The sequence below is a fragment of the Streptomyces sp. CBMA291 genome (assembly GCF_014596525.1).
Taxonomy (GTDB): Bacteria; Actinomycetota; Actinomycetes; order Streptomycetales; family Streptomycetaceae; genus Streptomyces.
This window is the reverse complement of record NZ_MSJP01000089.1, coordinates 57,672-105,304: the sequence shown is the minus strand read 5'-3', so window position 1 is coordinate 105,304 and position 47,633 is coordinate 57,672. Positions and strand designations below refer to the sequence as shown.

The 47,633-nt window shown below is 71.4% G+C and carries 36 protein-coding genes, 2 pseudogenes and 3 riboswitches (1 of these 41 only partly in view); of the genes and pseudogenes, 15 read left to right on the top strand and 23 right to left on the bottom strand.

All coding sequences use genetic code 11. The features are described 5' to 3' along the window. Nucleotides 1-1,197 precede the first annotated feature (1,197 nt). Nucleotides 1,198-1,356: a hypothetical protein gene (locus BU197_RS21720; protein WP_188269977.1), complete on the top strand. Its 159-nt coding sequence runs from the start codon at nt 1,198-1,200 to the stop codon at nt 1,354-1,356. 213 nt (nt 1,357-1,569) lie between these two features. On the opposite strand, the gene BU197_RS21715 is transcribed toward BU197_RS21720, so the two are convergent. Together BU197_RS21715 and BU197_RS30655 are read right to left on the bottom strand one after the other, a co-directional pair. Continuing rightward, on the bottom strand, nt 1,570-2,226 hold the full coding sequence (locus tag BU197_RS21715) for a hypothetical protein (protein WP_223183753.1): 657 nt from the start codon (nt 2,224-2,226) through the stop codon (nt 1,570-1,572). A 63-nt stretch (nt 2,227-2,289) separates the two neighbouring features. Then, nucleotides 2,290-2,406 (bottom strand): annotated as a pseudogene (locus tag BU197_RS30655) (IS5/IS1182 family transposase); the annotation flags it as partial. Nucleotides 2,407-2,984: 578 nt separating this feature from the next. Here BU197_RS30655 and BU197_RS21710 point away from each other — a divergent pair. The 3 genes from BU197_RS21710 (at nt 2,985) to BU197_RS21700 (ending at nt 7,048) form a co-directional block, all read left to right on the top strand. Then, nucleotides 2,985-4,814, top strand: coding sequence for a sulfatase-like hydrolase/transferase (locus tag BU197_RS21710; RefSeq protein ID WP_188269975.1), 1,830 nt, complete (start codon nt 2,985-2,987; stop codon nt 4,812-4,814). Between the two features lie 487 nt (nt 4,815-5,301). Next, the gene (locus BU197_RS21705; protein ID WP_188269974.1) at nt 5,302-6,405 is read left to right on the top strand and encodes a hypothetical protein; all 1,104 of its coding nucleotides are present in this window, start codon (nt 5,302-5,304) and stop codon (nt 6,403-6,405) included. Between the two features lie 244 nt (nt 6,406-6,649). Further along, a complete protein-coding gene (locus BU197_RS21700; RefSeq protein ID WP_188269973.1) occupies nt 6,650-7,048 on the top strand; it encodes a hypothetical protein in 399 nt (132 codons plus the stop codon). A gap of 181 nt (nt 7,049-7,229) precedes the next feature. On the opposite strand, the gene BU197_RS21695 is transcribed toward BU197_RS21700, so the two are convergent. Continuing rightward, a complete protein-coding gene (locus BU197_RS21695; protein ID WP_188269972.1) occupies nt 7,230-7,424 on the bottom strand; it encodes a hypothetical protein in 195 nt (64 codons plus the stop codon). A 183-nt stretch (nt 7,425-7,607) separates the two neighbouring features. Between BU197_RS21695 and BU197_RS21690 the strand changes: the two genes are divergently transcribed. Beyond that, entirely contained in the window at nt 7,608-8,186 is a 579-nt protein-coding gene (locus BU197_RS21690; protein WP_188269971.1) for a hypothetical protein, read from the top strand. 97 nt (nt 8,187-8,283) lie between these two features. Here the strand turns inward: BU197_RS21690 and BU197_RS21685 are convergent, their stop codons facing one another. Continuing rightward, complete coding sequence (locus BU197_RS21685) at nt 8,284-8,748, bottom strand: SsgA family sporulation/cell division regulator (RefSeq protein ID WP_188269970.1); 465 nt, start codon at nt 8,746-8,748, stop codon at nt 8,284-8,286. A gap of 282 nt (nt 8,749-9,030) precedes the next feature. On the opposite strand from BU197_RS21685, the gene BU197_RS21680 reads away from it, so the two are divergent. Both BU197_RS21680 and BU197_RS21675 read left to right on the top strand, forming a co-directional pair. Beyond that, on the top strand, nt 9,031-11,862 hold the full coding sequence (locus tag BU197_RS21680; protein WP_188269969.1) for an ATP-binding protein: 2,832 nt from the start codon (nt 9,031-9,033) through the stop codon (nt 11,860-11,862). Between the two features lie 166 nt (nt 11,863-12,028). Next, complete coding sequence (locus BU197_RS21675) at nt 12,029-12,583, top strand: SRPBCC family protein (protein ID WP_188269968.1); 555 nt, start codon at nt 12,029-12,031, stop codon at nt 12,581-12,583. 154 nt (nt 12,584-12,737) lie between these two features. On the opposite strand, the gene BU197_RS21670 is transcribed toward BU197_RS21675, so the two are convergent. The 4 genes from BU197_RS21670 to BU197_RS21655 form a co-directional block, all read right to left on the bottom strand. Continuing rightward, nucleotides 12,738-13,298 (bottom strand): CGNR zinc finger domain-containing protein, encoded by a 561-nt coding sequence (locus BU197_RS21670; RefSeq protein ID WP_188269967.1) that lies wholly within the window; start codon nt 13,296-13,298, stop codon nt 12,738-12,740. Between the two features lie 194 nt (nt 13,299-13,492). Beyond that, nucleotides 13,493-14,503 carry a 4-hydroxy-2-oxovalerate aldolase gene (gene dmpG / locus BU197_RS21665; protein WP_188269966.1) on the bottom strand — a complete coding sequence of 337 codons (1,011 nt, stop codon included), beginning with the start codon at nt 14,501-14,503 and terminating at the stop codon, nt 13,493-13,495. Further along, nucleotides 14,500-15,462: an acetaldehyde dehydrogenase (acetylating) gene (locus BU197_RS21660; protein WP_188269965.1), complete on the bottom strand. Its 963-nt coding sequence runs from the start codon at nt 15,460-15,462 to the stop codon at nt 14,500-14,502. The genes dmpG and BU197_RS21660 overlap by 4 nt, the downstream gene beginning before the upstream one ends. Nucleotides 15,463-15,471: 9 nt before the next feature. Continuing rightward, nucleotides 15,472-16,278 carry a 2-keto-4-pentenoate hydratase gene (locus BU197_RS21655; RefSeq protein ID WP_188269964.1) on the bottom strand — a complete coding sequence of 269 codons (807 nt, stop codon included), beginning with the start codon at nt 16,276-16,278 and terminating at the stop codon, nt 15,472-15,474. 69 nt (nt 16,279-16,347) lie between these two features. On the opposite strand from BU197_RS21655, the gene BU197_RS21650 reads away from it, so the two are divergent. Continuing rightward, nucleotides 16,348-17,097, top strand: a complete 750-nt coding sequence (locus BU197_RS21650; protein WP_188269963.1) for an IclR family transcriptional regulator — start codon at nt 16,348-16,350, stop codon at nt 17,095-17,097. Between the two features lie 12 nt (nt 17,098-17,109). On the opposite strand, the gene BU197_RS21645 is transcribed toward BU197_RS21650, so the two are convergent. From BU197_RS21645 to BU197_RS21630, 4 genes are all read right to left on the bottom strand, one after another. After that, nucleotides 17,110-18,384: an FAD-dependent monooxygenase gene (locus BU197_RS21645; RefSeq protein WP_188269962.1), complete on the bottom strand. Its 1,275-nt coding sequence runs from the start codon at nt 18,382-18,384 to the stop codon at nt 17,110-17,112. A 97-nt stretch (nt 18,385-18,481) separates the two neighbouring features. Beyond that, nucleotides 18,482-19,216 (bottom strand): maleylpyruvate isomerase family mycothiol-dependent enzyme, encoded by a 735-nt coding sequence (locus BU197_RS21640; protein WP_188269961.1) that lies wholly within the window; start codon nt 19,214-19,216, stop codon nt 18,482-18,484. Next, on the bottom strand, nt 19,213-20,034 hold the full coding sequence (locus BU197_RS21635) for a fumarylacetoacetate hydrolase family protein (protein ID WP_188269960.1): 822 nt from the start codon (nt 20,032-20,034) through the stop codon (nt 19,213-19,215). The genes BU197_RS21640 and BU197_RS21635 overlap by 4 nt, the downstream gene beginning before the upstream one ends. A gap of 2 nt (nt 20,035-20,036) precedes the next feature. Next, entirely contained in the window at nt 20,037-21,197 is a 1,161-nt protein-coding gene (locus tag BU197_RS21630; RefSeq protein ID WP_188269959.1) for a cupin domain-containing protein, read from the bottom strand. A gap of 111 nt (nt 21,198-21,308) precedes the next feature. Between BU197_RS21630 and BU197_RS21625 the strand changes: the two genes are divergently transcribed. After that, entirely contained in the window at nt 21,309-22,088 is a 780-nt protein-coding gene (locus BU197_RS21625; protein WP_188269958.1) for an IclR family transcriptional regulator, read from the top strand. Nucleotides 22,089-22,182: 94 nt separating this feature from the next. Here BU197_RS21625 and BU197_RS21620 read toward each other — a convergent pair whose 3' ends face one another. From BU197_RS21620 to BU197_RS21610, 3 genes are all read right to left on the bottom strand, one after another. Then, complete coding sequence (locus tag BU197_RS21620; protein WP_188269957.1) at nt 22,183-23,028, bottom strand: alpha/beta fold hydrolase; 846 nt, start codon at nt 23,026-23,028, stop codon at nt 22,183-22,185. Next, nucleotides 23,028-23,960: a VOC family protein gene (locus tag BU197_RS21615; protein WP_188269956.1), complete on the bottom strand. Its 933-nt coding sequence runs from the start codon at nt 23,958-23,960 to the stop codon at nt 23,028-23,030. Before BU197_RS21615 ends, BU197_RS21620 begins: the two co-directional genes overlap by 1 nt. 171 nt (nt 23,961-24,131) lie before the next feature. After that, complete coding sequence (locus BU197_RS21610; RefSeq protein WP_188269955.1) at nt 24,132-25,676, bottom strand: FAD-dependent monooxygenase; 1,545 nt, start codon at nt 25,674-25,676, stop codon at nt 24,132-24,134. Between the two features lie 410 nt (nt 25,677-26,086). Here BU197_RS21610 and BU197_RS21605 point away from each other — a divergent pair, with 410 nt between their 5' ends. Beyond that, nucleotides 26,087-26,743 (top strand): TetR/AcrR family transcriptional regulator, encoded by a 657-nt coding sequence (locus BU197_RS21605; protein ID WP_317452285.1) that lies wholly within the window; start codon nt 26,087-26,089, stop codon nt 26,741-26,743. A gap of 206 nt (nt 26,744-26,949) precedes the next feature. Here the strand turns inward: BU197_RS21605 and BU197_RS21600 are convergent, their stop codons facing one another. The 3 genes from BU197_RS21600 to BU197_RS21590 all read right to left on the bottom strand — a co-directional run bounded on the left by BU197_RS21600 (nt 26,950) and on the right by BU197_RS21590 (nt 29,722). Continuing rightward, entirely contained in the window at nt 26,950-27,927 is a 978-nt protein-coding gene (locus BU197_RS21600) for a hypothetical protein (protein WP_188269954.1), read from the bottom strand. Next, nucleotides 27,924-28,505, bottom strand: a complete 582-nt coding sequence (locus BU197_RS21595; RefSeq protein ID WP_188269953.1) for an RNA polymerase sigma factor — start codon at nt 28,503-28,505, stop codon at nt 27,924-27,926. The genes BU197_RS21600 and BU197_RS21595 overlap by 4 nt, the downstream gene beginning before the upstream one ends. 524 nt (nt 28,506-29,029) lie before the next feature. Next, on the bottom strand, nt 29,030-29,722 hold the full coding sequence (locus tag BU197_RS21590) for a nitroreductase family protein (RefSeq protein WP_188269952.1): 693 nt from the start codon (nt 29,720-29,722) through the stop codon (nt 29,030-29,032). A gap of 357 nt (nt 29,723-30,079) precedes the next feature. Here BU197_RS21590 and BU197_RS21585 point away from each other — a divergent pair, with 357 nt between their 5' ends. Further along, a complete protein-coding gene (locus BU197_RS21585; RefSeq protein WP_188269951.1) occupies nt 30,080-31,483 on the top strand; it encodes a cellulose binding domain-containing protein in 1,404 nt (467 codons plus the stop codon). A gap of 85 nt (nt 31,484-31,568) precedes the next feature. On the opposite strand, the gene BU197_RS21580 is transcribed toward BU197_RS21585, so the two are convergent. From BU197_RS21580 to BU197_RS21565, 4 genes are all read right to left on the bottom strand, one after another. Then, on the bottom strand, nt 31,569-32,216 hold the full coding sequence (locus BU197_RS21580) for a hypothetical protein (RefSeq protein WP_188269950.1): 648 nt from the start codon (nt 32,214-32,216) through the stop codon (nt 31,569-31,571). Nucleotides 32,217-32,329: 113 nt separating this feature from the next. Further along, nucleotides 32,330-35,554 carry a phosphatidylinositol-specific phospholipase C domain-containing protein gene (locus BU197_RS21575; RefSeq protein WP_188269949.1) on the bottom strand — a complete coding sequence of 1,075 codons (3,225 nt, stop codon included), beginning with the start codon at nt 35,552-35,554 and terminating at the stop codon, nt 32,330-32,332. Nucleotides 35,555-35,727: 173 nt separating this feature from the next. Then, nucleotides 35,728-36,495 carry a restriction endonuclease gene (locus tag BU197_RS21570; RefSeq protein WP_188269948.1) on the bottom strand — a complete coding sequence of 256 codons (768 nt, stop codon included), beginning with the start codon at nt 36,493-36,495 and terminating at the stop codon, nt 35,728-35,730. 585 nt (nt 36,496-37,080) lie between these two features. Continuing rightward, a complete protein-coding gene (locus BU197_RS21565) occupies nt 37,081-37,527 on the bottom strand; it encodes a hypothetical protein (protein ID WP_188269947.1) in 447 nt (148 codons plus the stop codon). Between the two features lie 366 nt (nt 37,528-37,893). Here BU197_RS21565 and BU197_RS21560 point away from each other — a divergent pair, with 366 nt between their 5' ends. The 3 genes and pseudogenes from BU197_RS21560 to BU197_RS21550 all read left to right on the top strand — a co-directional run. Beyond that, a complete protein-coding gene (locus BU197_RS21560; protein ID WP_188269946.1) occupies nt 37,894-40,263 on the top strand; it encodes a glycosyl hydrolase family 18 protein in 2,370 nt (789 codons plus the stop codon). Nucleotides 40,264-40,508: 245 nt separating this feature from the next. After that, a riboswitch (cobalamin riboswitch) is annotated at nt 40,509-40,657 on the top strand. 186 nt (nt 40,658-40,843) lie between these two features. After that, nucleotides 40,844-43,162: a 5-methyltetrahydropteroyltriglutamate--homocysteine S-methyltransferase gene (gene metE, locus BU197_RS21555; protein ID WP_188269945.1), complete on the top strand. Its 2,319-nt coding sequence runs from the start codon at nt 40,844-40,846 to the stop codon at nt 43,160-43,162. A 255-nt stretch (nt 43,163-43,417) separates the two neighbouring features. Beyond that, nucleotides 43,418-43,750 (top strand): annotated as a pseudogene (locus tag BU197_RS21550) (acyl-CoA thioesterase); the annotation flags it as partial. A gap of 78 nt (nt 43,751-43,828) precedes the next feature. On the opposite strand, the gene BU197_RS21545 reads toward BU197_RS21550, so the two are convergent. After that, nucleotides 43,829-45,241, bottom strand: a complete 1,413-nt coding sequence (locus BU197_RS21545; RefSeq protein ID WP_188269944.1) for a hypothetical protein — start codon at nt 45,239-45,241, stop codon at nt 43,829-43,831. A gap of 137 nt (nt 45,242-45,378) precedes the next feature. Continuing rightward, nucleotides 45,379-45,454: riboswitch (cobalamin riboswitch) on the bottom strand. 93 nt (nt 45,455-45,547) lie between these two features. Further along, nucleotides 45,548-45,688: riboswitch (cobalamin riboswitch) on the top strand. A 172-nt stretch (nt 45,689-45,860) separates the two neighbouring features. Here BU197_RS21545 and BU197_RS21540 point away from each other — a divergent pair. Beyond that, on the top strand, nt 45,861-47,633 hold the 5' portion of the coding sequence (locus BU197_RS21540) for a prenyltransferase/squalene oxidase repeat-containing protein (protein WP_223184113.1). It continues 1,080 nt past the right edge of the window; only the first 1,773 of its 2,853 coding nucleotides appear in the window; it begins with the start codon at nt 45,861-45,863; the stop codon falls past the right edge of the window.

The following is a 47,633-nucleotide window of genomic DNA, read 5'->3' as shown; positions in this document are numbered from 1 at the left end:
CCGCAGACGCGACGCGCCGCCGCTACGCGGCGGTTCAACTGCCCTGCTCCGCAGTGCAGTTGGTGGCGTCACTTCGTGACGCCTGGTTGGATCGCTCCGCGATCCAACCGCTGCGATTCGCTCCGCGAATCGCAGTAAAAGCGGCTGGCTACGGGGCAGGGTGCTGCTTGTTTTCGGATAATGGTTTCTTGCCTTTCGGGTTAATTGGTTTCGGATTTTATTCTTGGATTCTTTAGTGCGGTCTATTCTTTGTTTGATGGGTAGTCATATTGGTCTGGAATTCTTTGTGTTCGTGGTTGTTGGTTGTGTGTGAGTGGTCTGGTGGGGGTGGGTGGTTGTGGTAGTTGCGTGTGTGTGGGTGCGGTTGTTTGGCGGTGTCCGCGTTGTTGGGGGGCGGGGTTGGGGGCGCGGTTTTGTTGTGGGTGTCGGTCAGGGTGGTGGGTGGCTGGTGGGTGAGGTGGCAGGCCGCAAGGGCCGGGGCTGGTGTTGGCGCGTCTGTGCGGCTGCTGGGTTGGCGTGTATCAGGTTCTGCTTGAGGTGGAGAGTGGGTCTCGGTCCGGCAGGTTGTTCTTGGCCGTACTTCGTGTGGCCTGGGGTTCTCTGGTCGGTTCTAGGCACTGGCTTGGCAGGCGAGTGGGTCTTCAGCATGTGCCGGGGGCCTGCTTTACCGAGCCGGGGGTGGGCAAGTGCCTCGGCATGCCGGGGCTTGACGTTCCAGCGTCTGGATGAGCGGGCTGTCGAGCAGGATGTGAAAGGAGTCTGCTTCTGGCACGAAGAGACCTGGCTGGGGGCCGGGCTCAGGCGAAGGCGGAGAACGGTGAGGTTCTCTTCGCCGGCCAGGCCGGGGTCTGCTCGCCCCAGGTTGCCAGTCACACCTGGGGCGAGCGGGGACGGGCTCTGGTCGTCCGTCAGATGGGGAACCGGTTCTCCGTGAGCGTGATGTCCGCGATCAGCACAGAAGGCCGGATGTCTTCCAGGGTGTTCACGAAGCGGTCCGACGCGAAGGTCATGTGCCGTTTCCTCGCCCCGGCTTGTCAGCGACCTCGCCTGGAAGGACCACTTGAACATCGACCGGCACTCGGCCCCCCCGCTCGAAGACCGTCCAGGCCCGGCTCGACGGCCACGAGGAACAGACCGGGCTGTGTTTCCTGCCCTCGTACTTACCCGAGCTGCACCCGGACGAGCTGGTCACCGGTCTTGAACGCGGCCCGCTACACCCACCGGGCCCGGCTGAAGCCGGAGGCGATGCCGAGGCTGAAGAACATCGGCGCCGCGAAGCCGTACCGGCCGACCGCCGGAGAGGGCGACAACTGGCCGAATCCGGGCCCGGGGCTCTCCACCAAAACGATCGACTGAACCTGATCGCCCAGCAGCACTACCAGATCTTGAAATACACCACCCTGCGCCTGGGCACTGCCGAGGCAGAGCAGGCCCTACGGCGCTTCACCCGAGACGGCCCCTGACCCACCTCCACCAGGATTAACCGCTCTCAGCAAAGTACGACCGGTACCAATACCAGGCTCAACCTGACACCCAAACATGCCAGAGAAGCCAGCCCTACCAAGACAGCTACGCAAAACGTACCGGGGCCTTGCTGATGGCGGGGTCGAGGCCGCTCTTGATCGGGGTGTCCCATTCGATCAGGGTGCCGGGGAACCAGGTGACGGGCTTGGTGTCTCTTCGGCTGTTCGCCCAGGCGGCAACTCGTAGGGCGGTCTGCCGGTCGGGCAGCAGACCGCGTTCATCGGTGTCCACTCCGAGGTGGAGCCTGCCATCCTCGTACAGGTCGTTGCAGAGCCAGGTGTGGAGCAGGCCACAGTCGTAGCCGAGTACCTCCCAGCCAAGCTTCTGCCCGCCCTCGGCGACCTCCTGGGCGGTCTCGCCGGCTCCTTGACCGTCGAGGTGGGCCAGCAGCACCGGTTCGTCCGTCCCGGCCGCGCGGATGTCGGTGACGAATCCGCCGGCATGCTCAGAGGGCACCACCAGGGCGTACAGACGCGCGTCCACGGGCAGCTGGAGGGGCAGGCAGGCCGCGAGTGCCTCCTGTGCCGTGCCGAACCAGCAGCCGTCATCCGGAAACCGATCGATCAGGCAGTCGGACGCCGACGTCAGCCGCTCTGTACGGGGCAATCCCGAGACCGTGAGCCGCTCGGGCACTGCTACGAAGTAGCCAGCGAGCAGCATCTCGCCGGGCACGTCAACGTCGGAAGGAAGAGCCTCAATCATGCCCGCACCGTATCTGACCTGCGACGTCAAAGTCCGATGAGACCAACCCCGAGTGGTGCCCGCGATGTGGAGTCTGGCCAGGTAGATGGTTGCGGTCTTCTCGTAGCGGGTCGCGGGCCCTCGCCAATATTTCAGGCGGTTGATACAGCGTTCGATGGTGTTCCGCTGCTTGTATGCCTCGTGAGCGCGCACGATGGTGGAGTGGGCCGAGACGGCCCAGTCGGGATCTTCTTCGGCATCGGCCTGCGCGACGAGTGTGGTGAAGACCCGTTCCCAGGTGCCGTCGACGGCCCATATCCGTAGCCGGTTGTAGACGCCTAGCCAGTTGCCATACTCCTCCGGCGGGTGGAGCCACTGCGAGCCGGTCTGGAACTTTTCAGGCGATCGCGTCCGTCACCTCCCAGTGGTCTCTCCCGCCTACCACAAGCAGGTCAACGCCAACGGGTGCCGCGCATGTCTTGGCCGGGGAGTCCCTGCGGGTCGCACTGGAGGTACTGGCCTGCACGACCTTGGATCGGCCGTGGCCGTGCGGGAAGACGCGGGTGGCAGCGGGCGCGGAGTTGCCGCCAGGTCAATGTGGCACGAATGCCAAGTGGCAGAACTTTAAATCCTGGACGGCGGGACGCCGAATCATGTCTGGTGGGCCTTTTCAAGGTCTGCCGGGCGTGATTCGGTTTCCCATGACGTGTTCCAGCAACCGTCGTCGCAGGTGGGCGACCTCCTGTGCCCGCTTCACGGCTCCTTCGAAAGGCCTCCTGATGAGCTTGTCCCGGCCCAACATCCTGTGGACCGTCAGTGAGGACTGCCCGCCCCGCTTCGGCTGCTACGGCGATCCGCTCGCCGCCACTCCTCACCTCGACGCGCTCGCCGAGCGGGGAACGCTCTTCGTCAACGCCCACAGTCCGGCGCCGGTCTGCGCGCCCTCGCGCTTCTCCTTGCTGACCGGTGTCGCCCCGGAGAGTCATGGGCCGGCGCACCACATGCGTGCCAGCGCGCCCGTCCCGGAGTGGATGACCACTTACCCGGAGGTCCTGCGTGGTGTCGGTTACTACTGCACCAACAACGCCAAGACCGACTACAACTGCGACGCCGACCCTCAGGCCGTCTGGGACGACTCCTCGCGTACCGCGCATTGGCGCAATCGGCCCGACGGTGCCCCGTTCCTCGCGGTGTTCAATTTCGATCCGACGCACGAGAGCGCGGTCTTCCGCCGCGAGGAGTTCACCGTCGACCCGGATGCGGTGCGGTTGCCCGCCTATCTGCCCGATACTCCGGAGATCCGTGGCGACTTCGCGCACTACTACCGTCATATCGCCGCCATGGACGCGTTCGTCGGGCGGCTGCTCGCCGAGTTGGAGGAGGACGGTGAACTCGACAACACCATCGTCATCCACACGTCCGACCATGGCGGCGTCAACCCTCGTTCGAAGCGTTGGTGCTATGACGAGGGCTTGCACGTCCCGCTGATCGTCGCCGCCCCCGAACGCTACGCGGATCGTTTCCCGGCCCCCGGAACCCGTGTCGAAGCCGCCGTCTCCACCCTTCGTATCGCGCCCACGGTCGTCGAACTCGGCGGCGGTGTGGTGCCCGCGCACATGCAGGGCGGGAGTCTCGCCCGTACTTTCTTCGACTCCGCCGAGGGGCTCGCCTTCTCCATGCGCAATCGGATGGACGAGCGCCTGGACATGGTCCGTACGGTCCGCGACGCCCGCTACCGCTACATCCGCAACTACGCTCCGCATCGGCCTTATGGGACGCATCAGGCCTTCGCCTGGCTCGCGGCCGGGTATCAGTCCTGGGAGGCCGAGCACCTCGCCGGGCGTCTGGACGAGGTGCAGTCCGCCTTCTGGGGTGAGAAGCCGGGTGTGGAGCTGTACGACTGTGTCGCCGACCCGGATCAGGTCCGCAACCTCGCCGGTGACCCGGCGCACGCGGAGGTGGAACAGCGGCTCGACCAGGCGTTGCGTGCCCATCTTCTCGCCGTCCACGACAACGGCTTCCTGTCCGAGGGCTCCCCTGTCGAGGGTTACGAGGCCTCGCGCGTCGACGGCGCCTACCCTCTCGCCCGTATCCTCGACACGGCCGATGCCGTGGGCCGGCGCGATCCCGCTCTGATTCCCCGGTTCGTCGAGGCGCTCGGCGATCTGGACGCCACCGTGCGTCGCTGGGGTGCCGTCGGTCTGCTTGCTCTGCCTGCGGGTGTCCTGGCCGCCGGGGTGATCGCCGTCCTGCTCGCGGCGGCCACCGACGACCTGGATCCGCATGTGCGCGTCGTGTGCGCCGAGGCGGTCGGCAAGCACACGGGGGATCCGGTGGCCGCCGTTGTTCTGGCCGGTCTCGTCTCGCCTTCGTATCCGGAGGGTGTCAGGTTGGCGGCCCTCGGTTCCCTCACCGCGCTCGGGCCGACGGCGGCGGCCGCGCATCGCGACGTGGTGGCCTCGGTGGCCGGGGAGCCTTTCGAGTACCTTGGCAACGCCGCCCGCTATCTTCTTCTGCGCATCGACGGCGACTACACGCCTCACGCCGCGGTCTTCGACCTTGAGGGCATGCTCGCTCGCGCTGCGGTGGCCGGGCGTCCTCGCGCCTGAGCGGGTGCCCGGGGTCGGAGTGCGTTCACCAGTCCGCGCTTCCGCCCTTCTCCGTACGGCCTTCCGCTCTTCGGGTGGTTGACGGGTCAGGCGCCGCCGCCGGAGACTCCGCGCACCCACTGGGAGTGGCATGCGTGTTTTCCGGAGCTGGGGCAGCTTCTCGGTGGATGGTTCGGCCAGGACATGCCGGAGGAGTTCGGTCTCTTGAGGCTCCTCTCCGGATTCCCAGGTGGTTGAGCCGGCGTTGCCGGAGCCTCTCCAGGACGGCCATGGGGCCGGAGAGGAGCGCAGGGCATGTCAGCTGACTGGCCGCCTCTGGTGAGAGTTCGGCCGTGCACCTCGGCCCACTAGATACGTATCTAGAAAGGTGTAAACACCTTGCCCCGCAAGGATGTTCACACGTATTCTCTGGGGACGCGCACGACGGTCGGCAGGAAACCTCCCTGCATGCCGGTTCCAGTCGTTCCCCACCCGGAAGAGGACCCGCATGAGTGCGTCCGTCGAGCGGGACCACCCCTCGTCACTCCCCCGCCGCGCCTCCGCGTACACAGCCCTGGCGGCCCTCTGCGTCGTCCTGGCCGGAGGGTGCGGCTCCCCGTCCGCCCCGGGCTTCTCTCACGACGGCCCGCCCTCCGTGGCCCACACCCTGCGGGCGCTGGTGCCGCGCGGCGAAGGATTCGACGTACGCGATTCCGGTGCCGTCGTCAACGATCCGCTCGCTCCCGTGCTTCTGACGTACCGCGGTGCCGGTCAGGTGTCCGCTTCGGTCGGGCGCCTCCCGCTGCCTGTCCCTCCTCGGCTCTCACAGTGCCCGGACACCTCCGAACACCCGTACAGTCGATGTGTTCTGACCCGGCTGGGGAACGGCGCCACCCTCGTCCTGGACAAGTCTCCCGCCGACGAGGCCCACCCCGACGCCGGGCAGCGGTGGACTGCGGTGCGCACCGGCCGGGACGGGGGGCAGGTCGTCGTATCGGCGTCCAGTACGAGCGACGGCGGGGGTTCGTCCCCCCGTCGGCCGGCTCCGCCGCTCAGTGATCGTCAGCTCGCCGAGATCGCCGTCTCGGACCGCTGGGAACCCGTGCTCGCGGCCGTCCCTTCGCCTCCCCCGGGGTCCTCCCCCACGCGGTCCTTCCAGTATCTGCCCGCGGCGACGATCACGGAGATCGTCCGCGGGGCGGTGCCCGGCGGTCTGCGTACGGGCGACGAGGGAGGCGCGGCGGGTTACGGGCATCTCACCGTGGACGACGGCCGGGGCAGGTGTCTGGTCGCGGTCACCGTCCAGGAGTGGGAGCCGGGCGACAAGGCCATGGAGGAGATCTTCCGGGGTGCCGTGCGGGAAGCGGACGGCACCCGGGTCAGGCTCGCTCGGGAGCACCCCCGGAAGGGCGGCGAGGGAGCCCTGGCGTGGTCGGTCGACATCTGGCGGCCCGACGGGCTGCGTGTCGCCGTCACGGAGCTGAACACCCATGCGTACCGGCTGCCGGGGGTGCGCCGAGATCCGGCGCTCCCCGTCGACCGGCTCAAGGAGATCGCCCTGTCCGGAGCCTGGCGCGCGGCGCTTTCGGCAGAGGCGACCGTACAGCCCTGAGGCCGTACACCCCGAGGCCACGTATCTCTGGGGGCACGCATCCCGGGGCCAGTCATCCACGGGGCCAGGCGTCCCCGGGGTCGTACGCCCTTGAGGTCGCTCGGCCGGACGTGGCCGCCCTGGTGCGGTCGCCCTCCAGGTTTCCGGTGGTCGCCCGAGCCCGCTTCGGCGGCCACCGGGGAGCAGAAGCACGTTCCGACGTCTCATCCGCACGACATCCGATTCCGATCCACGGAGGTTGACCATGCGTTTCCCGATCCGATCGAAGTCGCTGGCCGCGCTCGCCATGGCCGCATCGGCGCTCGGCGTCGCCTCGCTCGCTCTCGCCCCTCAGGCTTCGGCCACGGCGACGGCCAACGGGTGGTCGCTGTGCCGTGACTACAACCTTCAGCACTGCAATTGGTGGTCGGTCGGCAACGACCCCTACTCGCCCGATCTCGGTAAGTGGGAGAACTCCAGCTCCGGGGTCGAGTACTTGCAGGACGCGATCTCCTCGATCCAGATCCAGAACGCCAAGACGCTCTACACGTGGAACGACAACAACTTCACGGGTATCCAGGGCGTCTTCCAGAACAACTTCACGTGGAACACGCTCAACTACCCGTACAACGACACGATCTCCTCCATTCGTACCTGGAGCTGATCGCGCGGCAGGGGCCCTGATGTGTCGAGGTGCCCGTCTCCCCGGGGGAGGCGGGCACCTCGGTGCCGATGGTCGGAGGAAACGTGTGTGCTTGTCTCGTTCGGTGTGCCCGCACATGTGTATCGCCGCGGGTGGGGTGGGCCGTGCGTCGTGCCTTCGCGGGCGGGTGTGCGAGGGGGTGCTACAGCACCAGGCCCAGGCCCAGGAAGGGGAGGTGGTTCCACGTGCCTTCCGGGTCGTAAGTCTCGGGCACGCCCGAGTTCGGCCCGGTCTCCTGCTCTTCGGTCATGTCCTCGAATCGGATCCGCTCGGGAAGCCTGCCGAAGCGCTCGTGGCGTGCCGCCGCTGCCGGATCCCCCGTGACGTCCCTGTTCATGGCCGGTCTCCCTTGTCGTCTCATGGGTCGCGTTCCACTCACTGTCCGTGCGAGACCACTATCCGGCTCCCTTCGTAACCGGTCAAGGCGGTTATTTCGGAGAGAGGTGTTCCGTGTCTCCCGCGTGGCTGCCATGGTGTAGGTATCATGCGCAGCGTCGTCCATTGCCAGGGAGTGAACGGTGTGACCAGCTCATCAGCCCCCACGCTCCGAGCGCGGCTCGTCGACCAGGCCTCGTCGGATCTGGAGGAGAACCGCCGGCGCCAGCAGGAGTTGGCCGAGACGCTCAGGATGCTGAGGCAGGAGGAAGCCCTGCTTGTCGACATCCTCGAACTCGCCGAGCGGTACGAGGGCCTGTCCGATCCCTCTCCTCTGCCCGAGCAGGCCCAGGAGGAGCCCTCGCTCGCCGGGTCGGTGTCACACCGGGCGCCCGCCGCCTCCTCCTCCGCCGTCGCGCCTTCGCGGCGTCCGACGGGGACGGGGAGGACGGCCCGGACCGCTGCGAAGGGCACGTCCCGGCCGTTGCTCGGCGATCTGTTGCTGTCCCTGCTCGGCGGGCACGAGGAGCCGCGTCTCGCGAAGGAGCTGCGGGACGAGCTGATGGCGCTGCACCCGGACCGCGCCCCCACCCCGCAGGTCGTACGCAACGCCCTGGAGTCGCTCGTGGCCAAGGGCCTCGTCCAGCGCCACAAGCAGCAGCGGTCCGTCATGTACACCGCCGCCGAACCCGGTCGCCGCGCGCCGGCGGGCGGACGGGGCTGATACCGCGTACGCCGCGGGCCCGGCAGCAGTTCACATGCCCCACCTCCCCGCGCGGTGGGGGTCGTCGGCGCCCGACCCGCACAGGTGTCGGGTGCGGTCAGTCGCCGGGCCGTTCGCGGTCGTCCAGTAGTCCGCCGAGGAAGGCGTCCCAGTCCAGCACGTCCCCTTCCGTCTCCTCCGGCACCATTCCGTACGTGGCGTCCAGCCACTCCTCCAGTTCCACGACGGGCAGTTCGAACACCGCGCTGCTCGTCCGTGACTCCAGCAGCAGCCATGCCGTCTCGGCGTGCTCGCCCCGTACCGGCCACGCCTGTACATCGCCTTCGCCGCTCTCCTCGTACAGCCCCCGGTACAGCAGCTCGCGGCCGATGCGCCAGGTCACTCCCCGGCCGCGCCACGGGGTGAAGGTCGCCGACACCACCATCGGCGACGCCGGGTCGAACCGGAACTCGGCCCTGACGGGCTGGAGCGGGACGCCGTCCAGCACCCGTCGGATGCCCAGCCGGAGGACCGACGACTCCCCCGCCCGGTCCGTCCGGGCGCCGGTCTGTTCGCCGTTCATGACGGAAAGCCCCTTCCGTGGTGCCTGAATCGTCACCCCGACTCTTCCGCACCGGCCCCGCCCCGCCATCCGTCACCTGACCCGGCCCGTACCGCGTCCCCGGCGCCCGCATCCCGCCGCCTGGCCCGCGTACCGCCCACCGGTACGTCATCTGACGGGCGGACGGTACCGGCATGGACACGCTCCGCGTCCGGGTGGTTGCATGACCCGGCGAAGTCGAGGGGTACGGGGCCGGGGCGCGGTGCCGGGCTCGTCCGGTGGCAGGGCCTGGGAGGCAGTCCGATGAACGAGGTGGAGCGCCGGTCTCCGCTCGGCGTGACACGGTTGGTCGGGCGCGACGAGGATCTGTCGTTCATCCGCTCCTTCTTCCACGACTCGGTGGTGCGGGGTGCGGCGCTGCTGCTGACCGGTGAGGCGGGGGTGGGCAAGACGGCGCTGCTCGACGTGCTGGCGCAGGACGCGGTGCGGCGGGGCGGGCGGGTGCTGCGGGCCCGGGGGGTGCAGTTCGAGGCGGACATCGGCTATGCCGGGCTCAATCAGCTGCTGGTGCCGCTCTTCGACGAGTTCGGGGTCCTCGACGAGGGGCACCGTGAGGCGCTGCGGGTGGCGGTGGGGATCGGGAGCGGGCCGAGTCCCGACCGGCTGCTGACCTCGACGGCCGTGCTGCTGCTGTTGCGGCTGATCTCCCGGGACACTCCGCTGCTCGTGGTCGTCGACGACCTGCCGTGGCTCGACCGGGCGACGACGGGGGTGCTGGGGTTCGTGGCCCGTCGGCTCGTGGGCAGCAAGGTCGGTCTCGTGGCGGCCTGCCGCTCCGGTGCGGACAGTTTCTTCGAGTCCAGCGGGCTGACCGAGCATCGGCTCGGGCCCTTGGACGAGATGGCGTCGGCCGAGTTGGTCGCGCTCGCGCATCCCGATGTGTCCCCGGCGGTGCGGCGGCGCATCGTCGCCGAGGCGCACGGCAATCCGCTGGCGCTCGTCGAGCTTCCGGATGCTCTGAGCGGGGAGCAGCGGACCACGCTGACGGCGGTGCCCGCGGTGCTGCCGTTGAGTGAGCGGCTTCAGGCGATGTTCGTCTCCCGGGTGGCCGGGCTGCCCGCCCCGACCCGTGAGCTGCTGCTGTTCGCGGCGCTCGACGGGACGGGGGATCTCGCGCCGGTCGAGGGGGCGGTCCGGGGCCGTGCGGTCTTCGACGGCCTGGCTCCGGCGGCACGGGAGCGGCTCGTGTTCGACGACCTGGCTCCGGCCGAGCGGGAGCGGCTCGTGGTGGTGTCGGCTGACACCCGGAAGCTGTCCTTCCGGCATCCGTTGATCGGTTCCGCCGTGGTGGCGCAGGCGACGACGGCGGAGCGGCACCGGGCGCACCGGGCGTTGGCGGCGGCGCTCGGTGATCGGCCGGAGCGGCGTGCGTGGCATCTGGGGGAGGTGACGGTGGGGCCGGACGAGGAGGTCGCGGGTCTGCTGGAGCAGGCCGCGCGTCTGCGGATGCGGCGTGGGGACGCGCTGGGTGCGGTGATGGCGCTGACGCGGGCCGCCGGGCTCAGTCCGCTGCCGGCCGACAAGAGCAGACGGCTGGCCGAGGCGGCGTACATCGGTACGGACGCGGGTGGTGAGCTGGCGGGCGCTTCGCGGTTGTTGGACGACGCGCGGCAGGCCGATCCGTCGGGGCGTGATTCGCTGCACGCGGCGGCGGCGGCCGCTTTTCTTCTGATCAACAAGGACGGGGACGTCGGCACGGCGCATGGGCTGCTCGTCGGTGCGATCGAGAACGGCGACCACGGTTATCGGGCGTCCGACGACGCACTCGTCGACGCGCTGCACAGTCTGGTCCTGTTGTGCTGGTACGGGGGTGATCCCCGGTTGTGGGAGCCGTTGTTCCGGGCGCTCGACCGGCTGACGCCCGCGCCGCCGGACTTGTTGTGGACGGTGGCGCGGACCTTCGGTGATCCCGCGCGCACCGGGCCGGAGGGGCTCGCGCGGCTGGATGTGCTTCTCGCCCGGGTCGGGGACGATCCGACGCGTGTGGTGCGGCTCGGCACGGCGTCGGTCTATCCGGACCGGCTGGCGCGGGTGCGGGAGGCTTCGCTACGGCTGGTCGAGCATGGGCGGAGCGGCGGCGCGCCCGTGCGGCGGTATCTGGGCGCGTTGATGCATCTGGGGCTCGACTCCTACAACCTGGGGCGCTGGGACGATGCCATGCGGCTGGCCGGTGAGGGGATCGCCCTGGGCGAGGAGCACGGGTATCACTTCTTCGACTGGGAACTGCGGTATGTGCAGGCGCTCGTGGCGGCGGCCCGGGGCGAGGTGGGGACGAGTGACGCGCTCGTGGCGGACATCCTGCGCTGGGCGAACCCGCGTGGTGCCCATGGCGCCCGGTACTTCGCGGCGCACGCGCAGGCGTTGGGCGCGCTGGGGAGTGGTGACTTCGAGGCCGCGTTCCGGCATGCGAGTGTGGTCAGTGCGCCCGGGGTGCTGGCACCGTTTGTCCCGCATGCCCTGTGGAGCGCGATGGATCTGGTGGAGGCGGCGCTCAGGACGGGGCGGACGGCCGAGGCCGAGGCGCACGCGACCGCGATGCGGGAGTCCGCGATGTCCGGGTTGTCGCCTCGGTTGGGGATGCTGGTCCTGGCCTGCGAGGCGCTGACCGCGCGGGGGGAGGAGGCGCTCGTCCTGTTCGAGCGGGCGCTGTCCTCGGTGGAGGTGGAGAAGTGGCCTTTCGATGTCGCCCGGGTACGTCTCTTCCACGGGGAGCATCTCAGGCGGCGGCGGGCGACGAGGGAGGCCAGGGGGCAGTTGGTCGCCGCGTTGGAGTCCTTCGAGGCGTTGGGGGCGGCGCCGTGGGTGGCGCGGGCGACGGCGGAGCTGCGGGCGACCGGTTACGCGGGTCCGGCGATCGCGCCTGCGCGGTCGGTGTCCCTGACGGCGCAGGAGTTGCACATCGCGGAGCTGGCGGCCGGTGGGCTCACCAACAAGCAGATCGGCGAGCGGCTTTTCCTGTCCCACCGGACGGTGGGCGCGCATTTGTATCAGATCTATCCCAAGCTGGGCATCGTTTCGCGGGCGGCGCTGCGGGACGCCCTGGAGTCTCTGCCGAAGGAGGGCGGCGGGCGGTGAGCGGGCCGTCGTCGGGGAGGTGACGGGTGGTGTCCCTGCGGCGTATCAGTCATTCGACTCAGGCGTGGCGCCGTGTCGGGGCCCAGAATGGGGTGGCTTCTTCCTGCCCGGCCGCCTCCCCGGTGACCGCGTCGACAGTCGAGCAGCAGTGCGAAAGGGACATCGGATGCACGAGACGACGAACGGCGATCCGGGCGTGCACTGGCCGGCCGGTTTCTCGCCGGACGACGCGCACGGTCATTTCGAGCGTGAGGCCCTGGTGCGGACGTCGGCGGACCGGGTGTTCGCGCTGCTCACCGATGTGTCCAGCTGGCCCCGGTGGGCGCCCGAGGTGTCCGAGGTGTCCATCGACAAGCTGGCGCAGATCTTCGAGGTGCGGTGGCACGGGCACCGGTTCGAGGTGTTCGTGGGCGAGTACGAGCCCCCGCGCCGGATCGGCTGGCTGGGGATCGGTGCGGGGGTGCGGCTGTATCAGTCCTGGTTGATCACCGCGACCGAGGAGGGGACCCGGCTGTTGACCGCGAACGTGGTGCGCGGTGCCGCGCCGAAGTCGCTCGACGTGCTGTCCGAGCTGTGGCTGAACCATCTCGCCGACATGTGGCACGCGCAGGTCGCGAGAGTGTCGGAGGGTGCCCCTCGGCCCGGGGAGTCGTCCCCGGCGGAGTCGTCCCCGGCGGAGTCCGGTTCGCCGGAGTCCGGTTCGCCGCAGGCCGGGGAGTGATGCCCGGGACGCGGCTTGCCGAGCCTCGGGGTGCTTCCGGGCGGTGGGGCGGCCTCGGGTTGCGGATCGGGGCCGGGCTCCAGGTCGAGTCCGGGCTACGGGTCGAGTCCGAGCTACAGACTACGGACTGAGGGCTACGGGCTGCGGGTCGGCTTCAGGACGCGGGGCGGCTTCGGGTGGGGTGTCGGCGGGCCCGGTAGTTGGCGGCCTTGACGCGGTTTCCGCAGGTCCGCATCGCGCACCATTCGCGGCGGCGGCCGCGCGAGCGGTCGAGGTAGACCTGGGCGCAATCGGGGCGGGCGCACTCCCGCAGCAGCTCCGCGTCGTCTCCGCCGAGGAGGAGCGCCGCCTCACGGGCCAGGGTCGCGAGGCCCTGGGCGACCGATCCCGTGCGCAGGACGCCCTCGGGTCCCAGCCGTACCGTGACGGGCGGTCCGGAGGCGTGCAGATTGACCTCCGCGAGCTGCTCGGCGGGGAGCGGGCGGGCGTCGAGGCGGGCGGACACGAGGGCGTGGATGGCCTCGCGCAGCCGTACGGCGACGGTCACCTCGGCATCGGTCGCGCAGGGGGGCAGGTCGAGCATTCCGGATTCCGTGAACCAGTCGTCGAGGAGTCCGGGCGTGGCCAGTCCCTCCAGGGGTTCGGCGTGACGCCGGGCCCGCAGGGTGCCGACGAAGTCCAGGCAGAGTGTCCCGCAGGGAAAGGCGTGATGCACGTAACCATATTGACCGGTGATGTACGGGGGGCGCAAGCCTCGTGTTTCTCCTCGTCGACACGTGTGCGGCGCCGTGCCGGGCCGTGCCGGGCCGCCGGAGGGGCGGTGGGCGGTCCGGCCGGGGGTCCGGACCGCCCACCGGGGGTCGGGGCGCCGGTCCGGTCGGGGGTCCGGACCGGCGTCCCTTCCCGGTCTCAGCGCGCGGCCGCCAGGCCGAGGGCGATGTCGACGATCATGTCCTCCTGGCCGCCGACCAGACGGCGTCGGCCGCACTCCATCAGGATGGCGCGCACATCGACCTCGTAGCGCTGCGCGGCGGCTTCCGCGTGTCGCAGGAAGCTGGAGTAGACGCCCGCGTAGCCGAGAGTGAGGGTTTCGCGGTCGACCCGGACCGGGCGGTCCTGGAGGGGGCGGACGATGTCGTCGGCGGCGTCCTGGAGTCCGGCCAGGTCGCAGCCGTGCCGGAAACCGGAGAGGTCGGCGACGGCGACGAAGGCCTCGATGGGGCAGTTGCCCGCGCCCGCTCCGTGTCCGGCGAGCGAGGCGTCGACGCGGTAGGCGCCGTTCTCGACCGCGACCACCGAGTTGGCGACGGAGAGCGAGAGGTTCTCGTGGGCGTGGATGCCGATCTCGGTGGCCGGGTCGAGGACGTCGCGGTAGGCGCGGACCCGGGCGGCGACGTCGTTCATCGTCAGCCGGCCGCCGGAGTCGGTGACGTAGACGCAGTGGGCGCCGTAGGACTCCATCAGCTTGGCCTGGCGGGCGAGCTGTTCGGGTTCGGCCATGTGGGAGAGCATCAGGAAGCCGGAGACGTCCATGCCGAGTTCGCGGGCGGCGGCGATGTGCTGGGCGGAGACGTCGGCTTCGGTGCAGTGGGTGGCGACCCGTGCGGAGCGGACGCCGAGGGCGTAGGCCTGCTTGAGTTCGTGGACGGTGCCGACGCCCGGCAGCAGCAGGGTGGTGAGGCGGGCGCGCTTGAGGACGGAGGCGGCGGCCTCGATCCACTCCCAGTCGGTGTGGGAGCCGGGGCCGTAGTTGACGGAGCCGCCGGCGAGGCCGTCGCCGTGGGCGACCTCGATGGCGTCGACTCCGGCCTCGTCCAGGGCCACGACGATGCGTTGGACGTCCTCGGGGCTTATACGGTGCCGGACGGCGTGCATGCCGTCGCGGAGGGTGACGTCCTGGACGAAGATCGGGGTGCTCACTTCGCGGTCTCCTTCGCGGCGGCGATCTTCTCGGCCATCCGCACGGCGGCCGAGGTCATGATGTCGAGGTTTCCCGCGTACGCCGGGAGGTACATGCCGGCGCCCTCGACTTCGAGGAAGACCGACACCTGGTGGGTCGGGCGGGTGTCGGTGTCCTCCGCGAGGAGGGTCTCGACGGGCTGGTCGGCGGGGATCTCGGTGATCTGGACGTCCTGGACGAGCCGGTAGCCGGGGACGTACGAGGCGACCTCGGCGGCCATCTCGGCGACGGAGGCGGTGATCCGGTCCTCGGCCGCCCGGGTTTCCTCGCCTTCGGGCAGGGTGACGAGGGCGAAGACGGTGTCGCGCATCATGAGGGGCGGTTCGGCCGGGTTGAGGATGATGATGGCCTTGCCGCGCCGGGCGCCGCCGACGCGCACGATCGCCTCGGAGGTCGTCTCGGTGAACTCGTCGATGTTGGCGCGGGTGCCGGGTCCGGCCGACTTGGAGGCGATGGAGGCGACGATCTCGGCGTAGGCGACCGGGGCGACCCGGCTGATCGCGGCCACGACGGGGATGGTGGCCTGGCCTCCGCAGGTGACCATGTTGACGTTCGGCGCGTCGAGGTGTTCCTCCAGGTTGACCGCCGGGATGACGTAGGGGCCGATCGCGGCCGGGGTCAGGTCGATCACGCGGATGCCGAGCGGGCGCAGCTTGGCGTCGTTGGTCCGGTGGGCTCCGGCGGAGGTGGCGTCGAAGACGATGCCGATCTCGTCGATCAGCGGCGACTTCAGGAGTCCGTCGACGCCTTCGGCGGTGGTCTCGAAGCCGAGGCGGGCGGCGCGGGCCAGTCCGTCGGATGCGGGGTCGATGCCGACCATGACGCCCATGTCGAGGTGTTCGGCCTGGCGCATGATCTTGATCATCAGGTCGGTGCCGATGTTGCCCGAGCCGATGATGGCGACCTTGGTCTTGCTCATCGTCGTTCCTTACGCGGAGAAGGCGACCGACACCGAGCCGAGGCCGGTGACGGTGGCGTGGACGGCGGTGCCCGGCGTCACGGGACGCATCGGGCCGAGGGCGCCGGAGAGGACGATCTGTCCAGCGCGGAGGGGTTCGCCCAGCTCGCGGGCCTGGCGGGCGAGCCAGACGACGGCGTTGACCGGGTCGCCGAGGCAGGCGGCGCCGCTGCCGGTGGAGACGGTCTCGCCGTCGACGGTCATGGTCATCGCGGCGGCGACGGGGTCGAAGCCGGTGAGCGGGACGCGCCGGGTGCCGAGGACGTAGCCGCCTGCGGAGGCGTTGTCGGCGACGGTGTCGCCGAAGCTGATGTCCCAGTCGGCGATCCGGCTGCCGCAGATCTCGATCGCGACGACGGCGTGGTCGACGGCCGCGCGTACCTGGGCGTCGTCGAGGGGGCCTTCGGCGAGGTCGGCGCCGAGGACGAAGGCGATCTCGGCCTCGACGCGGGGCTGGAGGATCGCGTCGGCGGGGACGGTCGCGCCGTCGGTGTAGGCCATGTCGTCGAAGAGGAAGCCGAAGTCGGGTTGGTCGACGCCGAGCTGTCGCTGTACGGCTTCGGAGGTGAGGCCGATCTTCCGGCCGACCACGGTGGCGCCCGCCTCGGTCCGCTCGGCGGTGAGCCGGCGCTGCACGGCGTACGCGGCCTGGACGTCGTCGCGGCCGATGAGGTCGCGTACGGGGGCGGCGGGGGTGCCGGTGGCGGCGGCCGTGCGGAGCCGGGCCGCGGCGGCGGCGATGCGGTCGGCTCCGGCGGGGGGCTGGTTCTGGGGCATGTCGTCCAATCTGCGGTATGAGGGGCGGGGACTCCACGATGGCGTTCCACTGAGCGGTACGCTCTTGTCATGGAGGACAGCGACACAGTCCTGGGCAAGGCCCTGGGGATCCTGCGGGCGTTCGGCCCGGCCGATTCCGTGCTGCCGCTCGCCGAGCTGGTGCGGCGTACGGGACTGGCGAAGGGGACCGTCCACCGGGTCGCGGGGGATCTGGTCCACCACCGGCTGCTCGACAAGACCGAGCGCGGCTACCGGCTCTCCGGCGGTCTCTTCGAGCTGGGGCTGCGCGCCGCCGCCGAGCGGACTCTCCTGGAGGTGGCGATGCCGTACCTCCAGGACCTCTACGAGCGCACCCACGAGACGGTGCACCTCGGTGTGCGCGAGGGCCAGGAGGTCGTGTACGTCGCCAAGATCGGCGGGCACCGGCAGGCCCGGACGCCCTCCCGTACCGGCGGGCGGATGCCGCTGCACTGCACGGCGATCGGCAAGGTGCTGCTCGCGTACGCCGGGGAGGGGGAGTGGGCCGCCGTCCTGAACGGCCCGCTGGACCGCCGTACGCCGCACACCGTGATCGCCCCGGGGCTGCTCCGCCGCCAGCTGACGCGGGCGGTGGAGAGCGGGGTGGCGTACGAGCACGAGGAGTCCGCGCCCGGTCTGCTGTGCGTCGCCGCGCCGGTCCTCGCGCCCGACGGGGTGACGGCGGTCGCCGCCGTCAGTGTGACCGGCCCGGTCGGGCGCTTCCGGCCCGAGTCCCACGCGAACGCCGTGCGCGCGGCGGCCACGGCGCTCGGCACCACCCTGGCCCGGCGGCGGGCCTGAGCCGGTCCGCGGTCAGGCGGCCGGTTCCCCGACGGGTGCGGAGGAGAGCGGGACGGGGGTGAACATGGCGGGTTCCTCGTCGGGGGCGAGCGCGGTGGGGCCGTACACCCAGTCGGTGAAGGAGTAGTCGTGCTCGTCCCGGGCGCGCAGGATCGTGTTGCGGCGCAGGCGGTCGTCGCCTTCGAGGTGCCAGAGTGCGCCCCAGGAGCGGGCGGTGGTCTGGACGCGGCGGCAGTGTTCGACCCGTACGGCCTCGTACGCGGCGAGGGCGGCGTCCCGGTCGGGGGTGGCGTCCGGCTCGGCGGCTCCGGCGTAGTGGCGGGCGAGTACCCAGCCGTCCTCGATCGCCATGATCGCGCCCTGGGCCATGTACTGGAGGGGCGGGTGGGCGGCGTCGCCGAGCAAGGCGATCCGGCCGTGGACCCACTTCTCGATGGGTTCGCGGTCGAACATGCGCCACCAGCGGTCGCGCCACATCAGCGGGATGCCCTTGCGGACGGTGTCGCAGGTGCCCTCGAAGGCGGTGTCCAGTTCGTCGGGGGTGCCCCAGTCCTCCTGGCCGGCCAGGGCCTTCGGCGATTCGAAGACGGCGACCTGGTTGAACATGTCGCCGCCGCGCAGGGCGTACTGGACGAAGTGGCAGCGGGGTCCGACGTAGACGGTGACGTCCTTCTCCGCGATCCCGTTCTCCGCGACGTGGTCGATGGGGACGGCGGAGCGGTAGGCGACGTAGGAGGAGTTGACCACGTCGTCGCCGATCAGGTCGCGGCGGGCCACCGAGTGCAGTCCGTCGGCGGCGACGACCAGCGGGGCGGACTCGACGCCGCCGTCGGCGAGGCGGACCAGGGCGCCGTCGTCGGTGTTCTCGTAGCCGGTGACGATCCGGTCGTTGAGCAGGTCGACTCCGGCGCGTTCGCAGGCGCGCAGGAGGATGCCGTGCAGGTCGCTGCGGTGGATGACCAGGTAGGGGAAGCCGTAGCGGCGTTCGAGGTCGCGCAGGTCGAGGCGGGTCAGGACGCGGGCGTCGACGGCGTCGCGCATCACCATGTTCTCGGGGACGACGCCCAGGGACACGGCCTCGTCGAGCAGTCCGTACTCGGCGAGGATGCGGGTGCAGTTCGGGGCGAGCTGGAGCCCGGCGCCGACCTCGCCGTACGCGGGGGCCTGTTCGAGGACGCGTACCCGCAGTCCCTGGCGGGCGAGGGCGAAGGCGGCGCCGAGGCCGCCGATGCCCCCGCCGACCACCAGGACGTCGGGCCGGCCGGACGGGGTGGATGCAGGGTTCATGTGCTGTTCCTTGGGTGTACGGGGCGGGCCCCGGGCTCCGGGGAGGTTCAGGGGGCGGGCCCCCGGCTCGCCGGGGGCCCGGGGCCCGCGCCGGGGGTCAGAGCCAGGCGCCCAGCAGGGGGGCGGGCGAGCCGTCCGGGGTGCGCGGGGCGGTGTCCCGTCCGGTGAGGTAGGCCGCGAGGGTGTGCGGCGGGCCGACGACCTCGGCGGGTTCGCCGTCGCCCGGCAGCTCCCAGACGTGTCCTGCGTCCGGGGTCCGCAGGAGCACGGCGGGGCCGGGGGCCGTCGCCCGCCTGGCGGCGACCTCGTCGCACAGGGCGGTGAGGAAGTCGGCGGGGAGGTCGGCGAAGGAGACGTCCGTCGCCAGGTCGACGGCGTGGACGCACACCTCGCGGGCGCGCATCCAGGGCAGTTCGGTGGCGGGGACGGTCCGGCCCTGGGCGGTGACGACCTCCTGCCGCCACCGCTCCTCGCCGAGGGCGTCCATCCGTGCCTCCAGGGTGTCCGCCGAGCGGCGCAGCCAGGCGGTCAGTTGGTTGGCGGGCAGGGCGCGGCCTCGCTCGATGCCCTCGGCGCGCTCCTCGGGCGAGGCGTACATCGGGGTGGGTTCGCCGGTCGCGGCCCAGTGGACCAGGTTGCCCAGGGCCTCGGCGTTGGCGGCGACGTGCGCGGCGACGTGGGCGCGGGTCCAGCCGGGGAGGGCGCTGGGCGCGGCGTAGCCGGTGTCGGAGAGTGCGGCGACGGCGTCGGAGAGGAGTTCGGTGCCGATCAGGGTCCAGCGGCGGGCGTCGGCGAAGGTGCGGAGGGCGGGGGTCCGGGAGGCGGGGGTCATGCGGTGACCTTGTTGACGCAGGCGCCGAGGCCGTCGATGGCGGTGGTCACGGTCTGGCCGGGGCGCAGGAAGACCTGGGGGTCGCGGGCGTTGCCGACTCCGGCGGGGGTGCCGGTGGCGATGATGTCGCCGGGGTGGAGGGTGATGACGGTGGAGATGTACCGGACGAGGAAGACGGGGTCGAACAGGAGGGTGCCGGTGTCGTCCTGCTGCATGACCCGGCCGTCGACGGTGGTCTCGACCCGGAGGGCGGGGCGGACGCCGCCGACCTCGTCGGGGGTGACGACGTAGGGGCCGACGGGGGTGGTGGCCTCCCAGATCTTGCCCTGGGTCCATTCGATGGTGCGGAACTGCCAGTCGCGGGCGGAGATGTCGTTCATGACGGTGAAGCCCGCGATGGCGTCGGCGGCTTCCCGTTCGTCGGCGCGGCGCACCCGCTCGCCGACGACGAGGGCGAGTTCGACCTCCCAGTCGAGGGCGTCGGTCTCGGGCGGCTTGACGATGTCGTCGTGGGCGCCGAGGAGGGTGTCGGCGAACTTGGTGAAGAGGGTCGGGTGGGTGGGCAGCTCCCGGCCCATCTCCTTGATGTGGTTCGTGTAGTTGTGGCCGACGCAGACGATCTTGGAGGGGTGGGGGACGACGGGTGCGAAGTCCGCGCCTTCGGCGGGGGTGGCGGGGCCGGTGGCGGTGGCCTTGGTCCGCCAGTCGGGCTCGGCGAACAGCGCGCCCAGGTCGGGGTAGCCGAGGTCGACGTGGACCTCGCCGTCGAGGCGGACCGCCCGGGTGCCGTGGGCGGTGCGGAGGGTGGCGAGCTTCATGGTCAGACGTCCTTCTGGGTGCGGTGGAGCCCCAGCGCCTCGAAGACGGGCGCGTCGGAGAAACGGAACAGGTCGAGGGCGCCGGAGTCGGAGTCGCTCGTACCGGCATCGGAGCGGGCGGTGAACGGTTCCCAGGAGGGGACGACGAACAGGTCGCCGCGGCCGACCGTCCAGGACCGCTCCCCCACGGTGACCACGCCGGAGCCGTCGAAGACCTGGTAGACGGAGGAGCCGGTCTCCCGTACGGGGACGGTCTCGGCGTGGCGGGCGATGCGGTGGAACTCGGCGCGGAGGGTGGGCAGGACGTCGGAGCCGTCGTGCGGGTTGGTGTAGCGCACCGCCGCGTGGCCGGGTCCCACGGTGCCGCCGTGGCCTTCCCTCTCCAGGAGCAGCTGGTCGCGCAGGGCGGCGTCGGTGTACTCCCACTTGTAGGAGAGGAGCGGGCTGCCGGGGGTGGTCGGGGTGGCCGACAGGGGGCGCAGTCCCGGGTGGGCCCAGAGGCGTTCGGAGCGCGAGCGGTGCGGGGTGATCCGTTCGCTCGTGTCGATCTCGTCGCGGCCGAACTCGAAGAACTGGGACTCGGTGACGTACTGGAAGGGGATGTCCAGGCCGTCGATCCAGGCCATCGGTTCGGTGGTGGCGTTGTGGTGGGCGTGCCAGTTCCAGCCTGCCTGGGGGAGGAAGTCGCCCCGGTTCATCGGGACCGGGTCTCCGCCGACGACCGTCCAGACGCCCGAGCCCTCGACGACGAAGCGGAAGGCGTGCTGGGTGTGGCGGTGCTCGGGGGCGTCCTCGCCGGGCATCAGGTACTGGATGGCCGCCCAGAGCGTCGGGGTGGCGAAGGGGCGTCCGCCGAGGGCGGGGTTGGCCAGGGCGATGGCGCGGCGTTCGCCGCCCCGGCCCACCGGGACGAGGTCGCCGGCGCGGGCGGCGAGTTCCCGCAGCCGCTGCCAGCGCCACAGGTGCGGGGTGGCGCGCGAGTGCGGGTGGGCCGGCATCAGGTCGCCGATCTCGGTCCACAGGGGGACGAGCAGTTCGTCCTCGAAGCCCCGGTAGAGGTCTTCCAGGGCCGGGGTGACCTCGGGCTGCCCCTTCGCGGCGACGGCCCGCAGCCGTACCGGGGAACTCGGGGCGAGGTCGTGGGAGAGGGGGGAGTCAGTCACGAGCCCAGGATGGTTCGTTCCTTCCTGAAGAACATGTAGATTCTGGAGAGCAGAACAGTTGGATGATCGACGACGAGGTCGGGGGCTGCCCCGGCCGTGACGGGACGCTTCGTGGACAAGCCGCTCAAGACACCGCCTCCCTACCCGATCGCCAGCGTCGACCACGCGCTGCGGGCCGCGGCCATCCTCCAGCTGGAGGGCGGGGCGAGCGTGTCGCGGATCGCCGAGCGGCTGGGGGTGGCCCGGTCGACCGCGCACCGGATCCTGGCGATGCTGGTCTACCGGGACTTCGCCGTGCAGGGCGAGGACCGGCTCTACCGCGCGGGCCCGGTCCTCGAAGTGGCCTCGCACTCCCAGTCCCTGGTCTCCAGGCTGCGGACGGCCGCCCTGCCCCATCTCCAGCGGGTCGTCGACCTCCTCGACGAGACCGCGAACCTGAGCGTGCGCACCGGGGACACCGTGCGGTTCCTCGCCAGCGTCGAGTGCGGGCAGGCCCTGCGGGTCGGCTCCCGTGAGGGCATGGTCTTCCCGGCCCACCGGACCACCGCAGGGCTGCTGCTCCTCGCCGACCTGTCGGACGAGGAGCTGGACGAGGTGTACGCGGCCGAGCGCTACCGGGACCGGCCGGCCGAGCGCCCGGACGCCGAAGGGCTGCGGGTGGAGCTGCGCAGGCTGCGGGCGAACGGGTTCGCGGTGAACCGGGGGCGCTCCGAGCGCGGTCTGACCGCCGTCGGCGTGCCGGTGCGCGACCGGGACGGGGGGCTGCTCGCCGGTCTTTCGGTGTCGCTGCCGAGCGTGCGATACGACCCGGTCCGGCTGCGGTCCCTGGTGGCCACCCTGGAGGCGGCGGCGCACGCCCTGGAGCGGGACCTCGCCGAGGAGGGCGCCTGATCCGCCGAAGGGCCCGTACGGCTCCGCCGTGATGGCGGTGTCGTACGGGCCCTTACGGGGTGTCGCCCCCCCGGGGGGCGGTGGCGCCTCGGGGTCAGTTGTGGGCGATGAAGTCGACGACCAGGCGGTTGAACTCGTCGGCGTGCTCGATCATCGCCCAGTGGCCGCAGTGGTTGAGGACCACCAGGCGGCTGTCGGAGATGTTCGCCAGGAGGTAGAGCGAGGTCTCGAAGGAGACGACGCGGTCGTCACGGCCGTGGATCAGCAGGGTCGGGACCTGGATCGTCGGCAGCAGTTCCGGCTTGACCCACTTCGGCAGCGGGGCGCCCTGGGGCAGGCCGTCCACGTAGTTGCGCAGGTGCTCCGGGCGGCCGAGCGCGGCGTCGGAGCGGGCCTGGCACAGTTCGGGGGTGGCGAACCGGGCCTTGTCGTAGACCATGATCTCGACGAGTCGGCGCATGTTCTCCGGGCTCGCGTCGCGGTAGGCCTCGATCAGGACCTTCAGGCCCTCGGAGGGGCCGTCGCCCGCGCCGAAGAGGGTGGGGATCCGGCCGACGGGCGGGCCCATGGTGATCAGGTGGGAGATCCGCTCGGGGTGCTCGGTGGCGAGGCGGAGCGAGGTCTGGCCGCCCATCGAGTTGCCGACGAAGGCCGCCTTGTCGAGGGCGAGCGCGTCCATGAACTGGATCGCCGCCTCAACGTGGTCGAGCCGGTCGACGGTGGCGGCGTCCGACTCGCCCCAGCCGGGCATGTCGACGGCGTACACGTGGAAGTGCTCGGCCAGCGCCTCGATGTTGCCGGCGAAGTTGCTCCAGCCGGTGGCCCCGGGACCACTGCCGTGCAGCAGGATGACCGGGTGGCCGGAGCCCGCCTCGTAGTAGCGGAGCGTCCAGTCGGCGGTCTCGACGGTGCGGGCGATGTCCTGCGGGTTCAGAGTCATCAGTGGTTCTCTTCCATCGGGTTCGGCGCGGCGGCGAGCAGGCCGGCGACGACGCCCGGAGGGCGGTGGCCCCAGCTGTGCAGCCGGTCGAGCGTCTTCACCTCCCAGGTCTCGTCGTCGATGATCAGACCGCCCCAGCCGTACTCGATGCTGAAGCCGGACGGTGTGAAGACGTAGAAGCTGAACATGTGGTCGTTCGGGTGCATGCCCAGGGTCATCTCGAAGGGCTGCTTGGCGTCCATGCACCGGTCGTAGGCGAGACCGACGTCCCTGATGTCGTCGACCTCGACCATGAAGTGGTGGGTCCTCTTCGGCGACGGCATGTCGCCGAAGGCGACGGTGTGGTGGCGGCCGTTGCAGTGCAGGAAGATCAGGTCGGCGACGATGCCCGGGGCCAGCTCCTCGACGATGATGTCGCTGATCCTGAAACCGAGCAGATCGATGTAGAAGCCCAGGTAGGTCTCCCGGGAGACGCCGTGGGACAGCAGGACCTGGTGGCCCGCGCCGCCCGCGCCAGTGACGAAGCCGCCGAGCAGCGAGGCCGACGCGAACGGGGTCTCGGCGTCGGCGAGACCGTGGACCAGTTCGATCCGGTTGCCCATCGGGTCGGCGGTGACGAAGAGGCGGTCCACCTTGCGGGCGGCGGCGAGTGCCGCGTCGCCCTCGGCGACCTCGACCCCGGCCGTACGCAGCCTGCCGACCAGGGCGTCGAGCGCCTCCGCGCTCTCCACCTCGTATCCGGTGGCCACCAGATCGTCGGCCGGGCCTTCGGTGACGACCCAGCGGTGTGCCTTCTCGTCGGTACGCAGGGTGAAGCCGTTCCCGGTCCTCTCGCCGAGCCGCATGCCGAGCAGATTGACGCCGAAGTGCTCCCAGTCGGCGAGGCTGCTCACCTCGTAGACGACGTAGCCGAGTTCCTTGACACCGGACAAGTCATTCTCCCTACTTCGCGGGGTTGAGCCGGGGGTGGTTCTGAGGGGCGGGGTTTGCGGGGGGGGGTGCGGGGGTGATCTCCGGAGGGGGCGGTGTGCCGGGTTCGTTTCCGGGGTTCGCTTCCGCGGGACGTACGGGGGTCGGAAACGGGCCGCGGGTGCGGCCCGGGATCAGACGGCGGGTACGGCGAGGCCGTGGGTGTCGGCGGCGGCGACGAACCGGTCGGGGCGGACCGCGACGACCCGGGCCCCGTACCGGCGCATCCAGGGCAGCAGGACCTCGTCCAGGTCGACCAGCTCGTCCGGGCCCTGGGTGTGCGCGGTCTTCGGGCGTACCGCGCGGTAGTGGGCGCCGAGCGCGTCCCAGCCGGCCTTCTCCTCGGCCGAGAGGAGGGTCGCCGGGTCGACGTCGTCGCCGAGCAGGACGAAGTGGTGGCCGAGGTGGGTGTCGAGGCGGGCCATCCGGCCGGCGGTGTCGCCGGTGACCGGCTGCGGGACCATCCGGCCGATGACGCTGGCGTCGCCGGTCTCGCCGCGGACCCAGCCGCCCGCGAGGACCGGCGGGGCGGTGAGCGGCGGCTCGAAGGGGGTGACCGTGTTCTCGGGCACCGCGTTCATCGCGGCCCGCTCCTCCTCGGACGCCTCCTGCTTGATCACCCGGCCGAGTCCGACGGCCAGGCCGGTGTAGAAGGCCGCGTTGGGGCGCCGCTCCGCCTCGTAGGTGTCGAGCCAGCTCTCGGGCAGTTCGCCCTTGAGGACTCCGGCGAGCTTCCAGCCCAGGTCGTGGGCGTCGCGCATACCGGTCTGCATGCCGGCGCCGGCCCACGGCGGCATCAGATGGGCGGCGTCTCCGGCGAGGAACACCCGCCCCTTGCGGAAGGTGTCGGTGATCCGGACGTGGTGCTGGTAGAAGGCGTGCTGATGGATCTCGACGTCGTCCTCGGAGACGCCGAGCGCCTTCAGGAGGGGCCAGATCTCGGCGCTCGTCGGGTAGTCCGCCGGGGTCTCGTCGGGCTTGAGCGGGATCTCCCACCGGTGGTTGCCCGCGGAGAGGGCGATGTCGACGACCGGGCGTTCCCGGTCGGACCAGAAGGTCAGGAAGTCGCGGTCGGGCCACCAGCGCTTCACATGGCAGTCGACGACCACCCAGGTGACGTCGTCGGTGTCGCCGAGCAGCTTGCAGCCGATCCGGCCCCGGGTGGCGCTGCTGCCGCCGTCGGCGCCGATCACGTACCGGGTGCGGACCGTGCGGGTGGCGCCTTCGGAGGCCGAGGTGACGGTGACGCCGTCGGCGTCCTGCTCGATGCCGGTGACCTCGCCGCCGTAGTGGACGGTGACCAGGTCGTCGTACCGCTCCCGGACGGCCGCGCGGAGTTCGGCCTCCATGGTGGGCTGGTAGATGTTGTAGAAGCGCGGGGTGCGGCCCAGGGTGGACGGCGGGTGCTCGATCCGCATGATCTCGGTGCGGTCGTACGTCATCCAGCGCAGGGCCCGCTGCGGGTCGATCACCCTCTCGACCCGCTCGTCGATGCCGAGGTCCTGGAAGATCCGCATCGTCCAGTCGTTGACCGTCACGGCGCGGGCCCGGGAGTAGAGGTCCCGGTCCCGTTCGAAGGCGACGGCCGAGATGCCGTAGGTGGCGAGGGTGAGCGCGGCGATCACACCGGTCGGGCCGTAGCCGACGATCGCGACATCCGCGTCGAATTCTGTGGTCATGCGCTGGCTCCGTGGTCAGGCTCGCACACGAGGAAAGGGGAAAGGGAGGTGAAGCAGGGGGTGAAGCCGAGGTGAAGCTGGGGGAAGTTTTGGACCGATCGGTCGGTATGAAGTGAAGGTAACAGCGCCCCTCCGTGAGCCGTCAAGAGATTCCCGGCGCCGATTTCCCGGGCACGCCGACGAGCCTGAGGCGGCCCGGCCACGGTCCGGACCCGGTCCGTCCAGGCCCCGTACACACCCCGTGCACACCCCGGGCACGGCCGCGTACACGACCTCGCCACGGCCTCACGGCGACCCGGACGCGGCCTCGCCGCGAGCCGGACGCGGCCTCGCCGCAGCCTGGGAGCAGGCCGGAAGCGGACGTGACGCCGCCGGGGAGGTCCGTCCGGGCGTCGCCTAGACTGCGGACAGTGGAGACGATCAAGACGCCCGCGTCGGAAGCCCGTACCAACCGCCGCGGCCGCCGGTCACGCCAGGAGATCCTGGACGCGGCCGCCCGCGTGATGTCCGTGCGCGGCTACGCCGGAACGTCCATGTCGACGCTCGCGAAAGAGGCGGGCCTGCCGAAAAGCGCCTTCTACCATCACTTCTCGTCGAAGGCGGGACTGCTCTCGGCCGTCATGGAGCAGGGCGCGCACCGCTTCTTCGACGCCATGCGGGCGGCCCACGCCGAACCCCCGGAGGGCGGAGCCCCCCGCGAGCGGCTCCGCTGGTACCTGCGCCGGACCGGCGAGGTCATGGAGGACGGCGAGGAGTTCCTGCGCCTGCTCTTCGTCCTGGTGATGAGCCGCGAGGCGGCGGAGGCACCGGAGGCGATGCAGACGGTGATCGGCGTGCGCGACGACGGGCGCGCCTACATGGCCCATATGATCCGCTCGTCCTTCGAGAGCGCGGGCGAGGAGACGGCCGACCGGATCGCGGTGACCCTGGCCCCCTTCGGCATGGCCGGCTACGACGGGGCGTTCGTCGCGCTCCAGTCCGACGACGGGAGGCCGGTCTCGGAGTGGATGGACCAACTGACCGATGCCCTGGTGGCGTTGGGCGAGGGGATACAGGCTTCGCGCTGAGGGCCCTGGCGGCCGGGACGGCACACGCGCTGTGGCCCCCGGGAGGTCCCGGGGGCCACAGCGCCCGCGGGGCGGGTGCGGGTCGGCCGAAGCGGAACGGCGCCGTGTGCGCGGAGCCTTCGCCCAGCCCCGGGGTGAGCGCCTGGCGGCTGTTCGCGAGGGGCGAGGACGTCTGCCCCGCGTGAAGGCGACCGCGTCGGTGCCGGTCAGGTGTCGGCCGGCACCCGGGTCGTGCTCGGTTCCGCGGCGATGACCAGGACCCCGGGCTCCTCATCGACGGGAGCCGACGCGCGGCGGATGAGTGGTTCCCATTCCTCGGGCCAGGTGGTGGAGGCGTCCCATCGGACACCGGCGAGGCGGGCTCCTTCGAGATTCGCCTGTCTCAGGTCCTGTCCGACGAAGTCGTTGCTCGCCTTCTGGACGGCCTTGACGGCCCCTGAGAGGTCATGGGCCTTGGCCCATGCCTGATCGAGGTCATCGGAGAGGTCGCGGGTGAGCATCTCCGAATCCATCGCGCTGTCGGGTTCCGCGAGCATCGGTACGAGTTCCTCCCGCAGGAGGCGGTGGGCGTCGTGGACGGCGCGCAGCAGGGGTCTGGCGTGGACCTCCAGGGACTGCCGTACGGCGGAGAGGTAGTCCGGCGGGGTCGGTTTCGTGGTCGCGGGCGGTTCTTCCACGAGGTTCTCGACCTGTTCGAGGAGCTTTTCCAGGCGTTGCACCGAGGCCCTCACCTGGAGGTCGTTGTCCTCGAACTCCAGCAGTCCGATGACGTTTTCGGTGATGCGGCGGGCGCCGGCCAGGGTGGGCATGAGGTCGGTGATGCCGTAGGAGAGAGCGGTTTGCAGGGCGTGGTGGCGGTATTTGATGCGTACGGGCGCGAGCCTGTCCGCGAGGGGATGGGAGAGGGACAGCAGTCCGGATTCCAGGTGCCCGGCGGGTGCTCCTTCCCGGTCCGGTCCCGGGGGGCGGGTCAGTCGCGGGGACACCGAGGTGCCGAGTGCCCGGTGCATACGGGCGAGCGTCCGGCTGAGGGCGAGGTCGGGATCGCGCAGTTCGGGGAGGCCGCCCTGCGCGGACAGCCGGTCGCGCACGGCGACACGGAGGGCGCCGTGCGCGAGGGCGAGGACGTCCTCCAGAGTCCGTTCGGAGCACTGCCCGTTCGAGGCGGGTGCCGGGTCACTCATCGTCCTCCCTCTTTCGTCGTCTCTCGCGTGCCGCCGTTCAGACCGAGTCCGGCCTTCAGGGCGGCGCGGGCTCTGGCGAGGTTCTGCCGAACGGCCGCGGGGGTGGTGCCCATGGCCCGCGCGCTTTCCTCCGTGGTGAATCCGTCGAGGTTCCATGCCATGGCGGCGCGTTGTTTCGCGGGAAGCCCCAGCAGCAGGGAGATGACGGTACGGATCTCCTCGTCGAGTTCCGCCGCTTGGGCGGGGGTCTGCCAGCGCATCGTCAGTTCATGCGGTTCGGGTGGTTCCGAGCAGAGTTCCTCGGGTGCGATCGTCTGTTTCACCCATGAGCGCCAGGCGACTTTCCGCAGCCAGGCTCTCGGATAGGCGATGGAGAGGCCCGGAGCGCACATCTGGGTGAAGGCGTCTTGTGCCGCGTCCTGGGCGGCTGCCCAGGAGGCTCCGTTGAGGAGGAGGAAACGGACCAGAGCGGGGTACTGCTCCTGGTGCAGTTCCTCGGCCCATTTGCGTCCGGGTAAGGCGGCGGCGGAATCCCGTGGGAGTGCGGTGACGAGTTCAGCGCCGGCGGCGTCGTCCATCACGGCCACCCCCGCTCCGGTGGGAAGCCGCTCGTACGTGCCTTTCCTTCGCGTGCTCCTGGAGCGTGCCCCACGGGACGGTGTGACGGACACGTTCCGTGACACCGGCGTCCGCGATGCGGGCCAACTCCACCTCTGCGCTGAGCCTATGGCAAGCGATCTTGACCGTACCGCTCACGACACTGACAAGAACGGTGGCCACCGCTCCTGCCACGACCGGATCCACTCGACTGTCTCCCTCCGACGCCGGACGACGGGCGCGCCTCCACACATGGCGCTGCCTACCAGTGCGTGAAGGGAGGGCGGTTGTGACATCGCGCAGGTCGGGATGGGGGACGTCGGCGGGGCGGGAGGGGGCTGCGGGGTGCCTTCGCGGGTGCGGGGCGGAAGGAGTCGCGGCGCGCCTTCGCGGGTGCGGGGGCGGCGGGTGTTCCGGGTGGCGCCGTCGTGGCGGGGGTGTCCCCCGTACGCGCGACGCCACCCGGAGACGAAGCGATCCGATCGGCGTGACGAGCCGGTTCGGGTCAGATGCGGACCATCACCTGGTCCAGGGACTTGCGGTGGAGGTCGGGGACGCGTGCGCCCTCGGCGGGGTAGCCGACCGGGATGACGTAGGCGGCTCGTTCCTCCGCGGGGCGGTCGCAGACCTCGTTGAGGAAGCGCATCGGGCTCGGGGTGTGGGTGAGGGTCGCCAGACCCGCCTGGTGGAGGGTGGCGAGGAGCAGGCCGACGGCGATGCCGACCGACTCCTTGGTGTAGTAAGGGCGCGGCGAGTCCGGTCCCTTGTGGACTTCGAAGACCACGATCACCGCGGGCGCGATCTCCAGGAACGGCTTGTTCCAGTCGGTGCCGATCGGCGCAAGGGCCTCCAGCCATTCGGCGGAGGCGCGGCGGCTGTAGAACTCGCGCTCCTCCGTCTCCGCCGCCTCGCGCAGCAGGCGCTTGCGCTCGGGGTCGGTGAGGACGACGAAGCGCCACGGCTGGACGTGCGCTCCGCTGGGCGCGGTGGCGGCGGTGCGGATCGCCCACTCCAGCACGCCCTCGGGCAGCGGGCGGTCGGAGAAGTCGCGCACGGTGCGCCGACGGTCCATCACCTCGTGGAAGTGACGGGCCCGCTCCTCTGCCTCCTCGACCGGTACGGTCATCGGCCGGTGGGGAACGGTGGGATAGGTGGGCTCAGCGGCGGATATCCCGCTCAGCTCATTGGTCTGGTCCATGAGAGCAGCACAGCATGCCGAGGGGGCTGCCGTAAACAGGTGAACCGGTGAAAGCGGCTCCGGTCCTCCGCTCCCCTCCCCCACCCGCGAGTTGCCGGGCGGGGACGAATGGCCGGACCGCTCCTTGACGAGCCCTCCCCTCCGGAAGTTCGGAGATTTCGCGCCCAGGGCTGCGAGTTACCGGGTCGGCGCCTCAACTCACCCCACTTTCCGAAGACTTGATCGAATCATCTGTTGAAAATCCTGTGGGTTCAGTAGGTTCTGCCGTGTTCAACAGGTCTACACCTGTGGTTCGCCGTACTCGCTCCCGTGCCACCGTTCACCCCCACAGGACTACCGTTCAGGAGAGTCAGCACCATGCGAAGAACCCCCCACCGACGGCTGCGTGCCGCAGTCGTCGGAGTCCTCGCCACCGGTCTCGCCGCGCTCGGTCTCGGCGCTCTTCCGGCCACCGCGAGCGCGGCCGAGCCCGCGCTCTCGGTGCAGTACCGCACCGGGATCACCGAAGCCGTCGCGGGGCAGTCCGCGCCCTGGCTGACCGTCCGCAACACCGGTTCCGTCCCGGTGCGGCTCGCCGACGTCAAGCTCCGCTACTACTTCAGCGCCGACACCGCCTCCGCCGCGTACCGCTTCGCCTGCGACTGGGCCGTGCGCGGCTGCGCCAACGTCACCGGGACCTTCGGCACGCTCTCCCCCGGCACGGCCACCGCCGACCGCTATCTGGAGATCGGCTTCACCGAAGGGGCCGGTTCCCTGGTGCCCGGCGCGAGCAGCGGTGACCTGCAACTGCGCTTCAACCGTTCCGACTGGAGCCAGCTGCGGCAGAGCGACGACCACTCGTTCTCCCCCGACCGCACCTCGTACGCCGACTGGACCAAGGTGACCGCCCATCACGCGGGTGTCACCGTCTGGGGTTCCGTGCCGGGCGGACCGGTGGAGCCGCCGCCCGCTCGGGCCCTGTTCGACGACTTCTCGTACACCTCCCACGACGATCCCCGGCTGGGCGCCCACGGCTGGATGGTGCGGAGCTGGGGCGGCGGTCCCGGGGTCCCGGGGGCGACCTGGGCGCCGGGGAACGTGTCCTTCGGCACCGACGACGGCGCTTCGGTGATGAAGCTGCGCACCGAGACCTCGGGCACCGCGGCGACCACCCGTCAGGCGGAGATCTCCACCACGACGATGAAGTTCCGCAAGGGGACCTACGCGAGCCGGATCAAGTTCAGCGACGCCCCCGTGTCCGGACCCGACGGCGACCACGTCATCCAGACCTTCTTCACCATCAACGACCTCAAGGCGCCGATGGCGGACGACTACGCCGAGTACGACTTCGAGTACCTGCCCAACGGCGGCTGGGGCGAGACCGGCAGCACGCTCTTCACCACCTCCTGGGACACCTACGACTCGACCGGCGTGGAGCCTCCGGTGAACACGCACACCGCCGACCGGGCGAGCTACGCAGGCTGGCACGACCTCGCCGTCACCATCGACGACAGCGACATCCGCTACTACGTCGACGGCCGGCTCTTCGCCACCCACGGCGCCGCCTATCTGCCCGAGCGGGGCATGCTGATCGCCTTCAACCAGTGGCTCACCGATCTCGCCGGGCAGCCGGACACCACCACGGCCCGTGTCTACGAGCAGGAGGTGGACTACGTCCTGCACGTCCAGGACCAGGTGCTGACCCCGGCCCAGATCGCCGACCGGGTCGCCGCCTACCGCGCGGCGGGGCGCACCTTCGAGGACACGGTCCCGGCGGCCTGACGCACCGCCCGCCCGCGTCGGGGCGGCGGCCCGATCCGGCCGCGGCCCCGATGCTCCGGTGGGGGACCCGCCCGGCGGCGCCGGCTCAGCCGGTCGGCGCCGCCGTCTCCCATGGCACCTCGGCCACCAGGCTCGCGCCGAGGAGCCGTACGAGGTTCCAGTAGTCGTCGTCTTCCGCTTCGAGGTCGTCGACGAGCAGCCGGGCCGAGGGGAACGGCCGGCCGGGTCGCAGTCCCGACAGGGAGATCAGCCGGGCGCGGTCCGCCGCCGGGTCGGTCTCGCCGTCGAGGCAGGCCAGCGCGGCACGGAGCGCGGGCTGGAAGGCGCCCTCCTCCCACAGCCCCTCTATCTCCTCCAGTTCGATCGTCACATGGGCGCCCGGTGCCTTCTCGATCGCCTGCCGCAGCAGGGCGGCGTGCGCGTCCACCGCGCCCTCGGCGGCGAAGAGCCGGTTCAGTACGGGAAGCGCGGCGTCCAGCCGGGTCAGCGCGCGGTCCTTCGCCGCAAGCGGCGCCGTGGCGACCACGACGCCCTCCCCGTCGTCGGTGTCGTCGGGGTCCACCGTGAACGTCCCCGTCACCAGGTCCGCCGGACGGAACATCGCCAGCCAGAGCAGCGGGATGCCGGACACGTCGTGGGCGACGACACCGGTGGCCGGGTCGAAGCCCTCGACGAAACCCGAGGGGTAGAGGGAAGCCTCGTCGGAGGAACAGAGATACGAAGAATTCGCCATGTCCCGAGGCTAACCCTGGGCACCGATCCCCCGGCCGGACCTGTGGACAACCTCGCGGCCCGGACCCCCGCCGTCACTCTCGCGGGTGATCCGGGCCTCCGATCATCGGCTGATCATCCGGTGCCGTTGAGGAACACCGAGGCGATCGGCGCGGTGTGGGTGCTGTTGACTCCTCCGGCGCCGGAGAAGTCCGCCGTCTCGTTTCCGTTCCAGTCCGCGATCGGCGAACCGTTCCGGGTCAGATGGAGGAAGCGGCCCGGGTCGTCGGCGGCGGAGCCGAACTGGAAGACCGGCTGGGGTCCGGTACCGCTGCGCGCGTACGGTCCGTACTCCACGTACGGCCCGCCGGGTGTGAGCTGCTTGGCGAGGACGTTGTCGTGGAAGACGTTCTGCGCTCCCGAGGAGCCGGCCCACTTCGCCGCCTTCGCCCCTGCGGCCCACCAGATCGGGTACCAGGTGCCGGTCTCGACGCCGCCGCCCTCGCCGCCGCAGTGGGTGGTGCAGCTGCCGGGGGCGTGCTCGTACGGCACGCGCACGGTGTTCTTCTCGAAGAGGTTCCTGCGCTCCCAGCCTCCGTGGAGGTTCAGGTCCGAGTCGAAGTCGTTGCCGTAGACGACGTTGTCGGAGGAGGACCACTGGAGGGTGAAGTGACGCAGGTTGCGCGTGGTGTTGTTCGCGTACAGCGAGTCCCAGACGCGGCTGCCACGGAAGTAGCCGTTGCCTCCCTTGCCCTTGTTCCAGGCGCCGTCGAGGTGGTTCTTCTCGAACTGGAGGTTCTTGGCGACCTCGGTGACGACCGGGTGGGAGCCGGACATGTCGGAGCTGACGCCGCGCGCCCAGGAGTCCGCGGCCCACTTGAAGACGAGGCCATGCATGGCGGCGGCGGGCGCCAGGTTGCCGTAATTGTGGTCCGCCTGCTGCCGGGTCAGTCCGGGCACGTCCTGGGTGAAGGAGAAGTTCTCGAACCCGACGCCGACCACCATCTTCAGCGGGGTCACCTTGCTGACGTAGGGGGTGGAGCCGATCGGCGAGGAGCCGTCGGATGTGGAGTCGACGGGCAGGTCGAACTCCAGCGGCTTGTCGAGCTTGAGGGTGCGGTCGACCGTGTCCACGACGCTGATGCGGAAGACCTGCTGGCGCATGTGCAGGTCCTCGTACTGGCTCGTGTCCGTGGCGCCCTGCCGCTCGTAGAACTTGCGGCTGTTGGCGGCGCCCACCCACAGGTGTCCGCCGACGCGGAACTTGGTCATGTCGGCGTTCGAGACGAGGTGGACGATCTGGCCGCCCTCACGGGCCGAGTAGGCGGAGTCGCCGATCGCGCCGCGCAGCTTCACTCCGGAGGCCCAGTGCTGGTTGACGGAGCCCTCGTAGAGGTCCTTGCGGTTGGCGGGGGCGGCGGCCCATTCGTCGGCGTAGCGCGGGGCGACGTCGCGGGTCTGGACGCGGAAGAGTCCCCGTCCCGGCCAGATCCAGCCGCCCTTGGCGGTGTCGGCGCCCGACTCGTAGGTCATGGCGTCCTGGTCCCAGCGACCGCCGTCCTTGGTCAGGGTGTCGTAGCGGGTGTCCGCGTCGGGCGCGAAGACGATCCTCGTGCCGCCCGTGCCGCCGCCCTGGCCGCGCAGGACGAGGTAGTCGGCGTCCATGGCGATCTGCCGGGTGATGTCGATGCGTCCGGCGGGCAGTTCGATCAGGGAGAGCCGGTCGAAGTTGGCCGTGGGGCTGCACTGGGTGCGGATGTGGTCGATGGCCTGCTGGAGTCCGACCGAGTCGTCCAGATTGTCGTCGGGCCTGACCTGGAAGTCGGCGGCGAGACGCTGGGGGGTGATCCGGCAGGACGTGTTCCGGTTGAACTTCTCGCTGCCGGGAAGGGCGGCGCCGCTGCGGTAGCCCGCACCCGTCCAGTTCGGCAGACCGGGCAGCGGGCCCCGGCGGTTCTGCGTGCCGAGGTCCTGGGAGGACGGCTTCGCGGAGTAGTGGTGCCGGTTGATGGTGTCGATCGCCTGACGGCTGCTGCCGTCCTCGGGCAGATGGTAGAAGTCGAGGGCCACGTAGTTGGGCTTCTTGCGGGCGGCGGGCCCGCAGATGTTCAGCGCCCGGTCGGCCAGGTCGTCGCCGTTGTCCGCGCGGGCCGTGACGGTCGTGGCGGCGTCCCTGAACTGGTTCATGACGAACAGCGGGGTGAAGCCGGGCTCCTGGTGGGTGAGAGGACGGTCACCCCAGCGGCTGAAGCACTGCCACTTGTTGCGCGTCGCGCCGATGCTCCAGTAGTTCTCGACCGTCCAGTCGTAGCCCCGGGCCACGCCGATGTCGGGGATCGCCTGGCCGTCGGTGAAGACGAGGAGCCGCTTGCCCTCCTGCCGCATCTCGGACAGCCGGGGCCAGCCCGTCGTCCGTACGCCCTGCGCCTCCGGGTCGAAGATCAGCCCGTCGAGCCCCGCCGTCACGAACGCCTGCCGAAGGGCGGCCCGGTCGCTGACGTAGTCTTCGAGGAAGAGCGTGACGATCGCGTCCGCGTCCTTCTGGAGATGCTGCTTGACCTCCTGGAGTGCGTTCGCGAGCGGGATTTGGCCGTTGATCCAGCAGGGTCCGTGGCAGAGCACGAGGGCGCCCTGCTCCTCGTAGACGTCGAGCATCAGCCCGCGTACGCCCTCGTCCAGTTGCTTCGACATGGTGTGCGACTGGTTGGGGAAGAGGGACAGCGGGTTGTAGGCGGTGCTGTTGAAGGCGTTGTGCGCGGTGAGGAAGGTCGCCTCGTCGAGCCGGGGGTCGGCCGGCGGGGTGTACTCCTCAAGCGCCAGATCGGTCAGGTACCAGCGCCCGAGGCTCGCCGTCTGGGCCAGGTCGCCGAGACCGAGCTGCTTCTCGCTGTTGTCGTCACCGCCCTGCTCCGTGGCCGCGAGCAGGTACTTCCCCGTCCAGGTGGACTTCAGCAGATAGGTGTCGGCGTCCACCTCGTCGAAGACCCAGGTGGTGCCCTCCGCCCCGCAGCTCTTCAGGACGACGTTCGCACCGACGGCGGCCACACAGTAGGCCCCGTTCACGTTGCTCTTGATGTGGTACGCCGAGCCGGCCGCCTCGAACCACCACTGGCTGCGCTTCTCCGCTTTGTAGGAGCGCTGGAGGATCTTCCGGCCCTCCGCCATGTCACCGTTCTCGGCGTCCACGGCGAAACCGTTCGCCACGTTCTGGATCTGGACCGGTCCGAGGCGGTTGGGCGGTCTCTCCGCCGCGTGGGCGACGCCGGTCACGCCGGGCAGCGCGAGCGCCGACAGCGCGAGGACGACCGCGCCGACGATCGCACGGACCGACCGCCCGACGGGGCGATCTCTCTTGTACATGGAAGGGGCTCCTTCGGAAGGCTGGGCCTTTCGGCCGATATGTCGAAGCCCACTGTCCACGTCACCGCTAACGTTCCGCTCATGTCCCGCTGGCGGCCCGGTCCCCCGCCCATGGCCACGGCTTCCCGGCCGAAGCGGCGGACCGCCCACCGGTTCCGCTTCGGGTGCCGCGCTCAGGAACCGGCCGAGGGGCGGCGGGGCGCGGGGAGCGCCCCCAGGAGTTCCCAGAGCGGTGTGGAGCCCGCGGCCCACCGGGCGAGGAGATGACGGTCCACCAGGTGGAGCCGCTGGTCGCGGGCGAAGTCGACGGCCTTGCCCGTGAAGCGCCCGTTGGTGACCAGGACGACGACATCGCCGTGGTGCACGGGCCGTCCGGTGCCGTTGAGGACGTGCAGGTCCGGGGTCCCGACGGCGGCTCCGCCCAGACCGGCCCTGCGGTGTTTGCACTGGATGACCCACAGCCGCCCGAAGGGGTCGGTGGCCTTCACGTCGGCGCCGTTGTCCCCGGCGCCGCCGACCCGGACCGCACCCGGGCAGCCGTCACGGCGCATCAGATCCCGTACGGCTTCCTCGAACTGCGAGTGGTGCAGGGCGTCGATCTGCGGCAGCACGTACCGCAGTCCCCGCTCCCGGATCCGGTCCCGGCGGGCGGCCTCCCGGCGCCGGTGCGCCCACCATCCGACGGCCGCCGCCGCGATCAGCAGCAGGACGACCGGCACCCAGGGGTGCGCTGCCAGCCAGCGCAGGGTGGCCAGGACCAGGCTCCACACCACGGCGGCGGCCAGGACCAGCGGGACGATCCGCTCCCAGCCGTACGCCTGCTTCGGCCGCCGGGATGCCGTACGGCGCCGGGGCGCGGGGGTACGGCGCGGGGGCCGGGTCGTACGGGGGCGGCGCGCGGCGGGAGGGCGGCGGGCGCCGGGCCGGGGCCGTCCGCTCACGAGACGGCCCCCGGGGTGCCTGTCCCGTCGGAGGCGTCACGGCGGGGTCGGGCCGCCGGGAGGGGTGGGCGGGATCGGAGGAGCGGGTGAGGCTGGAGGGGTCGGAGGGACCAGAGAGACCAGAGGGACCAGAGAGGCCGGAGAGGCACCACCCCGTTCCGCCACCGGATCGCCTGAAGGGGCGGGCTCGGCGCCGCCCCGTCGATCGTCGTCATGCGCGACCCGCTTTCCCCTCGCCCACGCGCCCTGGCGCGCCTCCCGGGCCGCTTCGGGGCGGCCCCGGACCAGTGCAGCCGACCGCGCGCCCGGGGCGCAGCCGGTCGGCGGACGATGGCGAGAACCCCGCCGACGCTGTCCGGTTGACGCCCGGACAGGCGTTCCCCCAGGTGGGGTGGGCCGGTCGGCTCGCGGGCGTCATGCCATCGGTGTCAGCGTCGGCGGATCCATCGGCTCGCGGGCGTCATCCCGTCGGCGTCGGCGCCGGTGAGGCACCCGGCGTCGGCGAGCCTGTCAGCTCGCGGGCGTCGTCAGGCCGTCACTCCGTCGCGTCGGCATCGGCATCGGCTCCTGCCCGCGGCGGGCCCGTCAGCTCGCAGGCGCCGTCTCGTGGCGTCGGCGGCGCCGCCGATGGGCGCGTGCCGTCCAGAGCCAGCCGAGGAGCACGACCGCGCCGCCGCCCGCGACGAGCGTGCCGGTCCGCCAGGCTCCTCCGCCGCCGGGCGGATACACCGCGCCCTCGTGGCCGACGCCCCTGGTCCGCTCGCCCTTGAGGGCGACCGGCAGACGTCCCCTCGCCTCGGTGTCGTCGAGGGCGGGTTCGGCGGGGTCGTCCGGGGTGAAGGTGCCCCGGAGCACGCAGCGGGGGCACTCGTCGGCCTGCCGGACCACCGTGAACACGCCCGGTGTGCCCGCGCCGCGCGCCACGGACCAGCCCGGCAGCGCGTACCCGATACCCACGAGGAGCAACAGCAGTCCGGTCACCAGGACGCCCCATCGGATCGCGGCGGCCCGGATCCTCTCCTGCCGGTCCATGTCCGCCCCGCCTTCGCCCCGTACCCGTACCCGTACCCGTATCCGGGCATCGTGCCATACCGGGGCAGGAGCGGACGGAGTGGTCAGGAGTCGGTCGGGGCGCGGCCACACCGTGCGGCGAGGGGAGGCGGGGAGCGGCTCCCCCTCCTCTCCCTCGTCCCCCATTCACCGCGGGCTCCTTCGCGGTCCAGACCTGTTGACGCATTGGTCCAGACCTTCTACGTTGTGGGGCGTCCCGACCGAAGGTGGCGTCCGGTCCGCGCACCGGTTCCGCCTCGCTCTCCGGCCTGCCTTCCACCGGGTCACGCAGACGTACGCGCACGGTTCACCTCACCCCTGTACCACCCCACGATCGCAGGGAGAACCATGTTCCACAGGCGCAGACCACTTTCCGGCATCGTCGGCAGATCGGCACGGACCGGCACCACGGCGACGGCATCCTCCCCCGGCACCGGCGGCACCCGACGGCTGCGGCGGCGGGTCGCCGCGGCCGGTGTCACCCTGCTGCTGCCGCTCGCGGGGCTCACCGCTCTCGCCGCACCCGCCCAGGCCGCCGGAACCCTGACCGCCTCCTTCAGCACCCAGGACAACGGCTCCTGGTGGAAGGGGACGTACATCGTCCGCAACACCGGTACGGCCCCGGTCAACGGCTGGACCCTGGAGTTCGACCTGCCCGCCGGAGTGACCGTCTCCGGCAACTACAACGGCGAGGTCACCGTCTCGGGCCGCCATGTGACCGTGAAGAACGCCTTCTACAACGCCAACGTCCCCGCGGGCGGCAGCACCGAGCCGTACAGCTACTGGTTCACGGCGAACGGCACCCCCGGCGCCCCGACCGGCTGCACCGTCAACGGCGACAAGTGCGACGGCAGCCCCGACGTGCCGCCGACCGCCCCCGGAGCGCCGACGGCCACCGCGGTCACCTCGCGCACGGTCGCCCTGAGCTGGCCCGCCGCCACCGGTGGCGACTACCCGGTGACCTCCTACGAGGTGCTCAACGGCTCGACCGTCGCCGCCGTCGCGACCGGCACCTCCGCGACCGTCAACGGCCTCACGCCCGCCACGCAGTACACCTTCACCGTCAGGGCCAAGGACGTCCGGGGCAACACCGGACCGGCCGGTCCCCCGCTCACCCTGAAGACGGTGGACCCGGCGACCGACCCGACGCCGCCGACGGCGCCGGGCAACCTCCGTTCCACCGGCAAGACCGCCTCCACCGTCGCCCTGGCGTGGGACAAGTCCACCGACAACGTCGCCGTGGCCGCCTACGACGTCTACCGGGGGTCCACGCTGGTCAAGACGGTCGGCGCGAACACCCTGGCCGCCACCGTGGAGGGGCTCTCCCCCGCCACTCCGTACGCCTTCACCGTCAAGGCGCGGGACACCGCCGACAACTCCTCGGCCGCCTCCAGCGCGCTGACCGTGACCACCGACGACGTCGCGGGCGCGGGCAAGCAGCTGAAGGTCGGCTACTACGCGCAGTGGGGCATCTACGGACGCCAGTACTTCGTGAAGAACCTCGACACCAGCGGCGCCGCCGCCAAGCTGGACGTCATCAACTACTCCTTCGAGAACATCGACCCCAAGAACCTCACCTGCCAGGCGGGTGTGACCAAGGGCGTCTCCGCCAACCCGCAGGACCCGGACGAGGGAACGGGAGCCGGTGACGCGGACGCCGACTACGCCCGGCCCATGTCCTCCGCCCAGTCCGTGGACGGCGTCGCCGACGACGGCTGGGGCAAGCTGCGCGGCAACTTCAACCAGCTGAAGAAGCTGAAGGCCAAGTACCCCAAGCTGAAGGTCGTCGTGTCGCTCGGCGGCTGGACGTACTCGAAGTTCTTCTCGGACGCCGCCGCCACGCAGCAGTCCCGGGAGAAGTTCGTCAAGTCCTGCCTCGACGTGTGGATCAAGGGTGATCTGCCCGCCTACAACGGCGCGGGCGGTCCGGGCACCGGAGCCGGCATCTTCGACGGCATCGACATCGACTGGGAGTGGCCCGGCTCCGACGGCCACCCGGGCAACCACTACGGGCCGCAGGACAAGGACAACCTGACCGCCCTGCTCGCCGAGTTCCGCAAGCAGCTCGACGCGCTCGGCGGCGAGCACAAGCTGCTCACCGCGTTCACCCCGGCCGACCCGGCGAAGATCGCCGCGGGCTGGGACCTCACCAAGATCTTCGACTCCCTCGACTACGCCAACGTGCAGGGGTACGACTTCCACGGCGCGGGCAGCGACAACTCCTGGGAGCCCAACCGGGTCGGCCACTCGTCCAACCTCTACACCGACACGCAGGACCCGTACTCGTTCCACTTCAGCATCGAGAACGCCATCAACGCCTACCTCGACGCCGGGGTCAACCCGCGCAAGCTGACCGTGGGCTTCCCGTTCTACGGGCGCGGCTGGCAGGGCGTCACCGACGGTGGCGTGAACGGTGAATGGCAGGCAGCGGGCGGCGCCGCGCCCGGTCAGTTCGACACCGAGGCCGGGGTCAGGGGCTACAACAACCTGATCACCAGCTACCCGGGCATGGTCGTCCGGCACGACGAGCAGTCGATCTCGACGTACGGCTACACCGGGGCCAACGGCCAGTGGTGGTCCTTCGACGACACCTGGTCGATCGGCAAGAAGACCGCCTGGATCAAGTCCAAGGGTCTGCTGGGCGGCTTCGTCTGGGAGATGTCCGGTGACACTCCGAGCGGTCTGCTGATGAACGCGCTGGACAGCGGACTGAAGTAACCGGCCCGGAGCGAAGGGACGGCAGCACAGGGAGAAAGAGCGAGTGGCCCGGTGGGGACCGGGCCGCGCACCGGGCCCGGACGGGCGGTCGGAAGGCCGCCCGTCCGGGCTCTTTTCCCGTACGGCCGCGCGCCGTGTCTCACGTCACGGTCCGCATCGTGGATACGGGGCCTCGTGCGGCCTCCTCGCGCCGTAGGGTGGCGCGTGCAGCTGGTTCGCCCCGTCCGCCAGACGGGAGGCGTCGCAAGAGGGAACCCGGTGGGAATCCGGGACTGCCCCGCAGCGGTGAGCGGGAACGACCGCCGTCATACGCACTGGATCCGGGACGGGTCCGGGAAGCGACGGCCAGTAGGAGTCCTCCACGAGGAGGGCGTGCCCGCGAGTCCGAAGACCTGCCCGTTGCCCGCACGCGGACGATTCCGCGCGCGGACATCCCGGTGACCTCGAGGGCGGGTCGGCGTACACACCAGGCGGAGCAGTGTGCCCACCGCGCACGCGTTCCCCGCCCGGCTCGTCGCCCCTTCGCGTCTCTCGTCCCGTCGCCGGGACCTCAGGGATTCATCTCGCGAAGGAGATCTCCGTGACCACGAAGTCCGCAGCCGCGGCGACACGGGCCACCGTGTACGGCTACCCCCGTCAGGGTGGCGACCGGGAACTGAAGAAGGCGATCGAGGGGTACTGGAAGGGCCGGGTCTCCGCCGACGACCTCCACGCCACCGCCGCCGGACTGCGCCGCGCCCACTGGCGGCAGCTCGCCGATGCGGGCGTCACCGACGTGCCGACCGGCGACTTCTCGTACTACGACCACGTCCTCGACACCACGGTGATGGTGGGCGCCCTCCCCGCCCGGCACCGGGAGGCGGTGGCCGCCGACCCGCTGGACGGCTACTTCGCCATGGCCCGGGGCACGCGGGACGTCGCCCCGCTGGAGATGACCAAGTGGTTCGACACCAATTACCACTACCTCGTCCCCGAGTTGGGTCCCGGCACGGTCTTCGCCGCCGACTCCTCACGGCAGGTGGCCCAGCTGGAGGAGGCCCTCGCGCTGGGGCTCTCGCCCCGGCCCGTCCTCGTCGGGCCCGTCACCTATCTGCTGCTCGCCAAGCCCGCCCCCGGGGTGGCGGCGGACTTCGACCCGCTGACCCTGCTCGACCGGCTGCTGCCCGTGTACGCCGAAGTCCTCGCCGACCTGCGGGCGGCCGGCGCCGAGTGGGTGCAGCTCGACGAGCCCGCCCTGGTGCAGGACCGCACCCCGGCCGAACTGAGCGCCGCCGCCCGCGCCTTGCGCGACCTCGGCGCCGTCGAGGACCGGCCGCGGCTCCTCGTGGCCTCCTATTTCGACCGGCTCGGCGACGCCCTGCCCGTCCTCGCCAAGGCGCCCGTCGAAGGTCTCGCCCTCGACTTCACCGGGCCTGCCGCCGCCAACCTGGACGCCCTCGCCGCCGTCGGCGGGCTGCCCGGCAAGCGGCTGGTCGCGGGCGTCGTCGACGGCCGCAACATCTGGGCCGCCGACCTGGAGAAGTCCCTGGCCACCCTCGGCACCCTGCTCGGTCTCGCCGACCGCGTCGACGTCTCCGCCTCCTGCTCGCTGCTCCACGTCCCCCTCGACGCGGCGGCCGAGAAGGACATCGACCCGCTGATCCTGCGCTGGCTCTCCTTCGCCCGCCAGAAGACCGCCGAGATCGTCACCCTCGCCACCGGCCTCAGCCGGGGCACCGGCGCCATCGCCGGCGAGCTGGCCGCCAACCGCGCCGCGCTCGCCTCCCGCGCCGGCTCCCCGATCACCCGTGATCCCGCCGTACGCGCCAGGACCTCGGCCGTCGCCGACGGGGACGGCCGCCGCTCCCTTCCCTACCGGGAACGCGCCGCCGCCCAGCGGGCCCACCTCGCCCTGCCGCCGCTGCCGACCACCACCATCGGCTCCTTCCCGCAGACCGACGCCCTGCGCGTCGCCCGCGCCGACCTGCGCGCCGGGCGGACCGACACCGCCGGATACGAGGAGCGCGTCCGCGCGGAGATCCGGGAGGTCGTGGCCTTCCAGGAGAAGACCGGCCTCGACGTCCTCGTGCACGGCGAGCCCGAGCGCAACGACATGGTGCAGTACTTCGCCGAGCGGCTCACCGGCTACCTCGCCACCCGGCACGGCTGGGTCCAGTCCTACGGCACCCGCTACGTCCGGCCCCCGATCCTCGCCGGTGACATCTCGCGCCCGGAGCCGATGACCGTCCGCTGGACGACGTACGCCCAGTCCCTCACCGGCAAGCCGGTCAAGGGCATGCTCACCGGGCCCGTCACCATGCTCGCCTGGTCCTTCGTCCGCGACGACCAGCCCCTCGGCGAGACCGCTCGTCAGGTGGCCCTCGCCCTGCGCGACGAGGTGGCCGACCTGGAGGCCGCGGGCACCGCCGTCATCCAGGTCGACGAGCCCGCGCTGCGCGAGACGCTTCCGCTGCGGGAGGCCGACCACGCCGCGTACCTCGCCTGGGCGACCGAGGCGTTCCGGCTCACCACCGCCGGGGTGCGGCCGGAGACCCAGATCCACACCCACATGTGCTACGCCGAGTTCGGCGACATCGTGCAGGCCATCGACGACCTCGACGCCGACGTCATCAGCCTGGAGGCCGCCCGCTCCCACATGCAGGTCGCCCGCGAGCTCGCCGCCCACGGCTACCCGCGCGAGGCCGGGCCCGGCGTCTGGGACATCCACTCGCCGCGCGTGCCCTCCGCCGAGGAGGCCACGGCCCTGCTCCGCGAAGGGCTCCGGGCGATTCCCGCCGAGCGGCTCTGGGTCAACCCCGACTGCGGTCTGAAGACCCGTGGCTGGGAGGAGACCCGGGCCTCCCTGGAGAACCTCGTCGCGGCGGCCCGGACCGTCCGGGGCGAACTGTCCGCGTCCTGACGAGACCCCACCGGTCCCGGCGGCCGGAGGCGGAGCGGTCCACGGGCCGCCCCGCCTCCGGCCATCCGTCCGGGACCGTCGCCGCCCGCGCCTCCGCGATCCGGACGCGCGGGCGGCACCCCACCGAGATGAAGGAGAGCTGACGTGGCCGATCCCACCGTCACCCCCCCTGGCCCCACCGCCCCCGCCGCGACGACGCCCGTCACCCGTCAGGTCAAGACGCCGGACGACTCACGGGTGGTGCTCGCGCACATCATGAGCGAGCACGACACCAATCTGTACGGCACCATCCACGGCGGTGTGATGATGAAGCTGATCGACGACGCCGCGGCCGCCGCCGCCGGACGGCACGCCGGAGGCCCGGCCGTCACCGTCTCGGTCGACCGGATGACCTTCCTCGCCCCCGTACGGGCCGGGGACCTGCTCAGCGTCGAGGCGGGACTGGAACGGGCCGGGCGGACCTCCATGACGGTCGGGGTCCGGGTGACCGCCGAGCGGTGGAACCACTCCGGTCCGGCGACCGAGGTCGCCACCGCGTTCCTGACCTTCGTGGCCATCGACACCGAAGGGGCCCCGCGCCCGGTCCCCGCGCTCGCCGCGAGCCTGCCCGCGCCGGTGTGAGAGCCCGGTCCTGCCGGGGCGGGTCCGCCCTGGCAGGACCGGCTGTCAGACGCCCCAGCGCAGCGCGATCGTGTCGCCGACGCCGATGGACTTCTCGCGGGTGGCCGCCGTGAACGCGGAGCCGTCGACGCTCGCCTTCCAGGTCCCGGAGCCGCTGTTGGCCTTGCCGTTCACCGTGGTGATCGTGCCCGTGCCGGAGGACGGCGTGAGTCCCGTGACACACCCGGCGGGCGCGCCCGCCGTGACGGCGGCGTCGAGGACCGCGCCCAGCGTGGTCGTCGTACCGGTGGGCGTGAAGGAGACGGAGCAGACCTTCAGGCCGCCCGCGCCGTCGTCGACGGTGAGGGCCAGCCTGGTGGCGGTGCCGGAGGCGAAGGAGGACTGGGCGACCCACCGGGTGGCGCCGGAGGTGACCGGGACCGGCGGGGCGGAGGTGAAGCCGCCGCCCGCGACGGCCCGCAGGGCGTCGAGGGACGCGTAGGCGGAGGCGCCGGTGTCGGTGGGCTTGTACTTGAAGCCACCGGCCGGTTTGTACTGGTTGGCGAGGAGGAAGTCGACCGGGGTCTTGCCGCTGGGGGTGGTGAAGTCGGTGGACTGCGGGTCGATGCCGCAGGCTTCGAGCCCCGATATGCCCCAGCCGTTGGAGCTGGTGTTGACCCCGTACAGGGAGTTGAAGGCGCCGGTGCCGTCGACCAGCTTGTCCTTGAGGAAGGCCTTGGCCTGGACGATGTCGGTGTCGGTGTTCGGCACGCCCGAGACGCAGAGGGCGGCCATGGCCGCGCCCGTCATGTCGATGTCGCTCGCGGAGCCGAGACCCGTGGGGCTGCCCTCGACCTTCTGGTAGGTCCAGCCGCCGTCGTCGTGCTGGTTGGCGCGGAGCCTGGCCACGAGCGCGTCGGTGAGGGCCTGCGGGACGCGCCCGCCGCCCGCCTGGGTCTTCGCGCCGCCGAGGGCGAGGGCGGCGAAGACGGTGCCGTTGAAGTTGGCGGAGGGGCCGAAGTAGCCGGGCTCGGCGGTCTGCCAGTAGCCGTAGATGTCGGCGATCAGATTGCGGGAGGCGGAGACGCGGGCCGGGTCGATGCCCGCCGCGTACGCGTTGAGCGTGCCGCGCTCGTAGTCGGTGACGACCGGGGAGGCGGAGGGCCAGGTGGAGCCCGACAGGAGGGTGCGGTAGACGGTGCGCGCGTTCTTCGTCGTGTCGCCGCCGGGGGCGACGTCGACGACGGCCGTTCCGGCGGCGGCGAAGGCACTGAACGCCCACTCGTTGGAGAGGCCCGATCCGGCGTAGGAACCGTCCGCCCCCTGGAGGGTCTTGAGGTAGGCGACGCCGTTGGTCCTGGACGTCGCGATCTGCGCCGGGGTCGAGGTGGCGAAGGCGGGCAGGACGCCCAGCGCGAGCGCGCCGAGCGCCGCCGGGGTCGCGAGCGCGAGGCGTCGGGAGGTTCGGGAAAGGGGCACGGGCTGCTCCTGGAGTCGGCGGACGCCGACCGCTCCGGCCCGTGCGAGCCGCGCGCCGAGGGGCGCCGGGACGGCAGGGCCAGGGGGCCGCCGTCCGCATGCGCGTGGTACGGCTCTCTGTTGGTTCCGTGCCGTCGGGGCATTCGGGCTCGGCACGGCACGAAGCCGTCCCACACCGCTGCGCGTCAGCCCCGGATTCCCACCGGGTTCCCCCCTCTGGCGATTCGGGACGCTACCTCAGCCCGGCGAGGTCCGCCACTGTCCGTGAGCCCGTGAACTCGCAGGAAGGGGGCAGGTCTTGACTCCGTAGCCGAATCCCTGTTCCATGTGCGGCTGATACGCACTCAGCCTCAGGGGAATCCGGTTCGACGCCGGAGCTGACCCGCAACCGTAGGCCCGGCACCGTCCGGGCGAGCCGGAATACCTGTGGCCCGGGAAATTCGAACCATCGAGCACCAACGCCGTCGTGGACTACGGCGTGGCCGTCCCCGCCCCCTTCGGCATCGCCTCCGGGGGGCGTCCGCGCCGCGCGCCCGCGTCCGTACGGCAGAGACGAGGGGCCGTGCACAGCGGACAGGCGACGCGAGCGAGAGCGGGGACGAAGGGGCGTCTCCTCGCCCTGACGACGGCCGCCCTCCTCGCCACCGGCACCGGGGTGGCCTTCCTCGCCTCGGCACCGGTCGCGAAGGCCGACCCCGTCGAGCGGTGCACGGCCACCACGGGCGCCGTCGTCGCCGTCGACTTCGGCCCCTTCGGCGGCGGGATCGAGCGCGGCTGCGACACCACCCCCACCACCGGCTACGAACTGCTCTGGTCGAGCGGCTTCACCACGGCGGGGACCGTCCACGACGGCCCCGGCTTCCTCTGCCGGATCGGCAACGCCGGATTCGCCGGTGGTACGCGGTTCCCGACCCCGGCCACGGAGCCGTGCGACGTCACCCCGCAGGCCACCGCCTACTGGTCGTACTGGACGGCCTCGCCCGGCCAGAAGAAGTGGAAGTACAGCAACTACGGCGCCATGGCGCGTCAGTTGAAGCCCGGCGACGTGGACGCCTGGGTGTTCGGCGCGACCGACATCGGCGGCGGCAACGGCGGGCCCGACTTCACCCCCGACCAGGTCCGGGCCGGTGGCTCCGGTCCCGCGCCGGAGCCCTCGGGCCCGCCGGTCCCACAGATCCCGCGCGCCGAGGTCGACCTGCCCGCCGCCACCCGCTGGCTCACCGGCCGTCTCAAGGACGGCGAGCGGGTCGTCGACGAGATCGACGCCTATCTGAGCTACCAGGCGACCGCGGAGGACGCCCTCGCCCTGGCCGCCACCGGCGCCGACGCCACCGCCGCCACGGTCGCGGGCGTGCTCGCCCGGCCCGAGCACCTCGGCGCGTACGCCTACCCGGACGGCACGGACAGGGCGCCCAACTCCACGGCCGCGGCCCGGCTCGCCCTGGTCGCCGAGGCGACCGGCGGCGACCCGCGCTCCTTCGGCGGCCGCGACCTGCTCGCCGACCTGGCCGGGAACGTCTGCGCCACCGGCCCGACGACGCCGAACTGCTCCACCCCCGGCGACTTCCCCGTCTCCGGCCGCGCCGCCGGAAAGGCGGAGGGCCAGGCCCTGGCCGTCATCGCCCTGACCGGCCGCGGCGTCACCCCGCCCGCCGAGGCCGTCCGCCGCCTCACCGAACTCCAGTGCGACGACGGCGGCTTCACCAGCATGCTCATCCGGCCCGGCGAGTCCTGCGAGAGCGAGGCGGGCGCCACCGGCCTCGCAGTGATGGCGCTGCTGCGCGCGGGCGGCCACCCCCAGGCGGTCGCCGACGGGCGGGACTACCTGCGCAAGGCCCAGTCGGACATGGCGAGCGGCGGCCTGCCCGCCGTGTACTACGCCATGGTGAGCAGCCCGTACGCCACCGGGCTGGCCGCGCAGGCGCTGCGGGCGCTCGGCGACACGGAGCGGGCCGACGCCGCCGTCTCCTGGCTCTCCGGGCAGCAGCTGCCGGAAGGCGGCTTCTCCTTCGAGGAGGAGGACGCCACGGCCCGGATCGTCTCCACCGTCCCGGCCACCGTCGCGGGCGCCCGCACCGACCTGCTGCGGCTGACCGCCGAGGAGACGACACCGCCGACGTTCCCCACGCCCACCCCGACGCCCGGCACCCCGAGGCCGACCACGCCGAAGCCGACGGCCACCACGCCGAAGCCGACCCCGACCGGCCCGGTCATGCCCTCGGGACCGGCCCCCGACCTGGCCAAGGCGACCGCGTATCTGACGGATCCCGCCCGGCTGCTCCAGGGCCACTACTACGCCTCCGACCCCACCGGGCGGGCCGACTTCGGCATGACCATCGACCTCGTCTACGCGCTCGCCGCCACCGGCACCGACGACGCCACCCTGCGCGGA

What these genes read in the sequence shown, in the direction of transcription:
- BU197_RS21715 (WP_223183753.1), bottom strand. Translation starts at nt 2,226, where the DNA reads ATGATTGAGGCTCTTCCTTCCGACGTTGACGTGCCCGGCGAGATGCTG.
- BU197_RS21710 (WP_188269975.1), top strand. Translation starts at nt 2,985, where the DNA reads ATGAGCTTGTCCCGGCCCAACATCCTGTGGACCGTCAGTGAGGACTGC.
- BU197_RS21705 (WP_188269974.1), top strand. Translation starts at nt 5,302, where the DNA reads ATGAGTGCGTCCGTCGAGCGGGACCACCCCTCGTCACTCCCCCGCCGC.
- BU197_RS21700 (WP_188269973.1), top strand. Translation starts at nt 6,650, where the DNA reads ATGCGTTTCCCGATCCGATCGAAGTCGCTGGCCGCGCTCGCCATGGCC.
- BU197_RS21695 (WP_188269972.1), bottom strand. Translation starts at nt 7,424, where the DNA reads ATGAACAGGGACGTCACGGGGGATCCGGCAGCGGCGGCACGCCACGAG.
- BU197_RS21685 (WP_188269970.1), bottom strand. Translation starts at nt 8,748, where the DNA reads ATGAACGGCGAACAGACCGGCGCCCGGACGGACCGGGCGGGGGAGTCG.
- BU197_RS21680 (WP_188269969.1), top strand. Translation starts at nt 9,031, where the DNA reads ATGAACGAGGTGGAGCGCCGGTCTCCGCTCGGCGTGACACGGTTGGTC.
- BU197_RS21675 (WP_188269968.1), top strand. Translation starts at nt 12,029, where the DNA reads ATGCACGAGACGACGAACGGCGATCCGGGCGTGCACTGGCCGGCCGGT.
- BU197_RS21660 (WP_188269965.1), bottom strand. Translation starts at nt 15,462, where the DNA reads ATGAGCAAGACCAAGGTCGCCATCATCGGCTCGGGCAACATCGGCACC.
- BU197_RS21655 (WP_188269964.1), bottom strand. Translation starts at nt 16,278, where the DNA reads ATGCCCCAGAACCAGCCCCCCGCCGGAGCCGACCGCATCGCCGCCGCC.
- BU197_RS21650 (WP_188269963.1), top strand. Translation starts at nt 16,348, where the DNA reads ATGGAGGACAGCGACACAGTCCTGGGCAAGGCCCTGGGGATCCTGCGG.
- BU197_RS21645 (WP_188269962.1), bottom strand. Translation starts at nt 18,384, where the DNA reads ATGAACCCTGCATCCACCCCGTCCGGCCGGCCCGACGTCCTGGTGGTC.
- BU197_RS21640 (WP_188269961.1), bottom strand. Translation starts at nt 19,216, where the DNA reads ATGACCCCCGCCTCCCGGACCCCCGCCCTCCGCACCTTCGCCGACGCC.
- BU197_RS21635 (WP_188269960.1), bottom strand. Translation starts at nt 20,034, where the DNA reads ATGAAGCTCGCCACCCTCCGCACCGCCCACGGCACCCGGGCGGTCCGC.
- BU197_RS21620 (WP_188269957.1), bottom strand. Translation starts at nt 23,028, where the DNA reads ATGACTCTGAACCCGCAGGACATCGCCCGCACCGTCGAGACCGCCGAC.
- BU197_RS21610 (WP_188269955.1), bottom strand. Translation starts at nt 25,676, where the DNA reads ATGACCACAGAATTCGACGCGGATGTCGCGATCGTCGGCTACGGCCCG.
- BU197_RS21600 (WP_188269954.1), bottom strand. Translation starts at nt 27,927, where the DNA reads ATGAGTGACCCGGCACCCGCCTCGAACGGGCAGTGCTCCGAACGGACT.
- BU197_RS21595 (WP_188269953.1), bottom strand. Translation starts at nt 28,505, where the DNA reads ATGGACGACGCCGCCGGCGCTGAACTCGTCACCGCACTCCCACGGGAT.
- BU197_RS21590 (WP_188269952.1), bottom strand. Translation starts at nt 29,722, where the DNA reads ATGGACCAGACCAATGAGCTGAGCGGGATATCCGCCGCTGAGCCCACC.
- BU197_RS21585 (WP_188269951.1), top strand. Translation starts at nt 30,080, where the DNA reads ATGCGAAGAACCCCCCACCGACGGCTGCGTGCCGCAGTCGTCGGAGTC.
- BU197_RS21580 (WP_188269950.1), bottom strand. Translation starts at nt 32,216, where the DNA reads ATGGCGAATTCTTCGTATCTCTGTTCCTCCGACGAGGCTTCCCTCTAC.
- BU197_RS21575 (WP_188269949.1), bottom strand. Translation starts at nt 35,554, where the DNA reads ATGTACAAGAGAGATCGCCCCGTCGGGCGGTCGGTCCGTGCGATCGTC.
- BU197_RS21565 (WP_188269947.1), bottom strand. Translation starts at nt 37,527, where the DNA reads ATGGACCGGCAGGAGAGGATCCGGGCCGCCGCGATCCGATGGGGCGTC.
- BU197_RS21560 (WP_188269946.1), top strand. Translation starts at nt 37,894, where the DNA reads ATGTTCCACAGGCGCAGACCACTTTCCGGCATCGTCGGCAGATCGGCA.